This is a genomic window from Flavobacterium foetidum (genome assembly GCF_004634245.1).
Lineage (GTDB): Bacteria > Bacteroidota > Bacteroidia > Flavobacteriales > Flavobacteriaceae > Flavobacterium > Flavobacterium foetidum.
Genome location: NZ_SJTF01000005.1, coordinates 57,672 through 115,342, shown reverse-complemented (window position 1 = coordinate 115,342; position 57,671 = coordinate 57,672). Strand labels below are relative to the sequence as shown.

43 protein-coding genes and 2 pseudogenes (2 of these 45 cut by a window edge) are annotated in these 57,671 nt (G+C 34.7%); 30 read left to right on the top strand and 15 right to left on the bottom strand.

The genetic code is table 11. The annotated features are described in order from the left end of the window. Positions 1 to 2,180, bottom strand: the 5' portion of a protein-coding gene (locus E0W73_RS08450) for an efflux RND transporter permease subunit (protein WP_135221647.1). 1,111 nt of this gene lie to the left of the window's left edge; the window shows 2,180 of its 3,291 coding nt (coding positions 1-2,180); the start codon lies at positions 2,178 to 2,180; its stop codon lies beyond the left edge, outside the window. 12 nt (positions 2,181 to 2,192) lie between these two features. Then, on the bottom strand, positions 2,193 to 3,578 hold the full coding sequence (locus tag E0W73_RS08445) for a TolC family protein (protein ID WP_135221646.1): 1,386 nt from the start codon (positions 3,576 to 3,578) through the stop codon (positions 2,193 to 2,195). 175 nt (positions 3,579 to 3,753) lie between these two features. Between E0W73_RS08445 and E0W73_RS08440 the strand changes: the two genes are divergently transcribed. Beyond that, the gene (locus E0W73_RS08440; protein ID WP_135221645.1) at positions 3,754 to 4,791 is read left to right on the top strand and encodes a sensor histidine kinase; all 1,038 of its coding nucleotides are present in this window, start codon (positions 3,754 to 3,756) and stop codon (positions 4,789 to 4,791) included. Then, positions 4,788 to 5,483: a LytR/AlgR family response regulator transcription factor gene (locus E0W73_RS08435; RefSeq protein WP_135221644.1), complete on the top strand. Its 696-nt coding sequence runs from the start codon at positions 4,788 to 4,790 to the stop codon at positions 5,481 to 5,483. Before E0W73_RS08440 ends, E0W73_RS08435 begins: the two co-directional genes overlap by 4 nt. A gap of 85 nt (positions 5,484 to 5,568) precedes the next feature. On the opposite strand, the gene E0W73_RS08430 is transcribed toward E0W73_RS08435, so the two are convergent. Further along, on the bottom strand, positions 5,569 to 6,285 hold the full coding sequence (locus tag E0W73_RS08430) for a DUF4386 domain-containing protein (RefSeq protein ID WP_135221643.1): 717 nt from the start codon (positions 6,283 to 6,285) through the stop codon (positions 5,569 to 5,571). 168 nt (positions 6,286 to 6,453) lie between these two features. On the opposite strand from E0W73_RS08430, the gene E0W73_RS08425 reads away from it, so the two are divergent. After that, positions 6,454 to 6,912: a hypothetical protein gene (locus E0W73_RS08425; protein ID WP_135221642.1), complete on the top strand. Its 459-nt coding sequence runs from the start codon at positions 6,454 to 6,456 to the stop codon at positions 6,910 to 6,912. A gap of 393 nt (positions 6,913 to 7,305) precedes the next feature. On the opposite strand, the gene E0W73_RS08420 is transcribed toward E0W73_RS08425, so the two are convergent. From E0W73_RS08420 to E0W73_RS08400, 5 genes are all read right to left on the bottom strand, one after another. Continuing rightward, entirely contained in the window at positions 7,306 to 8,070 is a 765-nt protein-coding gene (locus tag E0W73_RS08420; protein ID WP_135221641.1) for an SDR family oxidoreductase, read from the bottom strand. A 322-nt stretch (positions 8,071 to 8,392) separates the two neighbouring features. After that, on the bottom strand, positions 8,393 to 9,316 hold the full coding sequence (locus tag E0W73_RS08415) for a helix-turn-helix domain-containing protein (protein ID WP_135221640.1): 924 nt from the start codon (positions 9,314 to 9,316) through the stop codon (positions 8,393 to 8,395). Between the two features lie 133 nt (positions 9,317 to 9,449). After that, positions 9,450 to 9,950 (bottom strand): 2'-5' RNA ligase family protein, encoded by a 501-nt coding sequence (locus E0W73_RS08410; protein WP_244248453.1) that lies wholly within the window; start codon positions 9,948 to 9,950, stop codon positions 9,450 to 9,452. A gap of 84 nt (positions 9,951 to 10,034) precedes the next feature. Further along, positions 10,035 to 10,349, bottom strand: a complete 315-nt coding sequence (locus tag E0W73_RS08405) for a hypothetical protein (protein ID WP_135221638.1) — start codon at positions 10,347 to 10,349, stop codon at positions 10,035 to 10,037. Positions 10,350 to 10,939: 590 nt separating this feature from the next. Then, positions 10,940 to 11,905, bottom strand: coding sequence for an alpha/beta hydrolase (locus E0W73_RS08400; RefSeq protein WP_244248452.1), 966 nt, complete (start codon positions 11,903 to 11,905; stop codon positions 10,940 to 10,942). Between the two features lie 381 nt (positions 11,906 to 12,286). Here E0W73_RS08400 and E0W73_RS08395 point away from each other — a divergent pair, with 381 nt between their 5' ends. The 8 genes from E0W73_RS08395 (at position 12,287) to E0W73_RS08360 (ending at position 22,326) form a co-directional block, all read left to right on the top strand. Next, the gene (locus E0W73_RS08395) at positions 12,287 to 13,882 is read left to right on the top strand and encodes an MFS transporter (protein WP_135221637.1); all 1,596 of its coding nucleotides are present in this window, start codon (positions 12,287 to 12,289) and stop codon (positions 13,880 to 13,882) included. Positions 13,883 to 14,063: 181 nt separating this feature from the next. Beyond that, positions 14,064 to 14,903, top strand: coding sequence for a 5-dehydro-4-deoxy-D-glucuronate isomerase (kduI, locus tag E0W73_RS08390; RefSeq protein ID WP_135221636.1), 840 nt, complete (start codon positions 14,064 to 14,066; stop codon positions 14,901 to 14,903). 4 nt (positions 14,904 to 14,907) lie between these two features. After that, complete coding sequence (locus E0W73_RS08385; RefSeq protein WP_135221635.1) at positions 14,908 to 15,699, top strand: gluconate 5-dehydrogenase; 792 nt, start codon at positions 14,908 to 14,910, stop codon at positions 15,697 to 15,699. 25 nt (positions 15,700 to 15,724) lie between these two features. After that, complete coding sequence (uxaC, locus tag E0W73_RS08380) at positions 15,725 to 17,125, top strand: glucuronate isomerase (protein ID WP_135221634.1); 1,401 nt, start codon at positions 15,725 to 15,727, stop codon at positions 17,123 to 17,125. Positions 17,126 to 17,299: 174 nt separating this feature from the next. Beyond that, positions 17,300 to 18,322, top strand: coding sequence for a sugar kinase (locus E0W73_RS08375; RefSeq protein ID WP_135221633.1), 1,023 nt, complete (start codon positions 17,300 to 17,302; stop codon positions 18,320 to 18,322). 10 nt (positions 18,323 to 18,332) lie between these two features. Continuing rightward, positions 18,333 to 19,004, top strand: coding sequence for a bifunctional 4-hydroxy-2-oxoglutarate aldolase/2-dehydro-3-deoxy-phosphogluconate aldolase (locus tag E0W73_RS08370; protein ID WP_135221632.1), 672 nt, complete (start codon positions 18,333 to 18,335; stop codon positions 19,002 to 19,004). A gap of 209 nt (positions 19,005 to 19,213) precedes the next feature. After that, positions 19,214 to 20,662, top strand: coding sequence for a tagaturonate reductase (locus E0W73_RS08365; RefSeq protein WP_135221631.1), 1,449 nt, complete (start codon positions 19,214 to 19,216; stop codon positions 20,660 to 20,662). A gap of 41 nt (positions 20,663 to 20,703) precedes the next feature. Continuing rightward, positions 20,704 to 22,326, top strand: coding sequence for a UxaA family hydrolase (locus tag E0W73_RS08360; RefSeq protein WP_135221630.1), 1,623 nt, complete (start codon positions 20,704 to 20,706; stop codon positions 22,324 to 22,326). A 266-nt stretch (positions 22,327 to 22,592) separates the two neighbouring features. On the opposite strand, the gene E0W73_RS08355 is transcribed toward E0W73_RS08360, so the two are convergent. After that, positions 22,593 to 23,621 carry a LacI family DNA-binding transcriptional regulator gene (locus E0W73_RS08355; protein ID WP_135221629.1) on the bottom strand — a complete coding sequence of 343 codons (1,029 nt, stop codon included), beginning with the start codon at positions 23,619 to 23,621 and terminating at the stop codon, positions 22,593 to 22,595. Between the two features lie 287 nt (positions 23,622 to 23,908). Here E0W73_RS08355 and E0W73_RS08350 point away from each other — a divergent pair, with 287 nt between their 5' ends. The 12 genes and pseudogenes from E0W73_RS08350 to E0W73_RS08295 form a co-directional block, all read left to right on the top strand. Beyond that, on the top strand, positions 23,909 to 25,345 hold the full coding sequence (locus tag E0W73_RS08350) for a glycoside hydrolase family 28 protein (protein WP_135221628.1): 1,437 nt from the start codon (positions 23,909 to 23,911) through the stop codon (positions 25,343 to 25,345). Positions 25,346 to 25,380: 35 nt separating this feature from the next. Beyond that, positions 25,381 to 28,512, top strand: coding sequence for a SusC/RagA family TonB-linked outer membrane protein (locus E0W73_RS08345; RefSeq protein WP_135221627.1), 3,132 nt, complete (start codon positions 25,381 to 25,383; stop codon positions 28,510 to 28,512). 12 nt (positions 28,513 to 28,524) lie between these two features. Continuing rightward, a complete protein-coding gene (locus E0W73_RS08340) occupies positions 28,525 to 30,198 on the top strand; it encodes a RagB/SusD family nutrient uptake outer membrane protein (RefSeq protein ID WP_135221626.1) in 1,674 nt (557 codons plus the stop codon). A gap of 98 nt (positions 30,199 to 30,296) precedes the next feature. Then, on the top strand, positions 30,297 to 31,235 hold the full coding sequence (locus E0W73_RS08335; protein WP_135221625.1) for an alpha/beta hydrolase: 939 nt from the start codon (positions 30,297 to 30,299) through the stop codon (positions 31,233 to 31,235). Between the two features lie 28 nt (positions 31,236 to 31,263). Further along, positions 31,264 to 32,481: a glycoside hydrolase family 88/105 protein gene (locus E0W73_RS08330; protein WP_135221624.1), complete on the top strand. Its 1,218-nt coding sequence runs from the start codon at positions 31,264 to 31,266 to the stop codon at positions 32,479 to 32,481. A gap of 22 nt (positions 32,482 to 32,503) precedes the next feature. Then, positions 32,504 to 33,727, top strand: a complete 1,224-nt coding sequence (locus tag E0W73_RS08325; protein WP_162847679.1) for a glycoside hydrolase family 88/105 protein — start codon at positions 32,504 to 32,506, stop codon at positions 33,725 to 33,727. 87 nt (positions 33,728 to 33,814) lie between these two features. Further along, a complete protein-coding gene (locus E0W73_RS08320; RefSeq protein ID WP_135221623.1) occupies positions 33,815 to 35,410 on the top strand; it encodes a glycoside hydrolase family 43 protein in 1,596 nt (531 codons plus the stop codon). Between the two features lie 7 nt (positions 35,411 to 35,417). Further along, positions 35,418 to 37,418, top strand: coding sequence for a pectate lyase (pelA, locus tag E0W73_RS08315; protein WP_135221622.1), 2,001 nt, complete (start codon positions 35,418 to 35,420; stop codon positions 37,416 to 37,418). Positions 37,419 to 37,440: 22 nt separating this feature from the next. Beyond that, entirely contained in the window at positions 37,441 to 38,784 is a 1,344-nt protein-coding gene (locus tag E0W73_RS08310) for a glycoside hydrolase family 28 protein (protein ID WP_135221621.1), read from the top strand. A 90-nt stretch (positions 38,785 to 38,874) separates the two neighbouring features. Continuing rightward, positions 38,875 to 39,618: a rhamnogalacturonan acetylesterase gene (locus E0W73_RS08305; protein WP_135221620.1), complete on the top strand. Its 744-nt coding sequence runs from the start codon at positions 38,875 to 38,877 to the stop codon at positions 39,616 to 39,618. A 668-nt stretch (positions 39,619 to 40,286) separates the two neighbouring features. After that, positions 40,287 to 41,615, top strand: a complete 1,329-nt coding sequence (locus E0W73_RS08300; RefSeq protein WP_135221619.1) for a gliding motility-associated C-terminal domain-containing protein — start codon at positions 40,287 to 40,289, stop codon at positions 41,613 to 41,615. Positions 41,616 to 41,718: 103 nt separating this feature from the next. Continuing rightward, positions 41,719 to 41,934 (top strand): annotated as a pseudogene (locus E0W73_RS08295) (OmpA family protein); the annotation flags it as partial. A gap of 301 nt (positions 41,935 to 42,235) precedes the next feature. Here E0W73_RS08295 and E0W73_RS08290 read toward each other — a convergent pair. The 5 genes from E0W73_RS08290 to E0W73_RS08270 all read right to left on the bottom strand — a co-directional run bounded on the left by E0W73_RS08290 (position 42,236) and on the right by E0W73_RS08270 (position 47,627). Continuing rightward, the gene (locus E0W73_RS08290; RefSeq protein WP_135221617.1) at positions 42,236 to 43,261 is read right to left on the bottom strand and encodes a helix-turn-helix domain-containing protein; all 1,026 of its coding nucleotides are present in this window, start codon (positions 43,259 to 43,261) and stop codon (positions 42,236 to 42,238) included. Between the two features lie 17 nt (positions 43,262 to 43,278). Beyond that, on the bottom strand, positions 43,279 to 44,250 hold the full coding sequence (locus E0W73_RS08285; protein WP_135221616.1) for a helix-turn-helix domain-containing protein: 972 nt from the start codon (positions 44,248 to 44,250) through the stop codon (positions 43,279 to 43,281). A 160-nt stretch (positions 44,251 to 44,410) separates the two neighbouring features. Then, entirely contained in the window at positions 44,411 to 44,971 is a 561-nt protein-coding gene (locus E0W73_RS08280) for a DMP19 family protein (protein WP_135221615.1), read from the bottom strand. A gap of 232 nt (positions 44,972 to 45,203) precedes the next feature. Then, positions 45,204 to 46,529: a sigma-54-dependent transcriptional regulator gene (locus E0W73_RS08275; protein WP_135221614.1), complete on the bottom strand. Its 1,326-nt coding sequence runs from the start codon at positions 46,527 to 46,529 to the stop codon at positions 45,204 to 45,206. A 6-nt stretch (positions 46,530 to 46,535) separates the two neighbouring features. Then, the gene (locus tag E0W73_RS08270; RefSeq protein ID WP_135221613.1) at positions 46,536 to 47,627 is read right to left on the bottom strand and encodes a sensor histidine kinase; all 1,092 of its coding nucleotides are present in this window, start codon (positions 47,625 to 47,627) and stop codon (positions 46,536 to 46,538) included. Between the two features lie 413 nt (positions 47,628 to 48,040). Here E0W73_RS08270 and E0W73_RS08265 point away from each other — a divergent pair, with 413 nt between their 5' ends. From E0W73_RS08265 to E0W73_RS08250, 4 genes and pseudogenes are all read left to right on the top strand, one after another. Further along, positions 48,041 to 48,580 carry a YcxB family protein gene (locus E0W73_RS08265; RefSeq protein ID WP_135221612.1) on the top strand — a complete coding sequence of 180 codons (540 nt, stop codon included), beginning with the start codon at positions 48,041 to 48,043 and terminating at the stop codon, positions 48,578 to 48,580. 133 nt (positions 48,581 to 48,713) lie between these two features. After that, the gene (locus E0W73_RS08260) at positions 48,714 to 49,160 is read left to right on the top strand and encodes a hypothetical protein (protein ID WP_135221611.1); all 447 of its coding nucleotides are present in this window, start codon (positions 48,714 to 48,716) and stop codon (positions 49,158 to 49,160) included. Between the two features lie 174 nt (positions 49,161 to 49,334). After that, a pseudogene (locus E0W73_RS21725) lies at positions 49,335 to 50,623 on the top strand (DUF4861 domain-containing protein). Between the two features lie 433 nt (positions 50,624 to 51,056). Beyond that, positions 51,057 to 51,233, top strand: a complete 177-nt coding sequence (locus E0W73_RS08250; RefSeq protein ID WP_012026201.1) for a histone H1 — start codon at positions 51,057 to 51,059, stop codon at positions 51,231 to 51,233. 103 nt (positions 51,234 to 51,336) lie between these two features. On the opposite strand, the gene E0W73_RS08245 is transcribed toward E0W73_RS08250, so the two are convergent. Then, positions 51,337 to 52,377, bottom strand: a complete 1,041-nt coding sequence (locus E0W73_RS08245; RefSeq protein ID WP_135221610.1) for a GntR family transcriptional regulator — start codon at positions 52,375 to 52,377, stop codon at positions 51,337 to 51,339. Between the two features lie 387 nt (positions 52,378 to 52,764). On the opposite strand from E0W73_RS08245, the gene rhaT reads away from it, so the two are divergent. From rhaT to E0W73_RS08230, 3 genes are all read left to right on the top strand, one after another. Next, the gene (gene rhaT, locus E0W73_RS08240) at positions 52,765 to 53,835 is read left to right on the top strand and encodes an L-rhamnose/proton symporter RhaT (RefSeq protein ID WP_135221609.1); all 1,071 of its coding nucleotides are present in this window, start codon (positions 52,765 to 52,767) and stop codon (positions 53,833 to 53,835) included. 28 nt (positions 53,836 to 53,863) lie between these two features. Next, complete coding sequence (locus E0W73_RS08235; protein WP_135221608.1) at positions 53,864 to 56,005, top strand: bifunctional aldolase/short-chain dehydrogenase; 2,142 nt, start codon at positions 53,864 to 53,866, stop codon at positions 56,003 to 56,005. A gap of 507 nt (positions 56,006 to 56,512) precedes the next feature. After that, a protein-coding gene (locus tag E0W73_RS08230) for a TIM barrel protein (RefSeq protein WP_135221607.1) crosses the window boundary here: on the top strand, positions 56,513 to 57,671 show its 5' portion. Its footprint extends 116 nt past the window's final position; only the first 1,159 of its 1,275 coding nucleotides appear in the window; the start codon lies at positions 56,513 to 56,515; its stop codon lies beyond the right edge, outside the window.

Here is a 57,671-nt window from a genome sequence, read left to right as displayed (position 1 = left end):
AATTCATTTCGTTTTTTGTCTTTTCCGGCCACTCGAATTTCGATTGGAGTAGGAGAACCTTGGCTTAACACTTTATCTGTCAATTCGATTGGCTCAAAAGAAACTTTAGTGTCTGGCAATACCTTTTTGATTCTCGCACGTAAGTCATCTTTAAACTCGTCCATATCGGCGTGATAATCTTTCAAACTTACCTGAAAAACAGCCTCGTGAGAACCTGCCATAAACAAGTAAATCGGGTTGATTGAGAATAGAGAAGGGTGTTGTCCCACATATACAGACGAAATTCCGATATGCTCTTTTCCGACTTTTTTCTCAATTTCTTTTAAAACAATTCGGGCTTGTTCTTCTGTTCTTTCCAAACGAGTTCCTTCAACAGCACGCATTCTCAATTGAAACTGACTCGAGTTGGTTTTTGGGAAAACGTCTTTTCCGATAAACGTAATCAAGACTACCGCCAAAACAGTGGCGCAAACCAAATAAACAATACTCGTCGCTTTTTTATGCACAAACAATCGGTCTAAAGTTCGCATGAAACGATTTCTGAATCGCTCAAAAGCACTTATTTTTCCGTCGTTGTTAAAATCTTCTCTTTCAACCATTTCCTTTTTCTGACTAATCAGATTTTGCTCAGATTCAGGTGTTAGGCCACAATCGTTAAATTCGGCTTCATCGTCTGTAATTTCTGGACCATGTTCGTGTTTGTCATGTCCTTTCATCATCCAGTTGGCCATTACGGGTACAAATGTCTGCGAAAGCAAGAATGAAATCACCATTGAGAATCCAATTGCTAATGCCAACGGCAAAAACAACGCTCCTGGAATACCAACCATAGTAAACGCTGGTGCGAATACGGCCAAAATACAAAGCAAGATCAATAATTTAGGCAAAGCGATTTCTTGACAGGCATCCCAAATGGCGAGTGCTTTTGGTTTTCCCATATCGAGATGCTGGTGGATATTCTCGATGGTTACGGTACTTTCGTCCACCAAAATACCAATCGCAAGTGCCAATCCTGATAAAGACATCAAGTTGATTGTTTGGCCGAATAATTTCAGGAATAAAACTCCTGAAATGATCGAAATCGGAATCGTCATGATCACAATCAAAGCCGCACGACGGTCCCCAAGGAAAAGCATTACCATTAATCCGGTCAAAACCGCACCGATAATTCCCTCAGTAATCAAACTTTTAACCGAGTTGGTTACATAAACCGATTGATCAAATTCGTACGTAATGTTTACGTCTTCTGGAAGCGTGCTTTGAATTTTAGGCAATTCTTTCTTCAATTTCTGAACCACATCCCAAGTCGAAGCATCTCCCGCTTTTGCAATACTGATGTAAACCGAACGTTTTCCGTTTACCAAAGCATAACCTGCCGTAATATCGGCACCGTCTTTTACAGACGCAACATCGCCTAGTTTTAAGTTCTGAACACCGCCTTTGAAAATCGGAATCTGTTCAAAGTCTTTAATTTCTTTAATCGTGTTGTTGGTTGGCGTAATATAGTTTTTGTCGCCCATACGAACGTTTCCAGACGGAGCCGTTTGGTTGTTCAAACGAATCGCTTCTACGATTTGGTCTGGTGTCATATTGTGCGAACGCAACAAGTCTGGATCTACGTTGATCTCGATTGTTCTTGGGCTTCCGCCGAAGGGCGCCGGAGACAATAAACCAGGAATCGAAGTAAACGAAGCACGAACATAAACGTTGGCTAAATCCTGCAATTCATTATTGGAACGTATTTTACTGCTCAAAACCAATTGTCCGATCGGCAGCGAAGAAGCATCAAAACGAATGATAAACGGCGGTTGCGTTCCCGGGGGGAAAACCGCTTGGATTCTGTTGGAAAGCGCACTTAACTCGGCTGCAGCTTGCGCCATATTAGTTCCTTCGTAATAGGTTAATTTCATAATCATTAACCCCTGAATATTTTTGGTTTCTACCGATTTGATACCGTTTGAGAAAGGCAAAACGTTTACGTAGTTTTTGGCAAAATAGGCTTCCATCTGGTCTGGCGTATAACCTCCAAACGGGTGCGCGATATAGATAACCGGCAAATTCATTTTGGGTAAAATGTCTACCTTAATGTCTTTGATGGCACCGATTCCGAAGAAAAATAGACCCGCAACCAGTACTAAAATGGAAATGGGTTTGCGGAGTGCAAAACGTATTAAATTCATTAGGATTTATAATTAAAATTCATTTATAAATAAGTCAAAATTTCCTGTTGCAGCGACTTTCAATAAATAGGACTGCCACACATTATTATTGACAATATCTCGGTCGATTTCAGCACGATTTAATACATACATCGTTTGTGTTAAGTCGGTCAAATCGGTTAAGCCGTTTTTGTATAAGGTCGATTTTTGAATATAAGCTCTTTTCGCGGCTTCGACCTGAATTGGCGCTTCGGCGTAGTTCTCCAAAGTAATTCTGATTTTATCTTCGGCAAAATTGAGCTGCGATTTCAATTCTCTATCTGCCTGATTGTATTCTTCTTGGATGGCTTGAGAAACAAATTTTTGAGCGCTAACTTGTTTGCTTGAACGAAAAGGTGTGGTCAGATTCCACGTAATTCCGACTCCAATCAAGTAGTTGGTACGATCGGGATTTACACCGTCCCAATAATTTCTCGTAAAAGCATTTTGATTGGTGGCGTACGAAGAATCAAACCCTGAAGCTCTGGTTTGCAAAACTCCAAAAGCGCTCATCGTTGGGTAATAAAATCTCTTATACAATTTAACTTGCTGATTGCTGTAATCGATTCGGGTTTTATATAATTGTAATAAAGGGTGAAGACTGTCTGTTGCAGTTTCTTTTGTAATCAATTCTTTCGGAATCTGAGTAACAAAAAGTGTGTCGGCAACAAAATCCTGTGGTGCAACGCCCATTAAATCGACCAATTTGTTGTTTTGTTCCTTAACGAAGTTTTTAGCAAGATTTAATGCGATTTTGGCTTTAGAAACTTCTGCAGTAGCCAATGTCGAATCGACACCAGCCAATAACCCGTTTTTAACTCTTGCCGCAGCGGTTTTTTTGAAAACTTCGGCGCGGTCTAGGTTTTTTTGCTGCGAAATCAGTAATCTCTGGCTGGCCAATAAATTCAGATAAGCGGCCGAAATTTTGATTTCTTGCTGGAATTTCTCTTGTTGCAAATCTTTTTCTTTGGCCTGAACGTCAATTTTAGATAAATTGATTTTTTCCTTTGCCTTTCCGAAAGTGAAAAAATCCCAGTTCATGTTGACTAAATAAAGCGCTCCAAATGCAGAATTCCAGTTTTGATCGGGAAGCGGCAGTCCAGACGAAGCAACTCCTAAACCTCCAAATCCGTAAAGTGGCCCGTTTTGTCCGTTTACAGTTCCGTAATCCTGCTGTGCCGATAAATTCAGGTTTGGCAAGTAATCACGGCGAGATTGTTTTAGAGTTTCTTTGGATGCATTGGTGTAATTGTTTTTTGCCCGAATAGAACCGTAGTTTTCAAGACCTATCTTTATGGCTTCTTTAAGAGACAGGGTTTGAGCATAACCGGTTGAGGCGAAAATCAATAAAAATAAAATGGTAATTTTTTTGAAATACATAAACTCAAGGTGTGATATAAAATAGTTTTTGATGAAACAAATTTATTTCTCTTACGCTGATAAAAGTCATCTTTAGTGATGTACTGCACTAGTAAATGACGAATTGAATTGGTCATTTTTTGAAAAAATTAATTAAATATTTGTTCGTACTTTGTAAACTATTTCAGAATTAAGAATGAACAAAAGAATTGATAACATACTGGATAACAAATGGTGGCAAGAAGTGGCGGTTATCCTTTTCTCCTTTACCATATATACCTTAAAAAATGATTGGATGCTGATCAGTTCATTCACATCAATATTGATGGGGGTATTTTTTTACTGCATTTTGTATATGCACGCGCAGTTCAATCGTTTTTTCCTGCTTCCGATATTATTCAAATCCAATAAACCTTTCACATACCTTGTTCTGACGCTTTTCGGAGTTTTTGTTTTTTCTGTATTGCTGTACGAAATTACAATGATGGATATGTTTGCGAAATGTCATCTGTACCAAAACTCGCATCAAAGGAGTTATGCCTACCAGTTGGCGAGCGTGTTAGGAACGTTGGTCTGCATTTTGAGTCCGATTATTGTGTTTAAGTTTTATCGCATTCACCGAAAACAGACTGATGCGGCTTTATTGTTCAATCAAATGCAGTTGAATTCTTTGAGAGGACAATTAAATCCGCATTTTTTGTTTAATACCTTTAATACGCTTTACGGAATTAGTTTGGAATTTCCGGACAGAACGCCCGATTTGATTATGAAAGTTTCGCAGTTAATGCGTTACCAATTAGAAAGCAACGCCAAGCAATTTGTATCTTTAGAAGACGAATTAGAGTTCATAAACAGTTATGTACAGCTTGAGAAGGAGCGTGTTGGCTATCGCTGCGAAATTACATTTGAAAATACAGTAGACAAAGATTACACCTACAAAATTTCGCCAATGCTTTTAATTGCATTTATTGAGAATGCTTTTAAACACGGAACTTGTGCAATCGAAAAATGTTTTGTGAAAATCAATATTACAGTCGAAAACGGATTGTTGCATCTTCATGCAGAAAATTCTATTCCGAAGAAAACTGATGTGATTTCTACAAAAATAGGTTTAAAAAACACCATTGAACGTCTGAATTTAATTTATGGAAAAGACTATAAATTAGACATTCAGGATGATAAGCAAACGTATGTGGTCGATTTAGAAATACAGCTTAAAAAGTTTGTAGGATGAGAGAAACCAAAAAATGCATTATAGTAGACGACGAACCGGCAGCGCATTATGTATTAGCCAATTACATCAAGCAGAATCCGCAATTGGAATTGGTTTTTCAAGGTTATAACGGAATTGAAGCGATGAATTATCTTCGCGAAAACACTGTCGATTTGATGTTTTTGGATATTAATATGCCAGAGATTTCAGGAATGGAACTGCTAAAGATTATTCCGAATCACCCGAAAACGGTCTTAACAACGGCCTACTCCGAATTTGCTTTGGAGAGTTACGATTATGGCGTGATAGATTATTTGCTGAAACCCATCTATTTTCCGAGATTCTTAAAAGCAATCGACCGCTTTTTTGCCTCAGAAGCCACAAAAGTCAAAATTGAAGAAGAAGTAAATACAATTTCTGTGAAAGTAGACGGTTATGTAATGGATATCGAACTCGATCAGCTTTTGTATGCACAGAGTTTCGGAAATTACGTAAAACTGCATACTTTAAAACGAACCTATCTTGCCTCAATTACAACAACAGAATTAGAAAAATGCCTTCCTGAAAAGAATTTTGTCCGAATTCATAAATCTTATATTGTCGCTTTGGATAAAATTGATTTGACGGAGAAAGATTTTCTGGTAATTAAGAACGAAAAACTTCCAATCGGAATTACTTATAAAAGAGAATTAACCGATAGGTTGAAAAAGTAAACTGGAAACTAAAGAGTGCTTACTAATTCATTATTTCAGTAGAAAGCCTGACAGATAATTGTCAGGCTTTTATTTTTTAGAGATTCTATTGCTGTTTTTTTTTCCAGATTTTCAAATTCACACCTTTGCAGATTAGCCACAAACTCAATGCCAGTTCTGCGATTAAACAGGGCAACAATAACACAATGTGCGAAAACTGAGGCGCCAAAATCAAGGCAAAACTATTGATTAGATAACAGAACCCTGCGATACTCATTAACAAGGCAAGTATTTTGGGTAAATAACCCGATTTAAAAATGAGATAACCTTCAATCAAGCAGACAAATCCAAAAAAGATAAGACCAACTCCAAATCCGATATTGTGTAATTTGATAGAAAGATAAGATAAGGTTTGAAGCTGTTCTTGACTAAAAGATTTTAAGTATTCTGTATCTCCTAGAAAAAATAAAGCGGCAAAAAGATTAAGTTTATTGGCAACTAAAACAGCTGTCTGTATAAGGTTGAATGACAAATTTAATAAAGCGAGTTTTTTGCTTACAGGTCTCAACAGAAAATAAAGAATAATCATGACAGGCAAATCAAGGATTTGCATAATCAAATCGGCTGAAATTCCGATATTCCATAAAAGTTGATTGTCTACAATGTTTGATGCAGTTGCGGCAACATCTCCAGAAACAACTAATTTATTTCGTACAAATGTCTCAGAAAAAAATCCAGCTATAATGATTAACAGGTAGAGCACCCCTCCAAGGCGAGCATAGAATTGTGGTGAATTTTCAAATTTTGTCTGGTTGCGATTCATGTTTTTGGTTTTTTACTTTTTTCTTAGACGTTCGTTATTTATTCCTGTTACTGAATTGGCTATTATTTTTTTTAATATTTTTTGAGTAAAAATAATCTTATAAAATATTTTTTTATTTACTTAGAAACTGTACTTTTAATATGCTTTTTGGAATTTGAAATTTCGGTTATGAAAAATATTTTTCAGATATTGATTTTATGCTTCTCTGCCTTTTCAGCAGCACAAAATAATGTGGTCACGCCTCCCGAGAAAGTGAGAATGAATTTTGAAAAAGAATATCCCGGCAAAACACCGGTTTGGTCTGAAGAATATGTAGGAGACGACAATGATGAAATTCGATACGAAGCAAAATACAATGTAAATAATACAACTAAAGCGTTGGCTGTGTATGACAATCTAGGTAATTTGAAAGCTTATGAACTGCAAATTCCTTTAAGTCAATTGCCACTAAAAGCACAAAGTTATTTAAAGAAAAATTATACAGCCAAAGCAATTAAAGAAATCGCCGTAGTTGTAAACGATAAAAACAAAACTACGTACGAAGTTGGAATAGAAAAAGATTCCAGATTTTACGATGTAGTGTTTGATAAAAATGGTGGTTTTGATGTAATCATCGAAAAAAATTAAGATTGCTTACTAATTCAAATTTTATTTGAAACGACAAACCCGATAAGTTTTTATGGCTTATCGGGTTTTGTTTTTAGAGTTTTCTTCGTTTCAGGTTTCTATTCTTTTTGTTTTTAACCGCAAGGGGCGCTAAGGTTTACGCTAGGAGCGCTAAGTTTTTTCACGCAGATTTGGCAGATTTTTTTAGAATCCTTTTAATCTTTATAATCTGTGGCTAAACTTTCCAAGTTTTTTTAACCGCAAGGGGCGCAAAGGTTTACGTTAGGGACGCTAGTTTTTTCACGCAGATTTGGCAGATTTTTTTATAATCCTTTTAATCTTTATAATCTGTGGCGAAAACTTTGCGAACATTGCGTAAACCTTAGCGTTCGTTGCGGTTAAACCTGAAACAAATTAAAGCATCATTCCACCAGAAGCTTCAATTCTTTGGGCGTTTATCCATCTTGCGTCTTCCGTGCATAAGAAGGCAACAACGCCACCAATATCATCTGGCAAACCCACTCTTCCTAAAGCGGTCACAGAAGCAATTTGCTGGTTCATTTGTTCGTTATCGCGCACAACACCGCCGCCAAAATCTGTTTCGATTGCGCCGGGCGCCACTACGTTTGCTCTAATTTTTCGTGCGCCCAATTCTTTGGCCTGATATTTCGTCAAAGTTTCAATTGCGCCTTTCATAGAAGCATACGCAGCGTAGCCTGGGAATGAAAATCTCGCTAAACCTGTAGAAATGTTTACAATTCCGCCTCCGTCATTCATTACGTTTAATCCTTTTTGTGTCAAGAAAAACGGTCCTTTGAATTGAATATTAGTCAATTGGTCAAATTCGGCTTCTGTTGTTCCTATAAAAGAATTATGAATTCCGATTCCTGCATTGTTTACCAAAAAGTCGAATTTATCTGTTTTAAAACTGTCCTTTAAAACTGTTTTTACGGTTTCAAAAAAAGAGTCAAAAGTTCCTGATGCAGCGACATTTAATTGAAGCGCCACTGCTTTTTGACCTAAACTTTCAATTTCTGAAACTACAGCGTCGGCTTCTTCTTTTTTACTGTTATACGTGATGATTACATCAAGTCCTTTTTTTGCAATTGCAATCGCCATGTTTTTCCCTAAACCTCTGCTACCTCCGGTAACTAAAGCTATTTTTGTGTTTACTGCCATTTTAGTAATTGTTTTTGTTGTTTGTAATTTGTAAAATGTTATCTGTAAAAAGTGAAATGTAGAGTGGAATTTTTTTCGTTCCCTTTTTAGTAAGACAAAGGTAGGAGCAAAGAGGGACTGGGAATTGTAAATATCAAATCGATGTTTGCGAAATTCAAATCAGTTACGAAATTCACAGTTGAGAAATGCCAATTTTTAAATTCCAAATTCCAAACTTTGACAAAGTTTACGGAACCTGAAACCTGAAACATGAAACATGAAACTTGAAACCTGAAACTTGAAACCTGAAACTTGAAACTTGAAACTTGAAACAAAAAAAAAACTAACTCCTAAAAGCCAAAGGCGTAAAAGAGGTTTGCTTTTTAAAGAAATTAGAGAAATGCGCTAGTTCTTCAAAACCGAGTGAATACGCAATTTCAGAAATGTTCCAATCGGTTTGTCTTAAAAGTATTTTGGCTTCGTTTGTCAGTCGGTTGCTTATTAATTCGGTGGTGGTTTTTCCGGTGTTTTCTTTTAATACTTTATTTAAATGGTTGACGTGTACAGACAATCGTGCTGCAAAATCTTTTGCAGTCCTTAATTCTAAACGCTGACGAGGCGATTCGATTGGGAATTGCCTTTCCAGCAATTCAGCAAATAGAGAGGAAACTCTTGCAGCAGAATTGTGTTTGGAATATAAGGCGCTTATTGGCTGTAACTTTTGTCCGAAGTGAATCAACTCAGCAACATAATTTCTAATTAAATCGTATTTGTAGAGGTAATCCGAATTGATTTCTTTCTGTATTTTATTGAAAATCAAAGCCACTTCTTGTACCTCTTCATCAGATAATTGAAAAATAGGATAGCCGTCTGCGGCAAAAATAGGCAGTTCGTCCAAATCAATTCCGCTTTTGTTTTTAGATAAAAACTCACTTGTAAAAACACAAAATTGTCCGCCTTGATTGGTATCCTGAGGCAAATAATTGTACGGAATTTTCGGTGTTGCAAATAACAATCCTTGTTTTTCGATTTCGATTACTTTGTCGGCATATTCGGCTCTGTTGTGTCCTTTTATCAAGCTGATTTTGTAGTAAGCTCTCCTGTCATAAGGCATAACCGACTTTCCTTGAAGGCGCTCGAGTAGTTCTTTTATGTCAAAAACATTAAAATGCCCGATTTCTTTCTGAATGTCATTCGGAAGTAAAGATTTCGGTTCAACAGTTGAGCCTTCGGTTATGTCTTTGTAAAAGGAGTCAAGCGATTTCATGTAACAGTGAATTGTAAAATTCAAATATATGAAAAAATGTTTTTTGTCAGGAAGGCTCTAGGGCACGAAGCTTTTTGCATTGTTTTGCCATTAATAAAACTTCGAGTCTTTGCGCCTTTGTGGAAAAAACAAATCAAAACAAGCTTCCCTGAACAAACTGAGGTTCAGGATTATTTCCAAATTCAATCGAATCAATTACAAAAAACTGTTTTTTTAGAGGGTCAAACTCTCGTAAAACAATTTCATTGCAAAGAAAATCAATATTAATAGTGGTAAAAAGCTGTGAGGCTATTTTTAGATTTTCAGGATTTAATCGTCGTCCGATTGACATATGCGGATCTTCGCTTTTTTTGAGTTTTAAAGATTTTAGAGTATCGTGAATCTTTTTCATTATAGGTTTTAGATTGTTTTTAGATTCGGCATTTGGGGCAATAAAAAAAGCTCCTACGTTTTCATAAGAATCAAAATGATCTAAATGTACCTGACATGGTGTAAAAGTATTGCAGATCTTAATTAGCTTTTGCTTAATGAAATCTATTTGATATTCGTCAATTGTGAATTCGCAGATCGTAATATGGGCTTCAGAGTTACAGCTGTTGTACCATTCGATTTTGCTTTTAAGAAAATCTTTCATTTTTTTGACAGTCTCCACAACTGATTTCGAGTAGAACACTATAGAATACGTTTTATCCATTTTTAAGGTTTTGTAATTGCAAAGCTAAAGTTTTCCTTTCAGATGCAACCTATGCAGTATTTCTGATTTCAGCAAGCCGCTGCCGCCTCCAAAATGTTCAATTACTTCAACATCAGGTTGTTTTTCAAGACAGAATAACGTAAATTCTTTCTCAACATGATCTTCGATTCCAGAACTTAGCAATACAATATCAATCTTATGATTGTGAAAATATTCTTCCGCATCCTTTTCGTTGTCAAAAGCAACTGCATTCCAATTTTCATCAGCATTTACAAGTCGGAGTAGGATAGCTAATATTGCCTCGTTTTTTCCAAGTAACAAAAATTCCAGCTTTTTCATGGTAGGTCAATTTTAGTGATAGAAAATTTTACAGTTAATTGTATTTTAATTGCTCCTGTATCAGCTTTACAAAAGTAGGGTTTAAAAAATAAGTCCAACTTAATCTAGGATAAGTTCTAGATTTATTACTAAAGATTTTAAGATATTTCGTTCGTAATATAGTACTGGAACTCTTTACGGACTTAAGTTTTTTAAAAAAAAATATGGTAATCTTTTATTTGTAATTTATTGAAAAACAATTAATTGATTGTGTCTTTTTTTATGAATAGGTTAAATTTTGTGTAGAATGTGGAAACCCGTAAGGTTATCAGAAATCGGCATTATAATTTTGGAATGTAAAAATTAATGATTGTGATATTTTTTTACCTTTTAGATATCCTATCAAGTTTTTACTCTAAAACTGTTTTTGGAGAAACGTTTTTATTTTTTTTTTAGAATGACAGTTAGATACCATTGATCGTGGTCTTTGTATGAATTTTACAATAATCAATCTGTCTTAATTTTTATTTGAGGGGTTTTTAGATTTTTCTAAAAACCCTTTTTTTATTATTATGCCTTAGAATCTGGTGTTTTCTGGGGTTCGAATGTAATTAATTACAATAGTTATTGCTTTTAAGCCATTCTGTGCAGTCTTTTGTCCAATATAAGCTGGTGTCTTTTACGCCTAAACCAAATCCGTGGCCACCTTTTTCATAAATATGCATTTCGGCTGCAACACCATTTTTTTTCAAAGCCAAATAATAAGCAATGCTGTTTTCTGGATAAACTGCGCTATCATCTGTAGCATGAATCAAAAATGCGGGAGGAGTCTGAGGTGTTACTTTTTTTTCATTCGAAAAAGAATCAATCAAATCTTGAGAAGGGTTTTCTCCCAAAAGATTAGTACGTGAACCTTTGTGAGTAAGGTCTTTTTGCATAGAAATTACAGGATAAATCAGTAGTGAAAAATCAGGTCTGGCGCTTTTGCTAAAACGACTCGTGTAAATGTTGTCATCATAATGTGTTGACAGGCTAGCAGCTAAGTGCCCACCTGCGGAGAAACCCATAATTCCGATTTTATGAATATCTAAATTCCATTTCGATGCATTATGGCGCACATAGCGCAAAGCTTCCTGAGCATCCTGAAGAGGTCCGATATTCTTGTTTTTCATGATTAAATCGTTCGGAAGTCTGTATTTTAAAACAAAAGCTGTAATTCCTAAACTGTTCAGCCATTGCGCAACTTTAGTCCCCTCTTTATCGATTGATAAATGCGAATAACCCCCGCCGGGACAGATAATGACAGCAGTTTGATTTGCTTTTGTCTGCGGAACAAAAATGCTTAAAGTAGGCACAGAAACCTGACTTGTGCTCTGTGCTTTTCCTTGCTTTATAACCTCTTTTTCTTTATAAGAATTGTTTTCTATTTCCCCAGGAATCTGCTCCCACAAATTGACAACCTGATTTTGTGCTGTTGCATAAAACGTAATGGTCAATATAAAAATGAAACTCAAAATTTGTTTGTGTTGTAGCAACATTTTTCTTCTCTTGGTTTGTAGTTTAATCTGTTGTTTCATAAATGTTTAAATCTGGTATTTTAATGTTTAGTTTGAAATGAATTAAAAAGTAAATTTCAAAAAAAATAGTATTTGGGAACCCTTTAATGGGGCAATTTTACATCCAAAAAGCGCATGGATTTTGAAGTAAAACTTTTAACAAATATATTATTTAATGTGTAATTTTGTAAGCCTATTTTTAAATGATATGTTTATTTTAGGCGTTAAAATAATTTTTTATACAATTAATTTGGAATATAGAGATTAAAAACTATATTTGTGCAATCGATTACATTGTTTTGTTTTGAATTGCTTAAAGATTTGATTTTTAATTAATTTAACGAAGTTGTGAAATCGAACTCAAATCGTCTGGAATTATAAATTTTTACACTACTGACTATCATGAATCAAACCGATCCTGTTTCTACGAACAACACCATTAAATCTGCAGGAAAATACCGTTGGAGTATTTGCGCGTTATTATTTTTTGCAACGACCATCAATTACTTAGACAGACAAGTACTTTCTTTGACATGGAAAGATTTTATTGCTCCAGAATTTCACTGGACCAATAGCGATTATGGAGATATCACAGCTTTGTTTTCTATATTTTATGCTGTTTCCTTGTTGTTTGCTGGTCGATTTGTAGATTGGTTGGATACCAAAAAAGGATTTCTGTGGGCAATCGGAATTTGGTCTGTAGGAGCTTGTCTTCACGCTTTTTGTGGTATTGCAACTTCTGGAATCATAACTGGAGATTGGTTTGTGGGCTTTCATGGTTCAAAAGAAATAATAAGCACCGTTCAAGATACTGCCTTGGTAATCAATGTGAGCGTTGCTTTATTCATTTTTGCACGTTTTGTTTTAGCTGTGGGTGAGGCAGGAAACTTTCCGGCCGCCATTAAAACTACGGCAGAATATTTTCCTAAAAAAGACAGGGCTTTCGCAACAAGTATTTTCAATGCAGGTGCAACAGTTGGGGCTCTAGCAGCGCCAGTTACCATTCCGTTTATTGCTAAATCTTTTGGCTGGGAAATGTCTTTTATCATCATCGGAGCCTTGGGATTTATCTGGATGGGATTTTGGATGTTTATGTATGATAAGCCAGAAAAACATTCAAAAGTAAGCCCAGAAGAATTAGCTTATATTCAGCAAGATGATATCGCAGATAGTAAATTAGAAGGTTTTGTTCCAGAAACAGCTTCTAAAGTTTCGCTTGCAGATTGCTTTAAGTACAAACAAACTTGGGCTTTTGCATTTGGTAAATTTATGACAGACGGTGTTTGGTGGTTCTTTTTGTTCTGGACACCAGCCTATTTAAGTTCTGTATACGGAATGGATTCTACGCAAGCCGCCTTTCCGTTGTTTGTGCTTTATATGATTACCTTATTGTCAATAATCGGAGGATGGCTGCCAACTTATTTTGTAGAGAAGAAAGGTATGAATCCGTACGAAGGAAGAATGAGAGCGATGCTTATTTTTGCATTTTTCCCTTTATTGGCCTTAGCTGCACAGCCTTTAGGTTACATTAGTTACTGGGTGCCGGTTATCATTATCGGAATCGCGGGCGCAGCTCACCAATCTTGGTCAGCAAATATTTTTACTACAGTAGGAGATATGTTTCCAAAGAAAGCAATTGCGACAATTACAGGTATCGGAGGATTAGCTGGTGGAATTGGTTCTACATTAATAAACAAAGGTTCTGGTGTGTTGTTTGATTTTACACAGAGAAATTGGAGTACTGTAAACGGTCAGCCATTATTAGAAAAATATCCACAGTTTCAAGATGCAGTAACAGAAAAAGCTTTTCTGGCTGAAAGAGGAGTAGGAAATCTTGAAGAGTTCTTAAAGTCGCTTACAACGGCTGGAGAAAATGTTGTAAACGGAATAAACACTGGATACATGATTATTTTTTCTATCTGTGCTGTGTGTTATTTAACGGGATGGATTGTTATGAAAACTTTAGTTCCGAAGTACAGACCGATTACGGACCTTTAATCATAATTTGAACCAGCCAATTCCTAAATTTACCGGATAGCCTAGTAGAAGGCTGTTTCCAAGAAATGAAAAAAACAGAATTGTAAATTTGAATAAAGATTGAAATAAATTTTTGTTTGAATTATGGTTTTTAAATATAAAAATATAATTTTGTGCAATCGATTACATTAAATAAAAAATTATGACAAAATATAGTTCAAGATACGCGTCAAGCCCAGAAGCAGTTAAGAAATACGACACACAACAATTGAGAGATGAATTCTTAATTGATGACTTAATGCAAGAGGATGAAGTGGTTTTGGTTTACTCACACTACGATCGATACATTGCAGGTTCTGCAGTTCCTGTAAAAGGCGATTTGATTCTGGAAACTATCGATCCTCTTAAAGCTCCTTATTTTTTAGAAAGAAGAGAATTAGGGATCATCAATGTAGGCGGAAGCGGTTCGGTTGTTGTTGATGGAACATCTTATGAACTAGGTTTTAAAGATGCTTTATATATTGGAAGTGGAAATAAAGAAGTGATTTTCAAAAGTAATGACAGTACTAATCCTGCTAAATTTTATATCAATTCTGCTCCCGCTCATACAACCTATCCAACGGTAAAAGTAAGTTTGGAAGAAGCAAATAAATTGCATTTAGGAGCAATGGAAACAGCAAACCACCGTACAGTTAATCAGATGATTATTGGCAGTGTGGTTACTACCTGCCAATTGCAAATGGGAATGACAGAATTAAAACCGGGAAGTGTTTGGAATACAATGCCAGCTCACGTTCATGATCGTAGAATGGAAGTTTATTTTTACTTAGATATTCCAGAAAACCAAGCAGTCTGTCATTTCATGGGACAACCACAAGAAACAAGACATATCTGGATGAACAATCATCAGGCAGTAATTTCTCCACCTTGGTCAATTCACTCAGGTTCAGGAACTAGTAATTATACTTTTATCTGGGGAATGGCGGGTGAAAACCTAGATTACGGAGATATGGATGTTTGTAAAATCACTGATTTAAGATAAGAAAATGACAAATTTATTCGATATAAAAGGAAAAATTGCCCTTATTACCGGAAGTACACACGGACTTGGAATGGCAATGGCAAAAGGATTAGGTCAAGCGGGTGCAACTATTGTTGTAAATGGAAATTCTTCTCAAGAAAAAATTGATAATGCGGTAGCAGAATTAAAAAGCGACGGTATTAACGCGGTGGGTTACAAATTTAATGTAACGGAAGAACAGGAAGTAAAAGACGCCGTAGCTAAAATTCAAGCTGAAGTCGGACCAATTGATATCTTAATCAATAATGCTGGAATCATCAAAAGAATTCCGTTGCTAGATATGGAAGTTTCAGATTTCAGAGAAGTTGTTGATATTGATCTAGTAAGTCCGTTTATCGTTTCTAAACATGTCGCAAAAGGAATGATTGAAAGGAGACAAGGAAAAATCATTAACATTTGCTCTATGATGAGTGAGCTAGGAAGAAATACTGTTTCTGCTTATGCTGCTGCAAAAGGAGGCTTAAAAATGCTGACTAAAAACATGGCGACAGAATGGGCAAAATACAATGTTCAGATCAACGGAATCGGTCCTGGATATTTCGCTACAGAGCAGACAAAACCAATTAGAGTTGATGGCCATCCTTTTAATGATTTTATCATTAGCAGAACGCCAGCTGCAAAATGGGGAGATCCAAGCGATTTGGCAGGAGCGGCAATATTTTTATCTTCAAAAGCTAGTGATTTTGTAAACGGTCATATTTTGTATGTTGACGGTGGAATCCTTGCTACAATTGGTAAACCTTCAAACGAAGAATAATTTTCAAATTATATTTTAAAAAGACATGAGCCAGACATTCATAAACGATAATTTTTTATTAGAAAATAAATATGCTGAAGAGTTGTATCACAATTACTCTAAAAATCAGCCAATTATTGATTACCACAACCATTTGAATCCGCAGTTTATTGCCGAAGATAAAATCTTTGACAATATTACCCAGGTTTGGATCAATGGTGACCACTACAAATGGCGTGCAATGCGTACTTTGGGAATCAACGAGAAGTTTGTGACAGGAAATGGTTCAGATAAAGATAAATTCTTAAACTGGGCAAAAACAGTTCCGTACACAATGCGTAATCCGTTGTATCATTGGACACATTTGGAATTAGCTCGTTACTTTGATATTTATGATTTATTGAATGAGAAATCAGCTGAGAAAATTTATATCGAGACTTCAGAAAAAGTAAATTCTGCTGCCTACAGCACTCAAAACCTTCTTAAAAAAGTAAATGCTGAATTGGTTTGTACTACAGAAGATCCAATCGATTCGTTAGAATTTCACCAAAAATTCGCGAACAACTCAACGGGAATCAAGATGAGTACGGCCTTCAGACCTGATAAAGCCATCTTAATTTCTAATGATGGTTATAATGCATATCTGGACACATTAGGGGATGTGTCCGGAGTTGCAATTAACACTTATGCTGATTTATTGGCAGCATTAAGAAAAAGAATCGAATTCTTTAATGCAAACGGATGTAAATTAAGTGATCACGGTTTAGATCAGATATACTTCGAAAACTTTACAGAAAGCGAAATCAATGCAATTTTCAAAAAGAAAAGAGAAAACGGAGCATTATCTCCAGAAGAGGCGTTAAAATTCCAAAGTGCCGTGTTGATTTTCTTATGCGAAACGTATCATGAGTTTGGCTGGGTACAGCAGTTTCACTTAGGAGCATTACGTAACAACAATGCTCGTATGCACAGAATATTAGGTCCTGATACCGGATGGGATTCTATTGGAGACTATCCTCAGGCTCAAAAATTGTCAGGGTTTTTAAATGCTTTAGACAGTAAAGATAAATTAAGCAAAACTATTATCTATAACCTAAATCCTGCTGATAACGAAGTTATGGCAACTATGATTGGAAACTTCAACGACGGTAGTGTTCGCGGAAAAGTACAATTCGGTTCAGGATGGTGGTTCTTGGATCAGAAAGACGGAATGACAAAACAATTGAATGCGCTTTCAAATATGGGCTTAATCAGCTGTTTTGTTGGAATGTTGACAGATTCTAGAAGTTTCTTGTCATTCCCAAGACATGAATATTTTAGACGTATTTTATGTAATCTTCTTGGAGATGAAATCAAAAGAGGAGAGCTTCCAAATGATATGGAATGGATTGGAAAATTAGTTTCTGACATTTCGTACAACAACGCAAAAGAATATTTCAAATTCTAATTTTTTTAACCATTAAGGCATTAAGAAAATTAAGTTTTGGTTTTAAATAATTACTTAATAATAAAAAGATAATTAAGCGAGTAGGCTTAATAAACTTAACCTTTATAGCAAAGAGAATATAAAGTAAAGCTTAATTTTCTTAATGCCTTAATGGTGAAATTAAAAATAAAAGAAATGAGTAGAGTAGTTGCATTTGGAGAAATCATGCTTCGTCTTTCGACAGAGAGGCATTTGCGTTTTTCACAATCTACGGCATTTGGTGCTACGTATGGAGGTGGAGAATTTAATGTATGTGTTTCATTAGCGAATTACGGTGTAAATGCTGAATTTGTTACGAGATTGCCTGAAAATGAAATAGGTTTTTCTGCATTAAGAGAAATGCGAAAAATGAATGTTGAATCTAAAAACATTGTTTACGGTGGAGAACGTTTAGGGATTTATTTCTTGGAAACAGGTGCGGGAACACGTGGCAGTAATGTTGTTTATGATCGTGCGCACAGTGCTATGTCAACCATTCAAAAAGGTCAGGTTGATTGGGAAAAAGTTTTGGAAGGTGCTGAGTGGTTCCACTGGAGCGGTATTACGCCTGCAATTTCTCAAAGTGCGGCAGAAGCTTGTTTAGAGGCTATTCAGACAGCTCATAAATTGGGAATTAAAATTTCATGCGATTTAAACTATAGATCAAAGCTTTGGCAATATGGCAAGACTCCAAGCGAAGTAATGCCAGAAATGCTTAAATACAGCAATGTGATTTTAGGAGATATTGATACAGCTTATTTTATGTTAGGAATTCCGAAAGTGAATCCAAATTATCAGGATGAGAAAACGCTTCCGGCAGTTTATGATAAATTGTTTGAATTAATTCCGAATCTTAAAATCGCAGCAACAACACTTCGTTACTCTGTAAGCGCTTCTCATCAAAGAATTGGTGGGATCTTATATGACGGAAAGGCGATTTATAGTGCAGCTGTTAAAGAAGTAACGCCGGTTGTTGATAGAGTTGGAAGCGGTGACGCTTTTATGGGCGGATTAATTTACGGTCTGCTGGAATATCAGAATAATAATCAGAGAGCTTTAGATTTTGCTGTAGCGGCTTGTTGCTTAAAACATACTATTGCAGGAGATTATAATTTAGTTACATTAAAAGAAGTAGAAAATATGATTGATGGTGATGGCTCTGCATTAGTATCAAGATAAATAGAAAAAAATGGCAAAATATTCAAGAATAGAAGTAGCTGCTCAAATGAAGGAAAACGGGATGGTTCCGTTGTTTTTTCATTCAGATATTGAAGTCAGCAAGAAAGTTTTAAAAGCATGTTATGACGGAGGTTCCAGATTAATGGAATTTACAAGCAGAGGTGATTTTGCTCATGAAGTTTTTGGAGCCCTAAATAAATATGCTTTAGCAGAACTGCCAGGAATGATGTTGGGTGTAGGGTCTGTTACAGATGCCGCTTCGGCTTCTTTGTATATGAGTTTAGGAGCAAATTTTATTGTAACACCTGTTTTTAGAGAAGATATTGCGATTGCTTGCAACCGTAGAAAAGTATTGTGGTCTCCGGGTTGCGGTACTTTAACAGAAATCGCAAGAGCAGAAGAGCTAGGATGCGAAATTGTAAAATTATTTCCAGCCGATATTTATGGTCCTGAATTTATTAAGGCAATAAAAGGACCTTGCCCATGGACAAACATCATGCCTACGGGAGGTGTTTATCCAACTGTTGAAAGTTTAAGTTCATGGCTTAATGCAGGAGCTACCTGTGTTGGCTTAGGTTCGCAGCTTATTTCTAAAGATCTTTTGGACAGCAGAGATTTTGACGGATTAACGAAAAAAGTAAGCCAAGTTCTTGACATAATTAAGGACATTAGAAAAAAATAAATAAGGAGTAATCATGCCAACTCCTTATTTACATACGTTTTTTTTAGATTTTAGAGATTGTAATTGAACATTGCGCTTGAGTAATTAAGCTTGTCACTCCTCACAGCAGGTTTTGTTTTAAGTGTGATGTTTCTTTTACAATTTAAAAAGCAAAGTAAAAATAAGGTTTATAGTGGTTATTTATAACGCTTTAAAAGAAGTAAATTAAAATGGAAAAAATAAACAGATCAAACGCGGGACTTACAGAAAAACTTCCGATTAAAATAGTACAATTTGGAGAAGGAAACTTCTTAAGAGCTTTTGTTGAATTTGCAATTCAGAAATTAAATCAGAAAGCTGATTTTAATGCAGGTATTGCAGTGGTGCAGCCAATTGATAAAGGTTTGGTAAACATGATCAATGCACAGGACGGATTGTACACCTTGTTTATGAAAGGTGTCAAAAAAGGTGAGGAAATCCAAGAGAAAGAATTGATTACCAATATTGTTAAAGCAATTGACCCTTATGCTTCTTTTCAGGAATATTTAGCTTTGGCTAAAGAGGAAGAATTAGCATTTATTATCTCTAATACTACAGAAGCAGGTATTGAGTACATAGCTTCTGATTTGCCGACCATGACACCTCCAGTTTCTTTTCCAGCGAAACTAACTGTGCTTTTAAATGAAAGATTTAAACATTTTAATGGTGCAGCTGATAAAGGGTTGACAATAATTCCTTGCGAGTTGATTAACTACAATTCAGATACATTAAAAGAGATTGTATTCAAATATAGTGCTGACTGGAAATTAGGAGCAGAATTTGAGGCTTGGTTAACAAACAGCTGTTCTTGGCATAATACATTGGTTGACAGAATTGTGCCGGGTTATCCAAAAGATCAAATCGAAGAGTACAATGCGCAGCTTGATTACAAAGATGATTTGATTGTAAGTGCCGAAACTTTCTTTTTATGGGTTATTGAGGGTGATGATAAATTGAAAGCAAAACTTCCGTTTGATAAAACAGATCTTGATGTGAAAATCATTTCTGACATGCAACCGTACAGAACTCGTAAAGTGAGAATCCTTAACGGGGCTCATACTGCTATGGTGCCATTTTCATTGCTTTACGGAAATGAGACTGTAAAAGAAACTGTAGATAATCCGTTTACGGGAGATTTTATTAATAAAGCATTGTTTGATGAAATCAATGAAACTTTGAACATGGATAAAGCAGAATTGGCTAGTTTCTCTGAAGAGATTTTAGACCGTTTCAGAAATCCGTTTATCAAGCATTTATTGTCGTCAATTGCTTTAAACTCGATATCTAAGTTTAAAGTGCGCGTTCTTCCAAGTTTAACAGGATATGTTGATATTCATGGAAAACTACCAGTTCTTTTGACTTTCGCTTTTGCGGCGTTAATCCGTTTTTACAAAGGAACTTGGAACGGGCAAAATTTACCAGTTAATGACAGCGAGGATATTACAACATTCTTTAACGGGCTTTGGAAGTCTGATGATTACGAGAAAATCGCTCGTTTGACTTTACAAAACAAAGGTTTCTGGGATGAGGATTTAACGGAAATTCCTGGATTAACAAGAGCAATCACTATTGCTTTGGAAGAAATAGATTCAAATGGGGTTGAAGCTGGTTTTGCTAAATTCCAAGAAAGAATAAAATAAAAAAAGACACAAAAAAACAAAGAACAAAGCAAAGGTTAATTATGGCAACGCAGAAAAAATTAATAAAAGTTCACCCAACCGATAATGTTGCGGTTGCTTTGGTGGATCTTACTGCAGGCGAAGTGATTGATTTTGAAGGACAATCAATCACAGTAGAGTCTGATGTAAAAATGAAACATAAGATTGCAATGGTTCCTTTTAATGTAGGAGACAGAATCATTATGTATGGTGTTTTGGTAGGGAAAGCAAGTGCCAGAATCGAAAAAGGCGGTTTACTTTCTACAGCAAACGTAAAACACGAAAGTGATAAAGTTACAGGTAAAACTGAAACTATCGGCTGGACAGCTCCTAATGTAGACAAGTGGAAAGACAGAACGTGGCAGGGCTATCACAGAGAAGATGGGCAGGTTGGAACCGAAAATGTGTGGTTATTTTTTCCATTAGTTTTTTGTGAAAACAGAAACATCGAAATCTTAAAAGATATTTTTGAGAAAGAATTGATGAAGCCAAAAGAAAACGATTATCAATTGCTATTGCGTTCTTTGGTAAAGTCAGAAACGGGTGGAGCAGGAAATCAAGAGGCTTCAAACGATGCTAATTTATTCAATAATATCGAAGTTAAATTCATCACACACCAAGGTGGATGTGGTGGAATTCGTCAAGATTCGCACAGTTTGGCTAAGCTTTTGGCTGGATACGTAAACAATCCAAACGTTGCAGGTGCTACTGTGTTGAGTTTAGGATGCCAAAATCTTCAGATTTCAATTTTCAAAGAAGCTTTAGATGCTATCAATCCGAACAGTAAGAAACCTGTTTTGATTTATGATCAGCAATCTATCGGAACAATTGAGACCATGTTGAATAGTGTGGTAAAAGATACTTTCGAAGCTATTAAGAAAGCAAACGAAATTAAGAGGGAGCCTGCTCCATTGTCTAAATTAAGAATTGGTTTAGAGTGCGGTGGATCTGACGGTTTTTCTGGAATTTCTGCAAATCCAACATTGGGAGTGTTATCGGATCATTTAGTTGCATTAGGAGGAACTACAATTCTTTCTGAATTTCCTGAATTATGTGGAGTAGAACAGGAATTAGTAAATCGTTGTATAGATGATAAGGATGGAAAACGTTTCTTGGACTTGATGAAATGGTACGAAAAAACAGTTGTTGATGCAGGTTCAGGTTTCGATATGAATCCTTCTCCAGGTAACATTAAAGATGGTTTGATCACAGATGCTATGAAATCGGCTGGTGCTGCTAAAAAAGGTGGAACATCGCCAATTACAGGTGTTTATGACTATGGAGAATATATCAACGAACCAGGCTTTACATTGTTATGTACACCAGGTAATGACGTTGAATGTACAACTGCAATGGTAGGTTCTGGAGCAAATATGGTACTGTTTACAACAGGCTTAGGAACTCCTACAGGAAACCCGATTGCTCCTGTTGTTAAGATTTCATCAAATACTCAGTTAGCAAACAAAATGTCTGATATTATTGATATTGATACGGGTGGAATTATCACTGGTGAAAAATCTATTGACGAAATGGCAGATGAAATGTTAGAGTTCATTATTAATGTTGCTAGTGGAAACATCAAAACAAAAGCGGCTGTTTTAAATCAGAACGATTTTATTCCTTGGAAAAGAGGGGTTTCGCTTTAAAATTTTAGATTCAAAGTTACAAAGATATAAAGTAACAAAGGTTTGTATTAAGAGGCGTACAGTAGTGCGTCTCTTTTTTTTAGAGAAAGCTTAGGAGAAGCAAAATGTCTATAGAATTGCGATACGACAGGCAAACAAAAGCTCCGGCGGAGCGACATATATTTAGAGAGCTATTTATCTTTCGCTATAAATCTTTCGATCTTCGAATCTTGCATAAAAAAAGCCCATTATAAAATGAGCTTAACAACTTATATGGTCACTAAAAATTAAAAGTTAGTTCGTGTAGAAGATTTGCGAATATGTAATTCGGGTGCAAGCACTACCTTTTTTTCGATTTTAATAGTATCGGTTTTGTCCACTTGCTCTAAGAAAACACGGGCAGACATTCTTCCCATCTCAAGAGGAGATTGGTCAACAGAAGTAATAGAGAGTTCCATAAATTTGGTAAAAGGCTCATTACTAAATCCTGCTACACAAAATTCTTTCGGAATACTTATGTTTCTTGATCGTAGCTCTTGAATAGCGCCTAGAGCTGCGAAATCACTCGAAGAAAAAATGGCATCAGGTGGTGTTTCTAAGCCTAATAATATATCGACGGCTTTTTTTCCTGCATCTACAGAACTTTTTGCGTAAATAACATATTCTTCCCTAAATGGGATTCCGTTATCCAACAAAGCTTGTTTGTATCCCAAAAAACGATTCTTAAAAATTTCAAGTGATTGATCTCCCGATAAATGAGCAATGCATTTGCATCCTTCGTCTATTAAATGTTTGGTAGTCATGTAACCACCTTTAAAGTCGTTTATTGTTACAGAACTGACCCCTTCGATATGCTTGCTTCGGTCAAAGAAAATTAGAGGTACATTTTTTTCGAGAACATTTCTAAAAGCACTGTCATTTTCATTAGATACATCAGTTACCGACATCATTATTCCGTCAACCTGAGCATCTACGAGAGTATGAAGGTTTTCGTTTTCTCTTTTCGTACTTTCGTGAGTTTGGCAAATAATTACCTGATAACCATGAGGATAAAGTTCTTCTTCTATTCCCCTGATAACCGATGCGAAAAAGTTGCTGTCTACACGAGGCACTATAACCCCGATATTATTGCTTCTGCCGCTTTTAAGTGCTAGAGCTAACTTGTTTTGCTTGTAGTTCATAGAAGCAGCGGTCTTTAACACTAGATCACGAGTGCTCTCTTTTATCTTAGGATTGTTATTTAATGCTCTGGAAACAGTAGCAGCAGTGATATTCAATTTTTCGGCAATATCGTAAATGGTTACTTTTTCGCTCATTAAAAAAGGTTTTTCAGATTATTTTTAGACAAAAATACATTTTTTTTCATAACTCAATATAAATTGTTATCGATTACCAAAGGCTTTTGCTAAAACGATTTCAGTCTTACAATGATAATAAATTATATGTTTTTTTGCATTAAATGTAATTATTTTTTGTAATAAAAATTAAATATACATTTTTTTTCTAAATAAATTTGGTGAGTGAGAACAAATTTGCTATTTTCGTGTAATCGATTACATGATTTATAACGCTTTGTGTTATAAAATACTAAAAAAACTTCCCAATGATTCAGAACAAGCTTGTTAGATTAAAAGGTATTGTTTCATTAACTGCTATTGCCTTAATACTTGTGTCCTGCGCTCAAAAAAATGGTTCGCTTTCTTCGAATGATCCATGGAAAGAAATGGAGTTGGTTGCTAAGACTCTTCCAAAGACTCATTTTCAGGATAAAAATTACAACATCAACGATTTTGGAGCTGTTGCCGACGGAAAAACCTTGAATACATTAGCATTTCAAAAAGCTATAAAAGAATGTGCGTCTAATGGAGGAGGAAAAGTAATTGTTCCTAATGGAAAATATGCAACGGGACCTATACATTTAGAAAGTAACGTTAATCTTCATTTAGAAGATAACGCAGAAATTCTTTTCAGTCTTAATCCTAAAGATTACCCAATTGTTCATACCTCATGGGAGGGAACGGAATTGATGAATTATTCACCATTGATTTATGCTAAAAACAAAACCAATGTGGCGGTTACTGGAAAAGGAATTTTAAATGGCCAGGCAAATAGTACGAATTGGTGGATCTGGTCCGGAGGAAAAGATTATGGATGGAAAAAAGGAATTCCATCTCAAAATGACCCAACAAATCGCGAGGTTTTGGTAGATATGGCTGAGAAAGGGATTCCGGTATCAGAAAGAGTTTTTGGAGAAGGAAGATATCTTCGTCCGAATTTTATTGAATTTATGGATTGTAATACGGTTTTGGTAAAAGATATCACGGTCATAAATTCTCCTTTTTGGATTCTGCATCCTATCAGAACCAACAACATGATTATTGACGGCGTGACAGTAAACAGCCATGGTCCTAATAACGACGGATGCGATCCTGAATATTCACAAAATATTTTAATCAAGAATTGCACTTTTAATACAGGAGATGATTGTATTGCAATCAAGGCTGGTCGTGATGCTGACGGCAGAAGAGTAGCGATTCCGAGCAAAAATATTATCGTGCAGAACTGCAAAATGATTGATGGACACGGAGGTGTGGTAATCGGAAGCGAAATATCAGCAGGAGTAAATAATGTTTTTGTAGAAAACTGTGTAATGGACAGTCCAAATCTAGACCGTGCCATCCGAATCAAAACCAATTCAAGAAGAGGCGGAATTATCGAAAATATTTATGTGAGAAATTTGGAAGTTGGAACTGTAAAAGAATGTGTTTTAAAATTAAACATGTTTTACAATGTATACGGTTCACAGACCGGAAATTACATTCCAGTTATCAGGAATGTTAGTCTAGAAAATGTCAATGTTAAAAATGGAGGTAAATACAGTGTTTGGGCAGAGGGATACAAAGAATCTCCAGTAGAAAACATTACGCTCAAAAATGTCAAAATACAAAAAGTAGATTCTGTCTATTTATTAAAAAATGTGAAAAATATAAATTTTATAAATACCTATATCAATGAGAAAAAAGTAGAAACCATTAACTAAACAACTATCAATTTAACTAAACAAGTAACCACATTATGAGTATTAAACAATTATTAAAGAAAAATATAAAATGCAGGATCGCATTTTTATTTTTCCTGAATTTGCTGTTCTGTAATAATACAAGTGCGCAGTCAAATACAATCGAAGGAAAAATTACAGACGCTTCGGGACTATCATTACCGGGGGTTAACATTCAGGAAAAAGGAACGAAAAACGGAACTTCGACAGATTTTGAAGGAAGTTTTAAAATTAATGTCACAAATCCTAGAGCGGTTTTAGTGATTAGTTATTTAGGATTTCAGACACAGGAAGTAAGTGTTGCTGGAAAATCAAAAATCAATGTAAGTCTTGCCGAGCAGTCCAATGCATTAAGCGAGGTAGTTGTTGTTGGATATGGTTCTGTGAAGAAAACAGATCTAACAGGTTCTGTAAGTACAATTAGTGCCGCAACTATTACAGAAAGAAATACAGTAAATCCGCTTGAGGCGATTCAAGGAAGCACGCCGGGGGTTCAGATATCTTCTTCATCAGGTCGTGCCGGTGACGGTTTTAAGGTAGTTATTCGTGGAAATAATTCCTTAATTGCAGATTCAAGCAATCCTAGTATGGTAGGATCTTCACCATTATATGTAGTAGACGGAGTTCCTATGGATGGAATTGATTTCTTAAACCCACAGGACATTGCCAGAATGGACGTTTTAAAAGATGCTTCTTCTGCGGCTATCTACGGTTCAAGAGGTTCAAATGGGGTTATCATAGTAACTACAAAAAGTGGTACAAGTGCAAAGGCAGGTATTAGTGTTACATTCGATACTTCTTACGGAAATAAGAGTGCAACAAGATTACCAAAAATGATGACGGGAGAAGAGTGGTGGAAATTCCATCAAGTAGCTTATATGAGCGCTACACCTGCGACCCAGACTCCGGCACAACTTGCGTCATTGGCAGGTAATCAAAGTCCTTTATTGGTTTCACGTGCTAATAGCGGTTACAATTTTGATTGGTATGATGCCGTGCTAAAAACAGGAATGACAGAAAATAATTATTTAAACATTACAGGACGTTCAGAATCTGGTTTGAGCTATAACTTAGGTTTCGGTATTCAAAGCGATAGAGGTCTAATTGAGAATGATGCAGTAGATAAATATTCTTTTAAGTTAGGACTAAATCATAAAATAAACGATAAATTTTCGACAGGTGTTAATGTAACAATTACAAGATTAGACAACCAGCTAGGTAGTGATCTTGCCATGCAGGATGCTTTTAGATTGAGTCCGTTAATGTCACCATGGGCAGTAGATGCAGCGGGAAATGAAAGAGTGGGAACATTATTTTTCCTTCCTGGAAAATTAACTTATCCTGATGGCTCATGGGCAATTAATAAGACATCAACTGTAAACCCTTTAATGGAAATTGCTAATTCTTCTCAAACAGAAAAAACATGGCAGACCGTTGGGAATGCTTACTTCCAATATCAGGCTTTAAAATGGCTTTCATTTAAGACCACTTTTGCAGCAGGAATTATGGATACAAAAAACTCTAAAGCCTACACTGCACAAACGAATGCAGGTGTAACCCTAAATGGAAAAAACTCTGCAACACTTGAAAATTTCAATAACTTTAATTACACATGGGACAATCAAGTTGACATAAAACATACTTTTAATGAAGTGCATGATTTCAGTTTGTTGTTATTACAAAGTTTGTATTCAAATGTAGATGAATTTTCTTCATTGTATTCTAATAATCAGCCTTTTGATGTAGGAACTGATAATATGGGATCTGGTGTACAAACAAGTTATGTTGTTAAATCATCTTATGCAAAAAACACTTTAAATTCGTATGCAGTTCGTTTAAACTATGGATATAAAGATAAATACTTGGTTACAGCGTCTACACGATGGGATGGCTCTTCAGTGTTATCAAAAGGAAATAAATGGCAGAGTTTCCCTTCTGTAGCTTTAGGTTGGAAAATCAGTAAAGAATCTTTCCTGCAGAATAGTTCAGTGGTTTCTGATTTAAAACTACGTGCCAGCTTAGGTTATACCGGAAATGATAACGTGGCTCCTTATACTTCTCAGGCATTATTAAACCAGCAGACATTTTATGCAGCAGGCGCTAATGTGGTTTCTGGATGGCAGTCAGAAAATTTAGCAAATCCTGATTTAACATGGGAAAAAACAAGAGAATACAATTTAGGTCTTGATTTTGGATTCTTAAAAAACAGAATTTCTGGTACAATTGACGTTTATGACAGATTATCTGAAGATTTGATTTATAAACAACAATTACCAGCTGAATCAGGATGGAAAAATACTTTTGCTAACGTTGGCTCGGTTAGTAATAAAGGTATTGAAATATTATTGACTACAAAAAATATAAAAAGTGCGAAAGTAAATTGGGAAACCACCTTTACTTTTACTAAGAACGTAAATAAATTAGAGTCAATATACAATCAGGATAAAGTAAGTGATATTGGTAACAAATTAATACTTGGAGCACCTCTTAATCCAAATTACAATTATGTCTATGATGGAGTTTGGCAAGAAAGCGAAGCAGCTCAGGCTGCATCTTACGGAATGGCTCCTGGACAGGCAAGACCAAAAGATTTAAATGGAGACGGAAAATTTAATCAAGATGATAGAACTGTAATCGGAAATCCAAATCCAGAATGGCAGGGAAGTTTATATTCTAAGTTAACCGTGGGTCAGTTTGATTTTAATTTTTCTGTTATAACAAGTCAAGGGCAAACAGTTTTAAGTACGTTCCACCAAAACTTTGCCGATGTAAGTGACAGAGGACGTCAGAAATTGGCAATGGATTATTTTATTCCAACAAACGGTACGGGTATTGAGGCAAATGCTAACAACACTAATCCAAGACCAGGACCGGTCGCAACTGGTGCAGGTGCATATTGGACCTCTTTGTTCGGGTATTATAGAGATGCTTCATACGTAAAAATCAAAAATATATCTTTAGGATACACATTCGACTCAGAATTATTAAAGAGGTTGAAAATGAGTAATTTAAGAGTTTATGTGAATGTTTTAGACCCATTTGTATTTACTAAATTTGATGGTTACGATCCAGAGTGGGCAAGTTCACCATTTGGTGTAAACCGTCCGGCATCAGTTACTACGCAATTAGGGTTAAGTGTTAAATTTTAATAAAGATATCTAATGAAAAAAATCATAATAATGCTAGGGATAATTGCTGTTTCTGTAAGTTCATGCAGCGATTATATTGAAGAAGATAGCCGCTCTTATGTACCTGCAGACGCAACTTATAAGACAGCTTCAGGATTTCAATTATTAATAAATACTAATTATGCTTGGCTAAAAAGTATTTATGGCGGAAATCCATGGCTTTTTGAAGCAGGAACAGATATGTATGCCGAAGGAAGAGGCCCAGAACCTGCAGGTTTAAGCCAGTATACGCTTTTGATCCCTTCTTCGGAGAATGTGGCCGATTTGTATACTCCTTGTTATCAATTGATTCAGTCAGTCAATAAAACGATTTATTACTCAACTATAACGGAACAAACAGCGAACTTGAACACTTTGGTGGGTGAAGCAAGATTTTTAAGAGCTCAGGCTTATTTTTTATTAGTACAGACTTATGGAGGTGTTCCCGTTGTAAATGAGCATATTACCACACCAGTTCTCTCTTTTACAAGAAACACCGCTGAAGAAGTTTATACCCAGATAATTTCTGATCTTGATTTTGCTTTAGCAAATGCAGGAACTGCTGCCTACAGTACAGCAGGAAAAGTAAATAAAAGAGCCGTTAACGATTTATTGGCTAAAGTTTATCTAACTAGAGGATATGAAACCTTTGGTAAACCAGATGATTTCGCTAAAGCCGCTGCTTATGCTGATGCCGCAATAGCGGGACAAGCATTGAATGTTGCTTGGGACCAATTGTTTAAACCAGGAAACGATTTAAATGCAGAAACTATTTTTTCTGTCCAATACGATAAAGCTTCTACTAGCACAGATCCAACAAAACTTGGAAATAATCAGTTTTACTATTTTAGTTCATATTTAGGAGGAGCAGAAACAGGTGCTCCTTTAAGAAGTTACAACTTATGTCCAACAGATTATGCATTGGGGTTATATGAAAAAGGAGATAAGAGATGGGATGCTACTTTTATGACTGAAATTCTAGAAGGACCTGAAACTACAAATGGAGTAACTAAAACAGTTTTATATTATCCGTATTATAGAAGTTCAAATCCGGCATCCTTAAAAGTAAGACATTTTTATGAGCCGAAATGGTTTACTCCGGCCGATAGAACAGCATGGATGACAACCAATGCTTCCCGATTAGCAGCTACGTTTGTATACCATCCTTGGGGAGAATATTCTGCGGCTCACACTTTGATTAAAAACTTAGATTGCTACACGATTCCAGTTAAAAAATTTGATGATCCAGACCCTACTACCCCTTCTAGTACGGGACCAGTTAGTACAAGAGATGTTATTGTAGCAAGACTAGGTGAAACGTATTTAATTGCTGCAGAAGCTTATTTAAAAGCTGGAGTCCCTTCAACAGGATTAGATCGTTTGAATGAAGTAAGAAGAAGAGCAGGAGTGGCTAATGCAACTATCGGACAATTTAATATCGATTATATCTTAGATGAAAGAGGAAGAGAGTTATTAGGAGAATATAAACGTTGGTTTGATTTAAAACGTACCGGAACTCTTGTTGCAAGAGCATCTGCTCATAATTATAAAATTAAGGCATCAAATTTTGTTGGTATTGGAGGTGCACTTAAAATATTAAGACCTATACCACAATCTGTTTTGGATCTAAACCAAAACAAAGATTTTCCTCAAAATCCTGGTTATTAGTAATTTGTTAGTTTTTTGAGACTATTTGTTTTTTGAAGAGTTAAAAAGGAGTTTGACTTTTGTCGAACTCCTTTCTTAACTACAATTGAAAATTTAAAATGAAAAATATTAGAGTAATTTTATTGGTGCTTTTTATCGCTTTTAAAGCAAACAGCCAGCAGTATAAGGTAGATACGTCTTACACAGTTAAAAGCACGTATGATAAATTACAAAAAAAGTATCCCTTCATTACAATTCCCCAAATAAAATCTAATCCTGATATTCAGGAGAAATTGGATATAATTTATAATCAGGAGCAAGGCCGAATTTTGCATTTTGATGCTTTCATAAATAAAAAGAACAGGAAAAATCCAGGTCTGATTATGATACACGGCGGAGGCTGGAGATCAGGAAATAAAAGTCAGATGCAGTTTTTAGCAAAAGAAATTGCAGCAAAAGGATATTCGTGCTTTCCAATCGAGTACAGATTATCACTAGAAGCCAAATATCCGACAGGAGTTATAGATGTAAAAAATGCTATAAAATTTATAAAGAAGAATGCTGGAAAGTTTAATGTTGACCCAGACAAAATTGCGGTTTTAGGCTGTTCTTCAGGAGGCCAAATGGCAGCTTTGATTGGTACAACAAACAACAATCCTATTTTTGAGGATAAATCTTTTAAGAGTAAATCTTCTTCAAAAGTGCATGCAATTATAGATGTAGATGGTGTTTTGGCATTTAAGCATCCGGAATCATCAGAGGGAGATATGGCAGCTTTTTGGCTGGGAGGAAAATCAGATGAGAATCCAGAAACTTGGAAAGTGGCTTCTGCATTAACACATACAGATAAAAATACTCCTCCAACATTATTTATTTGCAGTAGTATTCCGAGATTCCATGCAGGGAGAGACGATATGATTAAGATTTTGAATAACAATAAAATCTATAATAAGGTAGAAACTATTCCCGATTCACCTCATTCTTTTTGGTTTTTTGAGCCATGGTTTAGTCAAACAGTTTCGTACACAACACAATTTTTAGATAGAATTTTTAAATAATTAGAATACTCGAAAATTCGTAAAACATATGACTAAAGCCGTTATAATAAAAGTCAATTTTACAAAATGTATTATTGCTTTTCTATTCATTTTGAATGGCAAAATCACTGCTCAAAATCTGGAAAGCAAAAATGTAATTTCTAACCAATTGAAATGGTCGGAAAGAATGGCTCTTTCTATCATGAAACGAGCCCCAAAAGCATGGCAAATTGATAATAATGAAAAACCTAAATGGGACTATAAGTTAGGTCTAGCGATGATGTCTTTTGAACAATTGTATAAGAAGACAAAAAATCCGATTTATTTGGAATATGCAAAGGATTATGCTGATTCTGCTATAAATGAAAAAGGAGAAATACTGAATTACAAGTTAGAGGATTACAATATTGACAATATTAATGCGGGCAAAATTCTTTTTGACCTTTACGATTCTACAAAGGAACAGCGCTATCTTATTGCGATGCAGACTTTAAGAAAACAGCTGGACACGCATCCGAGAACAAATTCTGGCGGATTTTGGCACAAAAAGATTTATCCGTACCAGATGTGGCTTGATGGTTTGTATATGGGAGCGCCATTTTACGCTCGTTATACTACTGTATTTGAAAATGGAACGGCATTTGATGATATCGCAAAACAGTTTGAAGAAATTCACAAACATACGTTAGATCCAAAGACAGGACTTCTTTTTCATGCGTGGGATGAAAGCAAACAAATGGGCTGGGCAAACAAGGAAACTGGAACTTCACCGAATTTTTGGTCACGTTCTATCGGCTGGTATATGATGGCTTTGACCGATGTATTGGATTATATGCCGAAAGATCATCCGAAAAGAAAAGAGCTGATTCGGTATTTAAACGATATTTCCAAGGCGGTTTTAAAATATCAGGACAAATCGGGCTTGTGGTATCAAGTTACAGATGCAGGAAATAAAAAAGGGAACTATCTTGAAGCTTCGGGATCAGAAATGTTTGTTTATGCTTTTGCAAAAGGATATAATAAGGGATATTTACCAGAAAATTATAAAAAAGCAGCCTTAAAAGGTTTTAACGGAATTATAAAGGAATTAATTACGCTAGATTCCGACGGAGAAATACACATTACTCAAGTATGTGCCAGTGCAGGATTGGGGGGGAATCCGTATCGAGATGGTTCGTATGAATATTATATAGGCGAAAAAATTAAAGTGGACAATTCGCATGGCTTGGGACCATTTATTTTAGCCGCATTAGAATTAGAAAAATAGTAGAATTTAAATATATTTTGAAATGAAGAACAGTAGAAAGAATCGTTATTTTATGTCGGTTTTAATGATTTGCGTTATGACCATTACAAGTTGTAAAGTAACATCACAACAACCAGCAAACAAGGAGATTGTAATTGGAAAGAATTTGAAATGGTCTGATAAAATGGCTTTGACTTTAATGAAACGCCATCCACAATCTTATATGCTAGATGATGCGAAAAAACCAAAATGGGACTATGTACATGCTTTGGTTTTGCATTCTATCGAAGAATTATACAAAAAAAATCCAGATCCGAGATACAAAGCTTATGTGAGAGGTTATGTAGATGAATTGGTGCAAGAAGACGGTTCTATCAAAACATACGAATTTGACAAGTTTAATATCGATTTAGTTGTACCAGGGCGTCTGCTTTTTGATATCTACGCAGAAACAAAACAGGATAAATATTTAAAAGCGTTGCAACAGATACGTCAGCAATTGCAAGAACAGCCAAGAACAGCTAGCGGCGGATTTTGGCATAAACAGATTTATCCAAACCAGATGTGGCTTGACGGATTGTATATGGGAGAACCATTTTATGCTCAGTATACTGTTACTTTTGAAAATGGTAAAAGTTTAGATGATATTGCGAAACAGTTCGAATTGATTCAGCTTCATGCCACAGATCCTAAAACAGGATTATTGTACCACGGTTGGGACGAAAGCAAGCAGATGCCGTGGGCTAATAAAGAAACAGGTAATTCTCCAAATTTTTGGTCTAGAGCTCTAGGTTGGTATGTTATGGCTTTAGTCGATGTTCTTGATTATTTTCCAAAAGATCATCCAAAACAAAAAGAGTTGGTTAAGTACTTAAACAACGCATCAGAAGCTTTGGCTAAATATCAAGATAAATCAGGATTGTGGTATCAGGTTACAGACAGAGCAGGAGGAAAAGACAACTATTTAGAGGCTTCAGGTTCTGCAATGTTTTCGTATGCTTTTGCCAAAGGAGCAAACAAAGGATATTTACCAGCAAAATATAAAAAACTGGCTAATAAAGCTTTTGACGGACTTACAAAAGTATTGATTAAAAAAGTAGACGAAGATGGCGGAATAACTTTAACCAATTGCTGTCAGGTTGCTGGTTTAGGAGGAACTCCATATCGTGATGGTTCTTACGAATATTATGTAAACGAGAGAAAAAAAGACAATGATCCTAAAGCAACAGGTCCGTTTATTTTGGCTGCTTTAGAATTGAACAGATAAAAGAGTATTGTGAATTATCTATAAGCTTAATCCCGTCAAGTTTTTTACACCTGTCGGGATTTAGTTTATTAAGCCAAACATTTTAAAATGAAAAACATTCAAATCATCTTTTTTCTTCTTTATTTTTTGTCTTTTCAGAAGAACAACGCTCAAGTTTGGGTTTCAGATAATGGAGACGGAACATATACAAATCCGATTCTCCACGCAGATTACTCCGATCCAGATGTGGTACGTGTAGGCGATGATTATTATATGACAGCTTCTTCTTTTAATTGTATTCCGGGACTTCCTATTTTACATTCTAAAGATTTGGTAAATTGGAAAATAATAGGCCATGCACTCACCAAACAGCCGCCTTTCCAAACCTATGATAAAGTTCAGCATGGCAACGGAGTCTGGGCGCCATGTATCACTTATCATAACAATGAATTTTATATCTATTATCCTGATCCAGATTTTGGAATTTATATGATTAAAGCCAAAAAAGCGTCAGGCCCTTGGTCTGAACCTCTTCTGGTTAAAGCCGGAACTGGGCTGATAGACCCGAGTCCGCTTTGGGATAATGATGGTAAAGCCTATTTGGTACACGCCTTTGCAGGTAGCCGTGCACAGATTAAAAGTTTGCTGGTTGTCTGTACTATGAGTCCGGATGGAACTAAAGTAAATAATGATGAAGTGATGGTTATTGACGGTCATGAGGGAGAAGGAACAATTGAAGGTCCAAAATTCTATAAGAGGAATAATTATTATTACATTTTTGCTCCAGCAGGAGGTGTTCCTACTGGTTGGCAGACAGTTTTAAGATCAAAAAATGTTTTTGGTCCTTATGAAAAGAAAAAAGTTTTAGAACAAGGTTCAACAAATGTAAATGGCCCGCATCAGGGGGCGTGGGTTACAACTCAGACAGGTGAAGATTGGTTTTTTCATTTTCAAGATAAAGGCGCTTATGGACGTATCGTTCATTTGCAACCAATGAAATGGGTAAATGATTGGCCTGTAATGGGGCAGGATTTCGATAAAAACGGAATTGGAGAGCCTGTTACGACTTTTAAAAAACCTAACGTAGGAAAAAAGTATAGCATAGAAACACCTGCCGAATCAGATGAATTCAATACTCCTGAATTAGGTCTGCAATGGCAGTGGCAGGCCAATAAGCAAATCAATTGGGGAATGACGACAAGTCTAGGGTATTTGAATTTGTATTGCCAGCCTACGGTCAACAGTAAAAATATTTTTAATGCGCCAAATCTGTTGTTGCAAAAATTTCCCGCAGAAGAATTTACAGCTACAACAAAATTAACATTTAACTCAAGAATAAATGGTGAATCTACAGGTTTGATTATAATGGGATTGGACTACAGTTATTTATCTTTAAAAAATAATGATGGAAAATTGTATCTAAGTCAAAAAACAGGAACTTTTAATAAGACCGTTTCAGAATCAGAATCTAAACCAATTTCAATAACAGAAAACACAATTTACTTAAGAGTAAAAGTCAAAAAAGGTGCAATCTGTAGCTTTTATTACAGTTTTGACGACAAAAATTACGAGAAACTTGGAAATGATTTTACTGCTGTAGAAGGAAAATGGATCGGCGCTAAAGTTGGTCTTTTTGCATTAGGAGAAAAGGTCACCAACGATTCAGGAAATGTTGCCGTCGACTGGTTTAGAGTTACAAAATAACAAGCTAATGAAAATGATTAAGAAAAGTATTTTAGTACTGGTATGTTGCTTAAGTTTAGGCTTAAAGGCACAAAATAAGTATAAAAGCTGGTCAGAAATTATTCGCAAGAATGAATCAGCTTGGTTTGGTACTGACGAAGCAAAAAAAATAGCAGAAAATGTTTTGCTATATCAAAGAGATATCGGCGGATGGCCAAAAAACATTCAGATGCAACAGGAGCTTTCCGAAAAGCAACAGAAAGATTTACTGGCTCTTAAAAACACTGCGGTTGAAACTACAACAGACAATAGTGCAACAACTCAGGAAATGCTTTTTATGTCTAAAATGTATGAGCAAACAAAAGACGAGCGCTATAAAGAGTCATTTTTAAAAGGGCTGAACTATTTACTCGAAGCCCAATATGCAAATGGAGGGTGGCCACAGTTTTATCCTCTTAAAAAAGGATATTATACGCATATTACCTATAATGACGATTCTATGGTAAGCATTCTGAATGTCATTAAGAACATTGCACAAGAGACAAATTATTACAGTGTAAAGCCGTCTCAAGAGGTGATTGACAAATGTAAAAAAGCCTTTGATAAAGGCATCGATTGTATCTTAAAAACGCAATACAAACAAAATGGTGTTTTAACAGCTTGGTGTGCGCAACATGACGAAGTAACATTATTGCCGGCAAAAGCCAGAGCTTTTGAACTGGTATCTTTGAGTGGCCACGAATCGGCAAGAATTACGCTGCTTTTGATGTCTATCGATAAACCTTCGCCTGAAGTGATTACAGCCGTAAAAAGTGCGGTAGCTTGGTTCGAAAAAACAAAAATCACCAATTTAGAAGAAAAGAAAGTATTGAATGACGCAGGAAAAATCATCGACAAAAAGATGATTCCTGTTACAAATGGAGCTCCAATTTGGGCTAGATTTATGGATTTAGAGAGCAATGAGCCTTTCTTTTGCGACCGCGACGGAATCAGGAAAAAATCTATCGATGAAATTGGCTCTGAAAGACGAAACGGTTATTCTTGGTATTCTGAGGCTCCTAGAGAGGTTTTAAAGAAATTTCCAGACTGGGCTGTAAAAAACGGAACAAAAGTAAGTACTTCAGATAAAAAAAATGTTACTCTTATTACCGTTGCACAGGATGGTTCTGGTGATTTTACAAAAATTCAAGACGCCATATATGCATGTCCGGCTTTTCCTTATGAGAAAGTAACCATATTTGTAAAAAATGGAACTTACAATGAAAAAGTCCGAATTCCAGAATGGAATACAAACGTCATTTTAAAAGGCGAAAGCAAAGAGAATACTATAATAACCTTCGATGATAATTTTTCAAAAATCGCCTTAGGCAGAAACAGTACTTTTTATACCTATACTGTTTTGGTAGAGGGAGATGATTGTGCGGTTTTAAATTTAACAATAAAAAATGCTTCGGGAGATCGCGGACAGGCAATTGCTTTGTCTGTTGTTGCAAATCGTGTAAAAGTTTCAAATTGCAATCTTTTAGGGAATCAGGATACGTTGTATTTGTCTGGGAAAGATGCGAAACAGTATTTTAAGGATTGTTACATTGAGGGAACTACAGATTTTATATTTGGGAGTGCTACTGCCGTATTTGAGGATTGTATTATTCACAGTATTAAAAGTTCGTATATCACAGCAGCCTCGACACCGCAAGGAACTCCATACGGATTTGTTTTTAAAGAATGCAAGCTAACCTCAAATCCAGAGGCCAAAGCTGTATATCTCGGAAGACCATGGCGTATTTATGCTAAAACGGTCTATATCAACTGCGAGATGGGAAAACAGATTAAGGCAGAAGGTTGGGAGAACTGGTCAAAACCAGAAGCCGAGAAAAATAGTTTTTATGCAGAATACAACTGTAAAGGAGAAGGTTTTCAGCCTGCTAATAGGGTAAAATGGTCTCATCAGCTTTCTAAAAAACAGGCTGAGCAGTATTCTACAGAAAAAATTCTAAGCGACAAAAGCGGAAATTGGTATTCAAAATAGGTTCTTTTTTAAATTATATATTATGAAAAATTTGATTTTTTTACTGATTTGTTGTACTTCATTTGCACAGAATAATTTTCCGTCGAAAGAAGTTTCGACTATTGTAGAGAGAATTCAGCTTCCTGTTATTCCTGCTTATCAGATAAGCGTTGCTACACTAGGAGCCAAAGGTGATTCTGTTACAGACAACAAAAAGGTTTTTGAAAAAGCCATGGCACTATGCAAAAAGAATAAAGGAGGAACCATAATAGTTCCGAAGGGAGTTTACAAAATAAACGGTCCAATTCATTTTGTGAGTAATGTAAATTTGAAGATTGAAAAAGGTGCGAAAATTAAATTCAGCGACAATCCGAAAGATTATCTTCCAATGGTTTTAACCAGTTGGGAAGGAACAATGTTGTACAATTATAGTCCATTAATTTATGCAGCTGATTGTGAAAACATTGCGATAACAGGTGAGGGAACAATTGACGGAGAAGGAGGAAAAACATGGAAAACTTTTAAGGAAAAAGAAGGAAAAGGCAAGGAGTTAAGTCGCGAGATGAATCATACCAGTGTTCCAGTTCAAAATCGAAAATTCGGTGAAGGTTATTTTTTAAGACCACAGATGATTCAATTTCTAAATTGTAAAAACATTTTGGTGGAGAATGTACGTATAGAGAATTCGCCTTTTTGGTGTTTACATCTTCTAAAATCACAGAGTATTACAATTCGCGGAATCAGCTATAAATCTTTGAACCATAATAATGATGGAATTGATCCCGAATACGCTAAAGATGTTCTGATTGAAAACGTTAATTTTGATAATGGCGACGATAATGTTGCTATAAAAGCGGGTCGTGATCATGAAGGAAGAGCAAGTACAACGCCAAGCGAAAATATTGTCATTCGAAACTGTAATTTTAAAGGTCTTCATGGGGTCGTAATCGGCAGTGAGATGTCTGCTGGCGTACAAAATGTATTTGTTGAAAATTGTAAAACTTCTGGATATTTAAAAAGAGGTATTTATCTGAAGACGAATGCAGACAGGGGAGGTTTTATTAAAAATGTATTTGTTAGAAATATTAATTTAGACCAAGTGGAAGATTGTTTATACATAACAGCAAATTATCATGGAGAAGGAAAAGGGTATCAATCGGAGATTTCAAACATCCATTTTTCTAATATAAGTTGCAACAAGGCATCAGAGTCAGGAATCGTGATTCAGGGATTTGCAGATAAAAAAATCAAAAATGTCTCTTTAAGTAATATCGAAATCAAAGAAGCTAAAAATGCATTGTCAAACGAAAATGCTGAAAATGTTTTGATGACGGATGTTTTTATCGGAAAAAGAGCCAGCGTACCAACAGCGGTTTCGAAAAATTAAATTGAATAGAAATTAATAAATAAAGAGACAAAGACCTTAGCATACTTTGCGTAAGCCTAGCATATCCATCGTTTAAAAAGAAATAATCAAATGAAAAAATACATTTTACTAACGTTCTTAATCACTTCCCTAAGCTTCGCCCAAAAAACAACAGTTTACTGTATTGGTGATTCTACTATGGCCAATAAAAAAGATCCAGATAAAAATCCGGAACATGGATGGGCGCAAGTGTTACAGTCTTTTTTTAAGGATGAGATTGTAATAGTTAATAAAGCAGTAAATGGAAGAAGTACCAAAAGTTTTATAGCTGAAAAAAGATGGGATTCAATTTACAATAAACTTAAAAAAGGAGATTATGTCTTGATAGAATTTGGACATAACGATGAAAAGATTGAAGACCCTAGCCGCTATACCAATCCGCACACGGCTTACAGGTATAATTTAATACGCTTTGTCAAAGAAAGCAGGGAAAAAGGCGCAATTCCAATTTTGTTAACTTCAATAGCAAGACGCAATTTTAATGATAAAGGAGTATTAGTGCCTACTCATGGTGAATATCCGTTAGAGACCCGTTTAGTCGCTCAGGAATACAAAGTTCCATTTATAGATTTAGAATACCATACAGAATCGTTAGAACAATCTTATGGTCCAGAAAAATCTAAGCTATTGCATTTGCATTTCAAAGCAGGAGAAAATGCTTATTATGACAAAGATAAGGCAGATGACACGCATCTTTCTTTAAAAGGGGCTACAGAAATAGCACAGATATTTATTACCCAGCTTAAAAAATTAGAAGATTCCTATTTAGAGAAATTAAAGAAAGGCATTAGATAAAGTTATTGGTATGTTTAGGTGTTATTATACTTAATATGAATTTAAGAATTAGGGAAGAAGCTGTCTCAAAAGTAAAATCAAACTATTGAGAATTGCGTAAATGGAAAATTTCTTCGATAAGTGCCCAAATATACGAGGCTGTCTCATTTTAGACTGCGCCCAAAAGTTTAAACAAATTTATATTTAAGTTTGATAACAATAAGCTCGATGTTTTATCGGGCTCATTCCTTTTAGCCTAAGTTTGATTCTTCGGCCAGTTCATAATAATTGATTATTTCCTCATTAATGATTTGGGTTAAATATAATTTTTCTCCGATACGTTAAATTTAGTTAGTTATCCTTCTATAGCCATAGTGGCCTTTGTGCCTGGAATAGATTGCATTTATATAATAACTTTAATTTGAAACCAATCGAATAAAGTTGATTTTTACATGATGATAAACCTGCTTTGTCAGACTCCCTCTAATTTATTTATCCAAAGTGACAGGAAAGAAATTCAAAAAGTAATTACAGTAGAAGTAAAAAAAATGTTTTAAATCATTGATTTTCATTATTTTTATTTTTGTTGCAAACTTTTTATTCTGACTTATTTTAATACACTTAAAACTTTTAGTTGGTATTTCAGAATTTTGCTTGCTATAATTTTGCACTGCTATTTAGTAAATAAAATGATGAAAAAAGATACTTTTTTAAATATAATGCATGGAGAGTTAGAAAAGGCAGAAAATACTTCAAATTTTAAAAACAACCTTTTATACTGTGCAGGTTGTTTGGCCGTTTTCCTTTATTCTGTAAATAGTAATGCCCAGTTTGTAAATACTGGAGATGTAAAAGTGGAAAAAGGAACAATACTTTCTGTTTACATGGATTACAACAATAAAGAATCTGGAAATTTTATCAATGACGGTCAAGTTCACATTTTTGAAAACTGGACAAATGACGGAGCAGTAAGCTACACTAATATAGGGAATGGTAAAACATTTTTTACTGGAGAAAAAGCACAACAAATCAAAGGCTCAAAAATTTCAAACTTTCAGAATATTCTTTTTGAAAACCTGAGTGCATTAATTCCTTTTCGATTATCGACAGCAATATCCGTTAATAAAAACGCGGAATTTTCTAATGGGATTATTGATGGTGATACTAATGGACTTATGATATTCAACGAATATGCTTCGCACACAGATGCCAGCGATTTGAGTTTTGTGGATGGCAAAGTGCAAAAAATAGGTGTTGATGCCTTTGAGTTTCCTATTGGCGATGACCTTTATTTTAGACCATCATACCATGCAGTTGGAGCAGATGCAAACGATTCTTACACAGCGCAATATTTTCTTAAAAATTCTGATCCAATTCATCCGCATTCAAATAAAGATGTAACTATAAAACTTATTAATAACACTGAATACTGGAATGTTGATCGCGACAAAGGAACAAACGAAATTGTATTAAGCCTGACATTAGATACTCATACCACACCTTCTGAATTTTTTGATTATGATGACAAGACAACAGAAGTTACTATGGTGCGATGGGATGAAGCTTCTTCTAAGTGGGTTAGAGAAGAGAGTGCTGTAAGCGACCGTATTAGCGAAGGAAGTAAAGGTGCTGGTTATACAAAGTTGTTAATGGGAAAAGTAAGCGGATATGGCATGTTTACTATGGCACTTGTGGATAAAAAAGACCAACCAAATGAATTAGTTGTGTATAATGCACTTTCGCCAAATAATGATGGTATCAATGATACATTTCATATTAAAGGAATTGATAAGTATCCAGATAATACTGTTGAGATTTATAACAGGTGGGGTGTAAAAGTGTTCGAAGCAAAATCGTATAACGAAAGTGATAATATGTTTAGAGGATATTCAGACGGACGTGCTACAATAAATAGAAATGAAAAACTGCCGACAGGAACATACTATTATATACTTAGATACAATAATGGTCAAAAAGGAATTCAGCAGACTGGTTATCTGTATATAAACAATCAATAATCTTCTTGTTTAAAGAATTTAAATCAATTTTTAAGTAATGAAACATTAATAGTTATGTCGATAAAATTGTGGTTTTGTATTTTGTTGCAGATGGTAATACTCTGGAAGAGATGAATTTAATATGAAGTTGTCTGAAAATAGAGCACGTGCTACAGTAGATTACCTTGTTGATCATGGTATAAGTAAAGAAAGGCTCACCAGCCAAGGATATGGCGAAACTCGCCTAATAAATGGTTGTTCTAATGGAGTAAAATGTACAGAAGAAGAGCATCAAGCCAATAGACGTTCGGAATTTATAGTTCATATAAACAATAAGTAAGATAGTAAAAGGGTTGTCTAAAAGTTTTAGACAACCCTTTTTTGCTTGTACTTTTACGCTCGCTGATGATGATAATTGGCACCAAAATTCGCGCGAGATATTTTACGTGTATTAGAACATATCCAGATGGATATTTTGCATTCATGATTGTGTGGAGCTTGACTAAAATTGAAATTCGTTTACTCATCACACGGGATTTTTCTATGTCACAGGAAATATTACAACCAAATGATGTAATTTGAATTAATGATAAGAAAAAAAGGATACCATTTTTTTAGGTATCCTTTTTTGATTTAAAATCTTATTGTAATGTAGATTTAGTAATGCATTTTTGATTGTATTTTTTTTTGACCAAATCATCAGCTGGTTTTCTGTGAAAAAGTTCATAGTATTTTGAACAGAAATAACTCAGCTTGCTGTAATTGAGTTCGTAAATTACTTCTGTTAAGGTTTTATAATCACCGCTTTGCAGTAGTCTGTTTGCTAGAATCATTTTCTCTTCAATAAACAAGTTTTTCGGAGTATTGTGAAACTGTTTCTTAAAAATCATTTTGTATTTTGAAGGTGACATCCCTGCCATTTTAGATAAAAACGGCACTGAAGGAAAAGGATTGTACAAATTATCTAAAAGATAAGTTTGAGTTTTGGTTACAGACTCAATTTCTACATCGGTTATTTCATCTTTTACAGCTTGTGAATGTTCATAACGATCCAAGAAATTACCTAACAGACGTAATGAAATACCTTTTAGATATGACTCGAATGAACTGTCAAAAACTGAGCGATCTTTTATGGATCTGATCAATAGCATGCTATGGCTGTCAATATGATCATAATAATAAAGCGATTTTTTAGGAACGCTTATTTTTCGATTTCCATGTTCTTCCGAAGGATGTGTTTTTATAAACTCATCCAAAAGCTTTTTGTCTACCAAAAGTCTTACTGCTAATGTTCTGTCTCCAACTGCAGGCTTAAATGTGCTTTTCATTTTGTTGTCGATAATGGCTAATCCTAAATCTTCGTGAGTACCAATTCTGTAATCTATTTTATTGATTCGTATTAGATTAACATGTTCACTCATATCAAAATGGAAAATGTATAATTCATTATCAGACTTCTGTCTTGTTATTTTTATAGGTGTATCTAATACAAAATCGACATATAATACAGAGATTCCTGGTGTAACCTGAGTAAAATAAGAATAGCCATGGCCAATGTCCTCTGGAATGACAATGATTTTATTATCAATAAGTTCTCCTCCCATTTCTTTAGCAAAAGAATGCTGCCATTCTGGTGTTAAACTATAAAAATGCGTAATCCTTTTCATAGTATGTGGTATTTAAGCTATAAATGTTTTATAAAAATTTTAGGTGATAGTCCGTAATACTCTTTAAATTTAGATGTAAAATAAGAATTATTGGTAAAATGAAATTTATCTGAAATTTGCGATATGGAATACTGTTTTTCTTCTAAAAGTTCTTTGGCTTTTATAAGTTTATTTTCCATAAAAAATACATTAGGTGTAGACCCAGTAATTTTTCTAAATAGAATTTTGAACTTCGATTCAGACATATTTGCCATATCTGCCATTTGTTTTATACTTGGAAATGTTTCTTCAGCATGTTCTATAAGATATTTTTGAATCAGGATTATATTATTTAAATCGGTCTGATTAACGGTTTGTAGAATTATTTTATTGGTTGATAATTTTCGTAAATAATTAGATATGAGTAAATGAACGGTACCAGCAAGATTAAAATCAAAGATAGGTCCGCCAACTTTTTGCTTATGCAGTTCCTCCAGAATATAATAGCTATCATAGCTCATCCTGTCAAACCTAATAATTGTATTTTTCTCCGGGTTGGTGATTTCCTCAATTTGATTGATAACTATATTCTCTTTTTTCGCATAAGATTCTATTATGCTTTTTTTGATAAATATTGCCAATCCGTAAGTTCGGCTACCTGACTTTACTACATAATCAGTATTAATAAGACCATCGATAACACTTAGATTATAGTGCCATCTGCTGACATTGTACATAAAGTCTCTTGCGGTCAAAGTAGCTTCTCCATCAGTAAGATTATAATACAAACCTATAAAATCTGTGTCCCTGTTTTTCTGAATTTTATGAAAGTCTGAATTGTAAGTTACATCGACATAAAAAGCCGAAATACCTTCTCCACATGGTAATATATATCTGATACCATTATCAGGAGCTATTATAAAATTCCCATCTATTTTGCCCCCCAATTGTTCTGCATAATGCGGTAACCAATCAAGATCAGGTCCAAATGAATGTTCAATTATTTTCATTAAAGATGTTTTTAATATTATAAAATTAATATTTTTTTTTGATAAGTATTTGATTTTCAATTGTAGATTATCTTGTGAGATGAGGAGCTTTTTTTGGGTAATAATGAAGTAAGACTCTATTTTGCCATTATTGTATCACAGAGCAAAAGAGCAATAATGTTTAACATATCATAGCAAAATCTTTCGTATGCCGCAGGATGTAATTTTTTATAACTTCAGTTTCTGAATACATAACGTGAAAAAATTTATGGTCCAGAGAGTTAAATTCAGGATATTTAGAATAAAGGTCAGACAATTCATTCGTACTTCTTTCAACTTCGATTTCGATTTTGTTTTTTAAATATATTTTTGCAGCCTTATTAATAATTGATGCCATGCTCGATGCTCCCCAGAGATGAAGCGTTTTTGAAAATGATGTACTAAAAATGTAGTCTGCATATCCGTTGTGTATTAGTTGCAGAAAACCTCCGTTTGTCACTTCGCCAAATAAAATATTATAAGCCATTAAAGTATGCTGACATACATCTGCTTCTGAATGTAAGCCTTCTGCAGGGTCTAGGTATAAAATTTCATAATATTTAGATAACAATAGGTAGAATAAATCCCAGCTGTCAGAGCTAGCATCTGAGAATTCTTTCTTCGTTATTATAGGAAGATTTAACTTTTGAAATTTTATTTCTGCACTTGTCTTTTCATTGTTTTTAGTAATTTTCCTAACCATCTATTTTTATTTTTAAGCGGACCTTTTAGTATTTGTTTTAATTGTAAGTAAAAGACTATTTTTTTTGCTTTATTTTGATACTTATTTGACTTTTAAGGGCAAATGGTATGCCTGATATTTTTTATAGATTTTAAATTGTTTGTATTCAATAGGTTAAATATTTTTATGGATTTTTTATTGCATTTTCTACCTAGTAAAATATTCCCTATGCGGAAAATTTCCTCGCTTTTAATTAGGAAATTTTTTGATTTAAAGTCTTTCTGTCAATTTGTAATATCTTAGCGGCCTTTGATTTATTATTATCAACAGCTGCGAGAATTTTAAGAATATGATCTTTCTCATATTCTTTAAGGGACTTGAAAATTGTGTTCGGATCAGGAATGTGGTATTTTAGTTCATCGGGAATGTTTTCTATAGTTATCCTTTCGTCACTCATAATTATCATTCTCTGAATTATATTCTCTAGTTCCCTAATATTGCCTGGCCAATTGTAACGTAATAAAATTTCCAGAACTTTTGTATCTATTTTAATATCTGGTTTCCCATATTCGTTGCCATATTTTTGAAGAAAGTTCTCTACAAGGGGCAGGATATCTTCTCGTCGCTCTCGTAAAGGAGTTGTTTTAATATTTACGACATTTATTCGATAGTATAAGTCTTCTCGAAAAGTACCATTCAGCACCATTTGATAAAGATTGCTGTTTGTGGCAGATATAATTCGGACATCTAATTTTTCTGAATGGACAGCACCAATCCTCGTAATTTCTTTTTCTTGAAGTACGCGCAACAGTCTTGTTTGAACAGACACGGGGGCAGTTCCTATCTCATCAAGAAAAATTGTACCTCCGGCTGCGGCCTGAAACAAGCCCAACCTTGACTCATTTGCACCCGTAAAAGCGCCTTTGATATAACCAAATAATTCTGACTCCATTAAGCTTTCGGGAATACCTCCGCAGTTTACAGAAATAAAAGGCATTTTATGACGATTTCCTTTACTATGGATTGCTTTTGCAATTAACTCTTTTCCGGTACCACTTTCCCCTTCAATCAAAACATTGACTTTATTGTTTTTGACACGATTTATAAGTTCTACAAGTTTTTTGAATTGTTCAGATTTGCCAACGATACCGGCGTAATTATGTTCTGATGCAATGATATCTGATGGAGTTGTTTTTACAATATTTCGTGTTTTTTCTAGAGAAGTTTGTATAGCATTATACAATTCGCTGCTTGTAAATGGTTTAGTCAGATAATCTAATGCACCCGATTTTATAGCATTTACGGCATTATCAATACTGGGCATTCCGCTGATAACTAATTTTGGCATTGTAGGATAGTGTTCTTCAGCATATCTCAACAGTTCGATTCCGTTGATCTCCGGCATATTTAAGTCGGTTATAAGTAAGTCTATGGGAGTAAATTTTAAGACTTCCAAAGCTTCATGTACCGAAGAAGCCTTGTAAGTATGGTAATTAAAATTTTTAAGATGACGCTGTAGAAGTGCAAGCATATCGTAGTTGTCGTCTACGATAAGTATATTTTCTTTTGTTGAAGTCATATCAAGTTAACTTATGGGAAGTTTTATTGTAAAAATGGTTCCCGAAGGATTATTGTTTTCTACAATTATTTGACCATTATGGTTTTTCACAATTCCATGAACAACGCTCAGACCGAGACCGCAGCCGTCTGTATTGGGTTTGGTTGTAAAAAACGGGTCAAATATTTTTTGTTTGATGTTTTCCGGAATTCCGATTCCTTCATCAATAATGGAAATCAAAGCCTTATCGGCTTGTTTTTGTACTTCTATGCGTATAATGCTTTTTTCTGGTGAAGCGTAAACAGCATTGATCAATAGGTTGAATAAGACTTGAGTAATCTGCACCGAATCGATTTTAGCGGTAATACATTCGTCAGAATAAGAGACTGCTGTTTTTATTTCTTTTTTTTGAAAATTAGATTTGAGAAATGATAGCGCAAATGTTATAATAGGTTTAATTTCCTGAATTTGTAATTGCTGAGGCATTTCACACGAAAAGAACATGAGTTTTTTCACTATTTCTCGTGAGTAGATGACAGAATTAATTACAGTACTAATATCTTCGGCTATGACAGGATCAGAATTATGATCCTTTATCAATTCAGCAAATCCCAGTATGTTGCCAAGTGGAGTGTTGAGTTCATGTGCGATTCCAGCAGTCATTTCTCCAAGAAGCGTCAAACGGTCCATGCGTTCTACTGTTCTTCTCAATAGGGCTTTTCTTTCTAGGGTTTGGTATTTTTCTATAAAGTTTCCTATTTCAAAGGCAATCGTATCTAGAAGTTTTTGCTCGTCATGAAGAAAATCTTTCTTTGAAAATTTGTTTTTAGGATAATGAACTTTCACATATCCAGCTTCCATTTTTGCTATCGGAATTTTTGAGGTTTGAAAAATCGTGCAGCAATTGATTTCGCTAGTTGTTATATGATAATCCAAAACATCTATTTCAACAATAGCATCTTGATCAAATAGCCATGCTTTTTTGATGTGGGAGGCAATTTGCAACAGTACGTCATTTGCAACATGATCTGTCTGCGAAATTATTTTTGAAATCTCATGTATACAGTTTAATTCTTTTGTTCTTTCTATCAATTTATCTTCGGCACTTGTCAGCTTCATCTTGTAAGAAATTATTCGTAGTAATTTTAAATTTCAAACCAAATGTAAGAAATATTTGCATCCAGTAATAGTGACGGATGTCTTTATTTAACTATTTGAAAACAAAATAAATAAGATTGTTTTCTTGGGCTTATTCTGATATTTTTTTGGCTTTAAGAGGTAATTTCTTTAATTAATTTCGAACATAAAAAATGGGTCTTTTCAAAAATAATATTTGGAATTGATTTTTCGAAAATGATTTAATAATAAGGTTTTCGATTACAGTTTTTCCTTTTCTGATTTCTCACTGTGAATAAAAGCCTATTTTAATACTTTAATGGCTTTTTGAGTAAAAGCTACTTAGTAGGTATAAATAGATTTGTAATGTTTTTTGAATTCATTTTAAAAAGATCCACAAACACTAAAAATACCCTATGAACTCTTCTAATTTTTCGATGGAATTTGAATTGAACGGCTCAGAAATAAGAAAACTCAACAAGATGTATTTTGAGAATATATATCGTGAAAGAGTTACCATTATTTCTTGTCTGGTTTTATTCGTGCTTATTGTATCAGATTTTCTGAATACTAATGAGGATAACGATTTGATAATCTGGATTATTAAAACTCTTATCATAATAGTATTTTTTCTTTTAATTCAGTACTCAATTGTTGAGACCGTTTGTAAAATTATTTTCAGGCTTGCCAAAAAGCTGCTTAGGTTCGATAATTTCATCAGACGATACAAGTTTAATTTTACAAATTCTTTAATATATGTGCATTCTCCTTTGGGTGAATTTAAACATGATTGGAGCAAGATTGATAAAGCTATTTTGACAAAGGATTTTTTTCTACTCTATATAAAAGAACGCAATGGCTACATTATTTCAATTTCCAATAAGGATGACAGCAGAGATTTAAATCGGTTGCTGGATTTTGTAGAGAAAAATGTTACGCATATCATTAAAGTCTGATGTATCAGTGTTGCCATAAGTTTCATTCAACCTTATTTTGTTTGTTTTGTGGCTTTTAGGGGTAATCAATAAGAACTTTGTAATATAAGTTTGTAAGAAAGAACCCAATTATTAATAACTAATTTAAGGGAGAATGGAAAAGGAAAAAGTATTAGTGTGTGATAATAAAGGAATTTTTTTAAGAATGTTTAAAAGAAAATTCAAAGGAGAATTCGAGTTTTCTGAAGATCTACTTTTTAGTAAAACAAATGATGCAATACGCTTTAATCGCTATATATATGTGATTTATGATAAATTTGAATTGCTTCAATTCCTAAAAATGGAACAAGATGATAAGAATGCATTAATTTGCTTGTTTGATAAGCAGTTATATAACAGTCTATTTTTTCTGGAAGAAATCAAAAATTTTATACTATTGGATGCTTCTAAGACAAGAACCGAAATTATTAAGGACTTGAAAGTGCATTTTAAAAGTAAATCAGGCGTTACTTCTAAAAAGATTAAAAAAAGTATAGCAAATTCTCAAATCCTTCAATCTAAATTTAATAATTACTATAGAGCGATGTTTTTTTTAATGTAATTCTACAATACCTATTCTGATTTGAATAGATAGTTAGTGCAGGATAATTGTTGTTCGTTATCCTGCATTTTTGTTTTTGTTCACGAATGCTCAAAAAAATGTTTTATTTACGGAAGAACGTCTCTGTTTTAAGTTTTAATTATTAAATTGTTCAAAATAATAAACAATAGAAGAATGAAAAAGGTAAGCAGATTTTGTCTTGATGTTTTTTTGCCAATTGTTTTGTTTTCAAGCTGTAAAACAACTCAACAATTGTCAGACACAAAAATTGTCTTAAAGAATAACAGTTCAATCGCACTGACACAAAAGCCTGTGTCGATTGCAAGAAACCATTTCAAAGGGATGGATTTGCAATATAATTTTCCGATTCTTGTTTTTAAGAATGATACTATTCCGGCTCAAGTTAATGATCTTAATGCAGATGGAAAATGGGATGAAGTTTTCTTTACTGCCGATTTTTTGCCAAACGAGGAAAAAACAGTAGAACTAAGATGGTCGCAGATAGATCCCAAATTTACTAGGAAAACAAGCGTAAGGTTTGGAAAAAGAGAAGCCGAAAATATACCTGTACATCCCGCACAAGAGGAGGTTTTAATGGCTGATCAGGTGTATAAAAAATTAGGTTATCAAAAATATCAGACTGATGGCCCACATGGGAAAATGACAAAGTTGGATTTAGACATTATTTGGACGGAAGAAATTCTAAAGATGTGTTCGGAAAAAAACTTCCTGCGATAACACCAGAAAATGTTGGTATAAACAGTAAAGGAGCGGTCGAAGATAATTACCATGTTATGTATGACTGGGGAAGGGATATTTTTCCTGTAGGAAATTCTGTAGGACTTGGAGGTTATGCACTCTTAATTGACAACAAAATTAACAGGCTCGGTATTTTAGGAACCGATACCTTGAACAATGTTGAAAAAACGACATTTAAAATCGTAAGCGAAGGACCAGTAAATTCGATATTAAGTTATAATTACGAAAATTGGAACGCCGCTGGAAATTTATATCAGGTAGAAGAGACCACTTCTATCTGGCCAGGAAGCTATGGATATAAAAATACTGTTTCGATAAAAGGGATAAAAGGCAATGAAACTTTTCTGGCCGCTATCTCTAATTTGAATAACAAAAATGCGCTACAAGTTGTTGAATCGGGCAACTGGATTTGCCTTATACAGCACGATTACCTTACCTATAATCGTGAATGGCTTTTAGGAACTGCTATTTTAGTTCCGAAAGAACTATATCTGGGCTATATTGAAGCCCCAAAAACAGGTCAGTTGACAGACTCTTATTTGGCTAAACTGAAAATCCAGAACAATAAGGAAATCAGCTATTATGCAATTGCGGCTTGGGAACTAAGTGCCGATAAAGGTTTTAGCGATGCATCTTACTTTAAAAATTATGTCACAAACCTTGCTGCGCAACTTTCTGTAACGATAAAAGTAGAAGTGAAATAAATTTCAAAAAAGAGGGATCTGTGTTTTGATTGCAATTTTGTTGAAAAGTTGAGCATTAGACTGAGCAAATGAGCTTTGGTAGACGTTTTTTCATAAATATAGTCTAATTAAAAGGATTTTTAACCTTTATTCTGCCTAGATTTAATCTATTTTAATGGTTGATATGTAGGTATATGCTGAATTTTTTAACAGTTTTGAAAAAAAAATAAAAAAAAACATTTTTAATTTTAAACAGGTGTCGATTTAGATCTTTACCATTTTTAAAATAACTGTTTGATTTTTAGATTGTTGTGAGGGTGTTGGTTTTAAAGGGGCTAGAGAAGTTTTCATTATAAAATTTATGACTGAAAAACAGTACTAAATTTAACAACAAAAGTGTTGTAACTATCACACAAACTTTTATTTTTGTGGCTTAATTTAACAAAATATAATCATGAAAGATTTATTAGTAAAAATCAACGCCGAAATTGAAACATTTAAAGCAGAAGCTGAATCTTTAACTGAAAAAGGAATTAAAGCTGCAGGTCCAAGAGCACGTAAAGCTACTTTAGAAATCGAAAAACTTTTAAAAGAGTTCAGAAAAGTTTCTATCGAAGAATCAAAAAAATAATACAACTAAAAACCTCGTCAATCGACGAGGTTTTTTTATTTTCATTTTTTATAAATAAACTTAGGCAAAAGAAAAAGAACTTCCAATCTCAATGTTTTTCGTATCAGATAGAATTTCGGTCGATGAAGTTGAATGGCACTTTTACCTGTCCTTTCTCCTTATTCAAAATCATTCTGGCAGCTGTTTCTCCCATAATATTAAAATCGGTTGACATTACTGTAATGCCTAATAATTCTTTTAGGGGAGTGTCGTTGTAAGATATCACGCCAATTTCTTTTCCTAGAATAAATTCTTCGTCACGAATCTGTTTCATTAAATTAACTAAATCAGATTCTTCTATTGTGATGAATAAATCGCCTTTTTTAAGAATCATATCATCGTACACTTCACTAAGAATTTCGAAATTGATTTCGTGCTCAACACAGAATTTTCTAAAACCATGAAGAATTCTTCGAGGATATGGATAAACAGCTTTGTCTGGATACACCAAGATTAAACGCTTGTATTTGGTTATTTTAGAAAGTCCCTCTTTTAAGGCATTGTAGATGTCGTTTTCAAAATCTTGATAGATTTTTATCACATCATCACCCATTCCGAGTTTGATATTGTCTAGAACTACAAGTTTGTCTTGAGGGATATTTCGAATTGCGCTAACCACTTCATCTGTAAAACTGAGATGCTTTAATTCGTCTGTTTTAAAGTGAGTCGTAATTACGTAATAATCATAAGCGCCTTCAAATTTGTCAAGTAGGTTTAGAAAGAGCGTTTCATCGCAGTGATAAATATGAAGGTCTACATGTGCATTTGCTCCCAAAGTATTGATGAAGGAGCTGTAAGTCTTCATTTTATAGGCGCTCAGTTTATTGGTCAGAAACAAAATATTCACTTTCGATTCTAATTTCGTTCTGGTAATATAATATCCTTTTCCGCGAATTGAAGATATTATTTTTCGTTCTTTCAGAATGTTATATGCCTTTTCCACAGTATCTCTTGACATATAAAACTCTTCACTAAAACTATTGATAGACGGAATTTTCTGGTTGATTTTTAGATTTCCGTTGGCGATGTTTTGAAGAATGGAGTCGACAATTTGTTTGTATTTCGGAACCCTTGAGTCTTCGTCTATTTTAATAAGTTTAATCATGATTATCTGCTGAAGATTCGTTTAATCAATAAAAAAACGAATTTTAAATTATAATTTTTTTAAAAACTCTTCAAATAATGCCAGAAAAATATTTTCTGCTATTTTTCTTACTCAAAAAAGCTTTTTAAATAAGGCTTACTTTATATTTAGCGTAATCTGGTTGTTAACTGCAAATTGCAGATTCAATAATTACGAAATCGATTGCTAAAATAGCGTTTTTAAATTTATTTTTACAATAATAATGCCAGCTTCTTTGCATTAAATATCCAGTTTTAACATAATTGCAATTGCTGTACAAGGATAGTACAGGACAGTTTTGTTTTTTACATTCTATTATTTTACAAAACCAAATTAACTATCAGAGTAACCACAACCAAAAAACAGTAAATGGAATCAATATTAGGAATCATTTTTCATTCTATCGGAGGATTTTCTTCAGGCAGTTTTTATATGCCGTTTAAGAAAGTAAAAAATTGGGCTTGGGAAAGCTATTGGCTAATTGGAGGCTTTTTTTCCTGGCTTATCGTACCACCAATTGCAGCTTATTTAACGATTCCAAATTTCACAGAAATAATTGCGGCAGCTTCGCCTTCGGTAAAAGCACTGGCCTTTACAATGGGACTGATTTGGGGTATAGGAGGACTAACTTACGGATTAGGTGTTCGCTATTTGGGAATGTCGCTAGGAAATTCGATTACTTTAGGATTTTGTTCTGCTTTTGGAGCCTTAATTCCACCAATTTATTATCATTTTAACGCAGAAGAAGGCAAAGAATCAATCAGTGATATGTTTGCAAGCTCTGGAGGGCAGATGGTTTTAGGCGGCGTATTGGTATGTATTATTGGTATTGCGATTTTAGGAAAAGCAGGAATGCTTAAAGAAAAAGATTTCGCGACAGGCCATGAAGATAAAGACAAAGATTTCAGTTTGGTAAAAGGTCTTATCATCGCTATTGTGTCTGGTATTTTGAGCTCATTTTTCAATTTTGGAATTGAAGCGGCAAAACCTATGGCTGATGCAGCAAACAATGCATGGAAGGTATTGCATCCCAATCAGGGAGAATTCCTTTTTCAGAACAATGTAAGTTACATTATAATACTTTGGGGAGGTTTGACTACAAACTTCATCTATTGTATTTATTTGAACTTTAAAAATAAAACTATTGGCGACTACACCAATACATCTACTCCAATTGCTAAAAACGTGCTTTTCTCTGCACTTGCAGGAACAATGTGGTTTCTTCAGTTTTTCTTCTACGGAATGGGAGAAAGCAAATTAGGAAACGGAGCAAGTTCATGGATTCTTCATATGGCAACCATAATTTTGACAGCCAACTTCTGGGGCTTTTATCTGAAAGAATGGACTGGCGTTTCTAAAGGAACTTTTAGAACTTTTATTTTAGGAATAGCGTTAATGATGCTTTCAATTGTTTTGGTCGGAATAGGCAACTCATTATAAATAACTAGAAAAACAATATAAATACTATATGTCAAATACAAACACAATTAATATGAATTTTAAGCATGTAAGCTACCTTTGGGATGACGCTAAGGCAGCAGCATTAGCAGGTGATGAAGTAGCGCTTTTTATTTATCGTTCTAACTTGTTAGGTGCAGATTTAAGACTGACCAACTACGGAGGTGGGAATACTTCTGTAAAAATTACCGATAAAGATCCTCTTACAGGAGAAGCTTCTGAAGTAATGTGGATTAAAGGTTCCGGAGGAGATATTGGAACTTTAACAAAATCAGGTTGTGCGGCTTTGTATTTAGACAGACTTCGTAATCTTGAAAATGTTTACAGAGGAATTGAGTTTGAAGACGAAATGGTAGAATTATTCAACCACTGTATTTTCGATTTAGCGTCAAAAGCGCCTTCAATCGATACGCCTTTACATGGTTTTCTTCCATTCAAACATATAGATCACCTTCATCCAGATGCAGCTATTGCTATCGCTGCAGCGAAAGATGGAAAGAAAATCACAGAAGAATTATTCAACGGAGAAATCGGTTGGGTAGGATGGCAACGTCCAGGATTTGACCTTGGTCTTCAGTTAAGAGCTTGTTTAGAAGAAGCGGCTCAAAACGGTAAAAAATTAAGAGGAATCATGTTAGGTTCTCACGGATTATTTACTTGGGGAGACACTGCATTTGAAAGCTACATCAATACACTTGAAGTGATTGAGAAGTGTGCGGCTTACCTTGAAGAAAATTACGGAAAAAAACGTCCTGTTTTTGGTGGCAAGAAAATCGAAAGCCTTCCTGAAGCAGATCGTAAGTTAAAGGCAGCAAAAGTGGCTCCAATCTTAAGAGGTTTCTGTTCATCAGAGCGTCAAATGATTGGTCATTACACAGATGATGCTAGAGTTTTGGAATTCATTAATTCTAATGATCTTTCAAAATTAGCTCCATTAGGAACTTCTTGTCCAGATCACTTCTTAAGAACTAAAATTAGCCCTTTAGTTTTAGAATTAGATCCAAACGAAGACTTATCAGATGTTGCGGCTGTAAAAGCAAAATTGGCTCCAGCTTTTGAACAATACCGTGCAATGTACAAAGATTATTACAATGCTTGTAAAAAATCTAATTCGCCAGCAATGCGTGACCCAAATCCGGTTGTGATTCTATATCCAGGAGTTGGTATGTTCACTTTTGCTAAAGATAAAACAATGGCTCGTTTAGCTTCAGAATATTACATCAATGCGGTAAACGTAATGAAAGGTGCTGAAGCAGTTTCTGAATATACTTCATTGCCACACCAAGAAGCTTTTGATATTGAATATTGGTTATTGGAAGAAGCTAAATTACAGCGTATGCCAAAACCAAAAGCATTATCTGGAAGGGTAGCTCTTATTACAGGTTCTGCGGGCGGAATTGGTAAAGCTATCGCTAAAAAATTCGCTCAAGAAGGTGCTTGTGTTGTCATTAACGATATCAACGAAGAACGTTTGCAAGGTGCAACTGCTGAGTTTACAAAAACATTTGGAAAAGATGCAGTTTCTAGCACTTTATTGAACGTTACGGACGCAGAAAGTACAGAAAAAGCATTAGATGAAGCTTGTTTAGCTTTTGGAGGTGTTGACATTGTAGTAAATAACGCTGGAATCAGTATTTCAAAATCTATTGCTGACCATACTTTAGAGGAATGGGATAGATTATACGATATCTTGGTAAAAGGACAATTTATTGTTTCTAAAGCAGGAATCGAAGTGATGCGTAAACAAGGTTTTGGAGGAGATATTGTAAATATCGTTTCTAAAAACGCTGTGGTAGCAGGTCCAAATAACCCAGGTTATGGTTCAGCTAAAGCGGCTCAGGCGCACTTAACACGTTTAATGGCTGCAGAACTTGGAGCAGACAAAATTCGTGTCAATACAGTAAATCCTGATGCTGTAATTTCAGACTCAAATATTTGGTCTGGAGGATGGGCAGAAGGTCGTGCAAAAGCATACGGAATCACAGTGGAAGAACTTCCAGCTTACTATGCAAAACGTACGTTATTAAATGAAATCATATTGCCAGATGATATTGCCAACGCTTGTTATGCTTTTGTTGGAGGTTTACTAGGTAAATCTACAGGAAACGCCTTAAACGTAGACGGTGGTGTAGCCATGGGCTTTTATAGATAAAGATTGTTTAGGTTTTTTATATAAGTTTGTTTAAGCAAAAGTGGTTTTTTGTGGTCTAACGTTCGAATCTTTCGGACGTTAGATTTTTTTAGCATATAACAATTGGCTTTAACAAGGAAAACTTAACAAAAAAGTGAAGTAAAACCAGAGTTTGGCTTATATAAGATCTATAAGTTTAAAATAGTAAACACAGAGAACACAGATTAAACGGATTCGCTATCGCAAAAACGCTGAAAAAAACGGATTTTTTTGTTTCACGCAGATTTAGACAGATTTAAGCAGATCTAAAAGATTTTAATTTAAGATGATTTTAAAAAAGATCTGCGTTATCTGCTCAAATCCTTTTTAAATCTGTGTGAAACCAAAAAATAAAATCCGCGTTAATCCGCGTTTTCGCGATAGCGAATCCGTGTCGTCAGTGTCTAAAATCTAGGTATTGTGTGTTAAAAAAATATACTAAGCGTATAAAATTTATATATTGTAAACTCTATAAAAATATTAATAACTATGTTGATCTCATCAAACCATATTGATTCTCATAATGAGGATTTAGTAAAAAAACATCAAAACAAATTAGTTTTTACAGCTTCAGAAATCAATGATACAGAAGCTATTATTCAGAAATTAATCGACTTTCAGATTGCCATTCCGTCTTGGGCTTTAGGAACAGGAGGAACACGTTTTGGGCGTTTCGCCGGAGGAGGAGAACCTCGTTCATTAGAAGAAAAAATTGAAGACGTTGGATTGCTTCATAAATTAAACAATGCTTCTGGTGCAATTTCACTTCATATTCCTTGGGATATTCCAACAAACTATGGTGCAATCAAAACACTTGCTGGACAGCACGGTTTGAAGTTTGATGCTATGAACTCGAATACTTTTCAAGATCAAGCAAATGCTGAGCACACTTACAAGTACGGTTCTCTACAAAACGTAAACAAAGCAGTTCGAAAACAAGCAATTGCTCACAACATTGAAGTAATTAAACACGGAATCGAATTAGGATCTGAGTCTTTAACAGTTTGGCTGGCAGACGGTTCTAATTTTCCTGGACAATTAAACTTTAGAAAAGCATACCAAAATACATTAGAAAGTTTAGAAGAAATCTATGATGCATTGCCTTCAAACTGGAAATTATTCTTAGAATACAAATGTGCTGAACCTAACTTTTATTCTACCACTGTAGCAGATTGGGGACAGTCTTATTCGTATGTTAAAAAGTTAGGCGACAAAGCACAGACTTTGGTAGATTTAGGCCACCACCTTCCAAATGCTAATATCGAACAGATTGTTTCTTTATTATTAATGGAAAACAAATTAGGAGGTTTCCACTTTAACGACTCAAAATACGGAGATGACGATCTAACTGCTGGTGCATTAAAACCATATCAATTATTCTTGATTTTTAATGAATTAGTGGAAGGAATGGACGCAAGAGGAATGAATCACGCTAAAGATTTAGGCTGGATGATTGATGCTTCTCATAACGTCAAAGATCCTTTGGAAGATTTATTGCAGTCTGTTGAAGCGATTATGATTGCTTATGCACAAGCACTTTCTGTTGACAGAAAAGCATTAGAAAAAGCACAGGAAGAAAATGACGTGGTAAAAGCACAGGAAATTCTTCAAAATGCTTTCCGTACAGATGTTCGTGCATTAGTAGCAG

Coding starts and splice junctions, on each gene's coding strand:
- E0W73_RS08445 (WP_135221646.1), bottom strand. CDS start 3,578: ATGTATTTCAAAAAAATTACCATTTTATTTTTATTGATTTTCGCCTCA.
- E0W73_RS08440 (WP_135221645.1), top strand. CDS start 3,754: ATGAACAAAAGAATTGATAACATACTGGATAACAAATGGTGGCAAGAA.
- E0W73_RS08435 (WP_135221644.1), top strand. CDS start 4,788: ATGAGAGAAACCAAAAAATGCATTATAGTAGACGACGAACCGGCAGCG.
- E0W73_RS08430 (WP_135221643.1), bottom strand. CDS start 6,285: ATGAATCGCAACCAGACAAAATTTGAAAATTCACCACAATTCTATGCT.
- E0W73_RS08425 (WP_135221642.1), top strand. CDS start 6,454: ATGAAAAATATTTTTCAGATATTGATTTTATGCTTCTCTGCCTTTTCA.
- E0W73_RS08420 (WP_135221641.1), bottom strand. CDS start 8,070: ATGGCAGTAAACACAAAAATAGCTTTAGTTACCGGAGGTAGCAGAGGT.
- E0W73_RS08415 (WP_135221640.1), bottom strand. CDS start 9,316: ATGAAATCGCTTGACTCCTTTTACAAAGACATAACCGAAGGCTCAACT.
- E0W73_RS08410 (WP_244248453.1), bottom strand. CDS start 9,950: ATGAAAGATTTTCTTAAAAGCAAAATCGAATGGTACAACAGCTGTAAC.
- E0W73_RS08405 (WP_135221638.1), bottom strand. CDS start 10,349: ATGAAAAAGCTGGAATTTTTGTTACTTGGAAAAAACGAGGCAATATTA.
- E0W73_RS08400 (WP_244248452.1), bottom strand. CDS start 11,905: ATGAAACAACAGATTAAACTACAAACCAAGAGAAGAAAAATGTTGCTA.
- E0W73_RS08395 (WP_135221637.1), top strand. CDS start 12,287: ATGAATCAAACCGATCCTGTTTCTACGAACAACACCATTAAATCTGCA.
- kduI (WP_135221636.1), top strand. CDS start 14,064: ATGACAAAATATAGTTCAAGATACGCGTCAAGCCCAGAAGCAGTTAAG.
- E0W73_RS08385 (WP_135221635.1), top strand. CDS start 14,908: ATGACAAATTTATTCGATATAAAAGGAAAAATTGCCCTTATTACCGGA.
- uxaC (WP_135221634.1), top strand. CDS start 15,725: ATGAGCCAGACATTCATAAACGATAATTTTTTATTAGAAAATAAATAT.
- E0W73_RS08375 (WP_135221633.1), top strand. CDS start 17,300: ATGAGTAGAGTAGTTGCATTTGGAGAAATCATGCTTCGTCTTTCGACA.
- E0W73_RS08370 (WP_135221632.1), top strand. CDS start 18,333: ATGGCAAAATATTCAAGAATAGAAGTAGCTGCTCAAATGAAGGAAAAC.
- E0W73_RS08365 (WP_135221631.1), top strand. CDS start 19,214: ATGGAAAAAATAAACAGATCAAACGCGGGACTTACAGAAAAACTTCCG.
- E0W73_RS08360 (WP_135221630.1), top strand. CDS start 20,704: ATGGCAACGCAGAAAAAATTAATAAAAGTTCACCCAACCGATAATGTT.
- E0W73_RS08355 (WP_135221629.1), bottom strand. CDS start 23,621: ATGAGCGAAAAAGTAACCATTTACGATATTGCCGAAAAATTGAATATC.
- E0W73_RS08350 (WP_135221628.1), top strand. CDS start 23,909: ATGATTCAGAACAAGCTTGTTAGATTAAAAGGTATTGTTTCATTAACT.
- E0W73_RS08345 (WP_135221627.1), top strand. CDS start 25,381: ATGAGTATTAAACAATTATTAAAGAAAAATATAAAATGCAGGATCGCA.
- E0W73_RS08340 (WP_135221626.1), top strand. CDS start 28,525: ATGAAAAAAATCATAATAATGCTAGGGATAATTGCTGTTTCTGTAAGT.
- E0W73_RS08335 (WP_135221625.1), top strand. CDS start 30,297: ATGAAAAATATTAGAGTAATTTTATTGGTGCTTTTTATCGCTTTTAAA.
- E0W73_RS08330 (WP_135221624.1), top strand. CDS start 31,264: ATGACTAAAGCCGTTATAATAAAAGTCAATTTTACAAAATGTATTATT.
- E0W73_RS08325 (WP_162847679.1), top strand. CDS start 32,504: ATGAAGAACAGTAGAAAGAATCGTTATTTTATGTCGGTTTTAATGATT.
- E0W73_RS08320 (WP_135221623.1), top strand. CDS start 33,815: ATGAAAAACATTCAAATCATCTTTTTTCTTCTTTATTTTTTGTCTTTT.
- pelA (WP_135221622.1), top strand. CDS start 35,418: ATGAAAATGATTAAGAAAAGTATTTTAGTACTGGTATGTTGCTTAAGT.
- E0W73_RS08310 (WP_135221621.1), top strand. CDS start 37,441: ATGAAAAATTTGATTTTTTTACTGATTTGTTGTACTTCATTTGCACAG.
- E0W73_RS08305 (WP_135221620.1), top strand. CDS start 38,875: ATGAAAAAATACATTTTACTAACGTTCTTAATCACTTCCCTAAGCTTC.
- E0W73_RS08300 (WP_135221619.1), top strand. CDS start 40,287: ATGATGAAAAAAGATACTTTTTTAAATATAATGCATGGAGAGTTAGAA.
- E0W73_RS08290 (WP_135221617.1), bottom strand. CDS start 43,261: ATGAAAAGGATTACGCATTTTTATAGTTTAACACCAGAATGGCAGCAT.
- E0W73_RS08285 (WP_135221616.1), bottom strand. CDS start 44,250: ATGAAAATAATTGAACATTCATTTGGACCTGATCTTGATTGGTTACCG.
- E0W73_RS08280 (WP_135221615.1), bottom strand. CDS start 44,971: ATGGTTAGGAAAATTACTAAAAACAATGAAAAGACAAGTGCAGAAATA.
- E0W73_RS08275 (WP_135221614.1), bottom strand. CDS start 46,529: ATGACTTCAACAAAAGAAAATATACTTATCGTAGACGACAACTACGAT.
- E0W73_RS08270 (WP_135221613.1), bottom strand. CDS start 47,627: ATGAAGCTGACAAGTGCCGAAGATAAATTGATAGAAAGAACAAAAGAA.
- E0W73_RS08265 (WP_135221612.1), top strand. CDS start 48,041: ATGAACTCTTCTAATTTTTCGATGGAATTTGAATTGAACGGCTCAGAA.
- E0W73_RS08260 (WP_135221611.1), top strand. CDS start 48,714: ATGGAAAAGGAAAAAGTATTAGTGTGTGATAATAAAGGAATTTTTTTA.
- E0W73_RS08250 (WP_012026201.1), top strand. CDS start 51,057: ATGAAAGATTTATTAGTAAAAATCAACGCCGAAATTGAAACATTTAAA.
- E0W73_RS08245 (WP_135221610.1), bottom strand. CDS start 52,377: ATGATTAAACTTATTAAAATAGACGAAGACTCAAGGGTTCCGAAATAC.
- rhaT (WP_135221609.1), top strand. CDS start 52,765: ATGGAATCAATATTAGGAATCATTTTTCATTCTATCGGAGGATTTTCT.
- E0W73_RS08235 (WP_135221608.1), top strand. CDS start 53,864: ATGTCAAATACAAACACAATTAATATGAATTTTAAGCATGTAAGCTAC.